At 70.0% G+C, this 56283-nt stretch carries 53 protein-coding genes and 1 riboswitch (1 of these 54 only partly in view); of the genes, 36 read left to right on the top strand and 17 right to left on the bottom strand.

Annotation, left to right across the window (positions count from 1 at the left end; translation table 11 throughout):
- The first annotated feature begins 117 nt into the window (after positions 1 to 117).
- The 10 genes from SMA5143A_RS27195 (at position 118) to SMA5143A_RS27240 (ending at position 10500) form a co-directional block, all read left to right on the top strand.
- Positions 118 to 726 (top strand): CDP-alcohol phosphatidyltransferase family protein, encoded by a 609-nt coding sequence (locus SMA5143A_RS27195; RefSeq protein ID WP_055715902.1) that lies wholly within the window; start codon positions 118 to 120, stop codon positions 724 to 726.
- A gap of 114 nt (positions 727 to 840) precedes the next feature.
- The gene (locus tag SMA5143A_RS27200) at positions 841 to 3336 is read left to right on the top strand and encodes a mannose-1-phosphate guanyltransferase (RefSeq protein ID WP_055517954.1); all 2496 of its coding nucleotides are present in this window, start codon (positions 841 to 843) and stop codon (positions 3334 to 3336) included.
- 98 nt (positions 3337 to 3434) lie between these two features.
- Positions 3435 to 4337 carry a DUF881 domain-containing protein gene (locus tag SMA5143A_RS27205; protein ID WP_107465463.1) on the top strand — a complete coding sequence of 301 codons (903 nt, stop codon included), beginning with the start codon at positions 3435 to 3437 and terminating at the stop codon, positions 4335 to 4337.
- The gene (locus tag SMA5143A_RS27210) at positions 4334 to 4666 is read left to right on the top strand and encodes a small basic family protein (RefSeq protein WP_009343209.1); all 333 of its coding nucleotides are present in this window, start codon (positions 4334 to 4336) and stop codon (positions 4664 to 4666) included. The genes SMA5143A_RS27205 and SMA5143A_RS27210 overlap by 4 nt, the downstream gene beginning before the upstream one ends.
- A 5-nt stretch (positions 4667 to 4671) precedes the next feature.
- Positions 4672 to 5547 carry a DUF881 domain-containing protein gene (locus SMA5143A_RS27215; protein WP_107465464.1) on the top strand — a complete coding sequence of 292 codons (876 nt, stop codon included), beginning with the start codon at positions 4672 to 4674 and terminating at the stop codon, positions 5545 to 5547.
- Positions 5548 to 5608: 61 nt separating this feature from the next.
- Positions 5609 to 6580 carry an FHA domain-containing protein gene (locus SMA5143A_RS27220; protein ID WP_079049810.1) on the top strand — a complete coding sequence of 324 codons (972 nt, stop codon included), beginning with the start codon at positions 5609 to 5611 and terminating at the stop codon, positions 6578 to 6580.
- A 44-nt stretch (positions 6581 to 6624) separates the two neighbouring features.
- Positions 6625 to 7380: a transcriptional regulator FtsR gene (gene ftsR, locus SMA5143A_RS27225; RefSeq protein ID WP_107465465.1), complete on the top strand. Its 756-nt coding sequence runs from the start codon at positions 6625 to 6627 to the stop codon at positions 7378 to 7380.
- An 84-nt stretch (positions 7381 to 7464) separates the two neighbouring features.
- Complete coding sequence (locus SMA5143A_RS27230) at positions 7465 to 7938, top strand: bifunctional nuclease family protein (protein ID WP_028797289.1); 474 nt, start codon at positions 7465 to 7467, stop codon at positions 7936 to 7938.
- A gap of 424 nt (positions 7939 to 8362) precedes the next feature.
- On the top strand, positions 8363 to 9046 hold the full coding sequence (locus SMA5143A_RS27235; RefSeq protein ID WP_181362036.1) for a MerR family transcriptional regulator: 684 nt from the start codon (positions 8363 to 8365) through the stop codon (positions 9044 to 9046).
- A gap of 35 nt (positions 9047 to 9081) precedes the next feature.
- Entirely contained in the window at positions 9082 to 10500 is a 1419-nt protein-coding gene (locus SMA5143A_RS27240; protein ID WP_107465467.1) for a DNA polymerase IV, read from the top strand.
- Positions 10501 to 10568: 68 nt separating this feature from the next.
- Here the strand turns inward: SMA5143A_RS27240 and SMA5143A_RS27245 are convergent, their stop codons facing one another.
- Complete coding sequence (locus SMA5143A_RS27245) at positions 10569 to 10937, bottom strand: PRC-barrel domain-containing protein (protein ID WP_107465468.1); 369 nt, start codon at positions 10935 to 10937, stop codon at positions 10569 to 10571.
- A 126-nt stretch (positions 10938 to 11063) separates the two neighbouring features.
- A riboswitch (glycine riboswitch) is annotated at positions 11064 to 11160 on the top strand.
- Between the two features lie 171 nt (positions 11161 to 11331).
- Between SMA5143A_RS27245 and gcvP the strand changes: the two genes are divergently transcribed.
- Positions 11332 to 14217, top strand: coding sequence for an aminomethyl-transferring glycine dehydrogenase (gene gcvP / locus SMA5143A_RS27250; protein WP_107465469.1), 2886 nt, complete (start codon positions 11332 to 11334; stop codon positions 14215 to 14217).
- A gap of 116 nt (positions 14218 to 14333) precedes the next feature.
- Here gcvP and SMA5143A_RS27255 read toward each other — a convergent pair whose 3' ends face one another.
- Together SMA5143A_RS27255 and SMA5143A_RS27260 are read right to left on the bottom strand one after the other, a co-directional pair.
- Positions 14334 to 14540 (bottom strand): DUF5999 family protein, encoded by a 207-nt coding sequence (locus SMA5143A_RS27255; protein WP_107465470.1) that lies wholly within the window; start codon positions 14538 to 14540, stop codon positions 14334 to 14336.
- 400 nt (positions 14541 to 14940) lie between these two features.
- Complete coding sequence (locus SMA5143A_RS27260; protein WP_107465471.1) at positions 14941 to 15525, bottom strand: hypothetical protein; 585 nt, start codon at positions 15523 to 15525, stop codon at positions 14941 to 14943.
- A gap of 566 nt (positions 15526 to 16091) precedes the next feature.
- On the opposite strand from SMA5143A_RS27260, the gene SMA5143A_RS27265 reads away from it, so the two are divergent.
- Together SMA5143A_RS27265 and SMA5143A_RS27270 are read left to right on the top strand one after the other, a co-directional pair.
- On the top strand, positions 16092 to 17609 hold the full coding sequence (locus SMA5143A_RS27265; RefSeq protein WP_107465472.1) for a glutamate--cysteine ligase: 1518 nt from the start codon (positions 16092 to 16094) through the stop codon (positions 17607 to 17609).
- Between the two features lie 134 nt (positions 17610 to 17743).
- Complete coding sequence (locus tag SMA5143A_RS27270) at positions 17744 to 18544, top strand: CPBP family intramembrane glutamic endopeptidase (protein WP_107465629.1); 801 nt, start codon at positions 17744 to 17746, stop codon at positions 18542 to 18544.
- Between the two features lie 133 nt (positions 18545 to 18677).
- Here the strand turns inward: SMA5143A_RS27270 and SMA5143A_RS27275 are convergent, their stop codons facing one another.
- Together SMA5143A_RS27275 and SMA5143A_RS27280 are read right to left on the bottom strand one after the other, a co-directional pair.
- Complete coding sequence (locus SMA5143A_RS27275) at positions 18678 to 19487, bottom strand: PhzF family phenazine biosynthesis protein (RefSeq protein ID WP_107465473.1); 810 nt, start codon at positions 19485 to 19487, stop codon at positions 18678 to 18680.
- A gap of 62 nt (positions 19488 to 19549) precedes the next feature.
- On the bottom strand, positions 19550 to 20467 hold the full coding sequence (locus tag SMA5143A_RS27280; protein WP_107465474.1) for an aminoglycoside phosphotransferase family protein: 918 nt from the start codon (positions 20465 to 20467) through the stop codon (positions 19550 to 19552).
- Between the two features lie 197 nt (positions 20468 to 20664).
- On the opposite strand from SMA5143A_RS27280, the gene SMA5143A_RS27285 reads away from it, so the two are divergent.
- The gene (locus SMA5143A_RS27285; protein ID WP_099965366.1) at positions 20665 to 21315 is read left to right on the top strand and encodes a PadR family transcriptional regulator; all 651 of its coding nucleotides are present in this window, start codon (positions 20665 to 20667) and stop codon (positions 21313 to 21315) included.
- A gap of 148 nt (positions 21316 to 21463) precedes the next feature.
- On the opposite strand, the gene SMA5143A_RS27290 is transcribed toward SMA5143A_RS27285, so the two are convergent.
- The gene (locus SMA5143A_RS27290) at positions 21464 to 21892 is read right to left on the bottom strand and encodes a type II toxin-antitoxin system Rv0910 family toxin (RefSeq protein ID WP_107465475.1); all 429 of its coding nucleotides are present in this window, start codon (positions 21890 to 21892) and stop codon (positions 21464 to 21466) included.
- 216 nt (positions 21893 to 22108) lie between these two features.
- Here SMA5143A_RS27290 and SMA5143A_RS27295 point away from each other — a divergent pair, with 216 nt between their 5' ends.
- Entirely contained in the window at positions 22109 to 22639 is a 531-nt protein-coding gene (locus tag SMA5143A_RS27295) for a Clp protease N-terminal domain-containing protein (protein ID WP_258193776.1), read from the top strand.
- Positions 22640 to 22711: 72 nt separating this feature from the next.
- On the top strand, positions 22712 to 23725 hold the full coding sequence (locus SMA5143A_RS27300; RefSeq protein WP_107465477.1) for an EamA family transporter: 1014 nt from the start codon (positions 22712 to 22714) through the stop codon (positions 23723 to 23725).
- Between the two features lie 113 nt (positions 23726 to 23838).
- On the opposite strand, the gene SMA5143A_RS27305 is transcribed toward SMA5143A_RS27300, so the two are convergent.
- Entirely contained in the window at positions 23839 to 24495 is a 657-nt protein-coding gene (locus tag SMA5143A_RS27305) for an FMN-binding negative transcriptional regulator (RefSeq protein WP_107465478.1), read from the bottom strand.
- Positions 24495 to 25181 carry a pyridoxamine 5'-phosphate oxidase family protein gene (locus SMA5143A_RS27310; protein WP_107465479.1) on the bottom strand — a complete coding sequence of 229 codons (687 nt, stop codon included), beginning with the start codon at positions 25179 to 25181 and terminating at the stop codon, positions 24495 to 24497. The genes SMA5143A_RS27305 and SMA5143A_RS27310 overlap by 1 nt, the downstream gene beginning before the upstream one ends.
- Positions 25182 to 25216: 35 nt before the next feature.
- On the opposite strand from SMA5143A_RS27310, the gene SMA5143A_RS27315 reads away from it, so the two are divergent.
- Positions 25217 to 26551 carry an aminotransferase class I/II-fold pyridoxal phosphate-dependent enzyme gene (locus tag SMA5143A_RS27315; protein ID WP_107465480.1) on the top strand — a complete coding sequence of 445 codons (1335 nt, stop codon included), beginning with the start codon at positions 25217 to 25219 and terminating at the stop codon, positions 26549 to 26551.
- Between the two features lie 93 nt (positions 26552 to 26644).
- Here SMA5143A_RS27315 and SMA5143A_RS27320 read toward each other — a convergent pair whose 3' ends face one another.
- Positions 26645 to 27574 (bottom strand): DMT family transporter, encoded by a 930-nt coding sequence (locus SMA5143A_RS27320; protein WP_107465481.1) that lies wholly within the window; start codon positions 27572 to 27574, stop codon positions 26645 to 26647.
- A gap of 75 nt (positions 27575 to 27649) precedes the next feature.
- On the opposite strand from SMA5143A_RS27320, the gene SMA5143A_RS27325 reads away from it, so the two are divergent.
- A complete protein-coding gene (locus SMA5143A_RS27325; protein WP_107465482.1) occupies positions 27650 to 28555 on the top strand; it encodes a LysR family transcriptional regulator in 906 nt (301 codons plus the stop codon).
- Between the two features lie 177 nt (positions 28556 to 28732).
- Here the strand turns inward: SMA5143A_RS27325 and SMA5143A_RS27330 are convergent, their stop codons facing one another.
- Positions 28733 to 29200, bottom strand: coding sequence for a pyridoxamine 5'-phosphate oxidase family protein (locus SMA5143A_RS27330; RefSeq protein WP_107465483.1), 468 nt, complete (start codon positions 29198 to 29200; stop codon positions 28733 to 28735).
- A gap of 154 nt (positions 29201 to 29354) precedes the next feature.
- Between SMA5143A_RS27330 and SMA5143A_RS27335 the strand changes: the two genes are divergently transcribed.
- Entirely contained in the window at positions 29355 to 30020 is a 666-nt protein-coding gene (locus tag SMA5143A_RS27335; protein WP_107465630.1) for a cysteine hydrolase, read from the top strand.
- 14 nt (positions 30021 to 30034) lie between these two features.
- On the opposite strand, the gene SMA5143A_RS27340 is transcribed toward SMA5143A_RS27335, so the two are convergent.
- The 5 genes from SMA5143A_RS27340 to SMA5143A_RS27360 form a co-directional block, all read right to left on the bottom strand.
- A complete protein-coding gene (locus SMA5143A_RS27340) occupies positions 30035 to 30535 on the bottom strand; it encodes a Rieske (2Fe-2S) protein (protein WP_107465484.1) in 501 nt (166 codons plus the stop codon).
- 166 nt (positions 30536 to 30701) lie between these two features.
- Positions 30702 to 31835: a CU044_5270 family protein gene (locus SMA5143A_RS27345; protein ID WP_107465485.1), complete on the bottom strand. Its 1134-nt coding sequence runs from the start codon at positions 31833 to 31835 to the stop codon at positions 30702 to 30704.
- Positions 31832 to 32395, bottom strand: a complete 564-nt coding sequence (locus SMA5143A_RS27350) for an RNA polymerase sigma factor (protein ID WP_107465486.1) — start codon at positions 32393 to 32395, stop codon at positions 31832 to 31834. Before SMA5143A_RS27350 ends, SMA5143A_RS27345 begins: the two co-directional genes overlap by 4 nt.
- 149 nt (positions 32396 to 32544) lie before the next feature.
- Positions 32545 to 33252, bottom strand: a complete 708-nt coding sequence (locus SMA5143A_RS27355) for a TetR/AcrR family transcriptional regulator C-terminal domain-containing protein (protein ID WP_258193777.1) — start codon at positions 33250 to 33252, stop codon at positions 32545 to 32547.
- Between the two features lie 52 nt (positions 33253 to 33304).
- Entirely contained in the window at positions 33305 to 34924 is a 1620-nt protein-coding gene (locus SMA5143A_RS27360; RefSeq protein WP_107465488.1) for a gamma-glutamyltransferase family protein, read from the bottom strand.
- Between the two features lie 246 nt (positions 34925 to 35170).
- Here SMA5143A_RS27360 and SMA5143A_RS27365 point away from each other — a divergent pair, with 246 nt between their 5' ends.
- The 17 genes from SMA5143A_RS27365 to SMA5143A_RS27450 all read left to right on the top strand — a co-directional run bounded on the left by SMA5143A_RS27365 (position 35171) and on the right by SMA5143A_RS27450 (position 55237).
- Complete coding sequence (locus SMA5143A_RS27365) at positions 35171 to 36043, top strand: ABC transporter substrate-binding protein (RefSeq protein ID WP_107465489.1); 873 nt, start codon at positions 35171 to 35173, stop codon at positions 36041 to 36043.
- 100 nt (positions 36044 to 36143) lie between these two features.
- A complete protein-coding gene (locus tag SMA5143A_RS27370) occupies positions 36144 to 37010 on the top strand; it encodes an amino acid ABC transporter permease (RefSeq protein ID WP_107465490.1) in 867 nt (288 codons plus the stop codon).
- A 124-nt stretch (positions 37011 to 37134) separates the two neighbouring features.
- On the top strand, positions 37135 to 37878 hold the full coding sequence (locus SMA5143A_RS27375) for an amino acid ABC transporter ATP-binding protein (RefSeq protein ID WP_107465631.1): 744 nt from the start codon (positions 37135 to 37137) through the stop codon (positions 37876 to 37878).
- Between the two features lie 275 nt (positions 37879 to 38153).
- Complete coding sequence (locus tag SMA5143A_RS27380) at positions 38154 to 38510, top strand: DUF1275 family protein (RefSeq protein WP_107465491.1); 357 nt, start codon at positions 38154 to 38156, stop codon at positions 38508 to 38510.
- Between the two features lie 1014 nt (positions 38511 to 39524).
- Complete coding sequence (locus tag SMA5143A_RS27390; RefSeq protein ID WP_181362037.1) at positions 39525 to 42017, top strand: lantibiotic dehydratase; 2493 nt, start codon at positions 39525 to 39527, stop codon at positions 42015 to 42017.
- Positions 42018 to 42081: 64 nt separating this feature from the next.
- Positions 42082 to 44622, top strand: coding sequence for a lantibiotic dehydratase (locus SMA5143A_RS27395; RefSeq protein WP_107465493.1), 2541 nt, complete (start codon positions 42082 to 42084; stop codon positions 44620 to 44622).
- A gap of 3 nt (positions 44623 to 44625) precedes the next feature.
- Complete coding sequence (locus SMA5143A_RS27400) at positions 44626 to 45849, top strand: MFS transporter (RefSeq protein ID WP_107465494.1); 1224 nt, start codon at positions 44626 to 44628, stop codon at positions 45847 to 45849.
- Between the two features lie 76 nt (positions 45850 to 45925).
- A complete protein-coding gene (locus tag SMA5143A_RS27405) occupies positions 45926 to 47038 on the top strand; it encodes an SAM-dependent methyltransferase (RefSeq protein ID WP_107465495.1) in 1113 nt (370 codons plus the stop codon).
- Complete coding sequence (locus SMA5143A_RS27410) at positions 47035 to 47760, top strand: HAD family hydrolase (RefSeq protein WP_107465496.1); 726 nt, start codon at positions 47035 to 47037, stop codon at positions 47758 to 47760. Before SMA5143A_RS27405 ends, SMA5143A_RS27410 begins: the two co-directional genes overlap by 4 nt.
- A complete protein-coding gene (locus SMA5143A_RS27415; RefSeq protein ID WP_107465497.1) occupies positions 47754 to 48680 on the top strand; it encodes a phosphotransferase family protein in 927 nt (308 codons plus the stop codon). Before SMA5143A_RS27410 ends, SMA5143A_RS27415 begins: the two co-directional genes overlap by 7 nt.
- 309 nt (positions 48681 to 48989) lie before the next feature.
- Positions 48990 to 49745, top strand: coding sequence for a HipA family kinase (locus SMA5143A_RS27420; RefSeq protein ID WP_107465498.1), 756 nt, complete (start codon positions 48990 to 48992; stop codon positions 49743 to 49745).
- Positions 49742 to 50152 (top strand): DUF3037 domain-containing protein, encoded by a 411-nt coding sequence (locus SMA5143A_RS27425; RefSeq protein WP_055520559.1) that lies wholly within the window; start codon positions 49742 to 49744, stop codon positions 50150 to 50152. Before SMA5143A_RS27420 ends, SMA5143A_RS27425 begins: the two co-directional genes overlap by 4 nt.
- A gap of 203 nt (positions 50153 to 50355) precedes the next feature.
- Positions 50356 to 51117, top strand: coding sequence for a 3-oxoacyl-ACP reductase FabG (gene fabG / locus SMA5143A_RS27430; RefSeq protein ID WP_107465499.1), 762 nt, complete (start codon positions 50356 to 50358; stop codon positions 51115 to 51117).
- A 12-nt stretch (positions 51118 to 51129) separates the two neighbouring features.
- Entirely contained in the window at positions 51130 to 51897 is a 768-nt protein-coding gene (locus SMA5143A_RS27435) for an SDR family oxidoreductase (RefSeq protein ID WP_055520556.1), read from the top strand.
- Between the two features lie 224 nt (positions 51898 to 52121).
- A complete protein-coding gene (locus tag SMA5143A_RS27440) occupies positions 52122 to 53702 on the top strand; it encodes an ABC transporter substrate-binding protein (RefSeq protein WP_107465500.1) in 1581 nt (526 codons plus the stop codon).
- 173 nt (positions 53703 to 53875) lie between these two features.
- Positions 53876 to 54559 (top strand): uracil-DNA glycosylase, encoded by a 684-nt coding sequence (locus tag SMA5143A_RS27445; protein WP_107465501.1) that lies wholly within the window; start codon positions 53876 to 53878, stop codon positions 54557 to 54559.
- 189 nt (positions 54560 to 54748) lie between these two features.
- The gene (locus SMA5143A_RS27450) at positions 54749 to 55237 is read left to right on the top strand and encodes a tetratricopeptide repeat protein (protein WP_107465632.1); all 489 of its coding nucleotides are present in this window, start codon (positions 54749 to 54751) and stop codon (positions 55235 to 55237) included.
- A gap of 13 nt (positions 55238 to 55250) precedes the next feature.
- Here the strand turns inward: SMA5143A_RS27450 and SMA5143A_RS27455 are convergent, their stop codons facing one another.
- Both SMA5143A_RS27455 and SMA5143A_RS27460 read right to left on the bottom strand, forming a co-directional pair.
- Positions 55251 to 55748, bottom strand: a complete 498-nt coding sequence (locus tag SMA5143A_RS27455; protein ID WP_107465502.1) for a hypothetical protein — start codon at positions 55746 to 55748, stop codon at positions 55251 to 55253.
- A 220-nt stretch (positions 55749 to 55968) separates the two neighbouring features.
- On the bottom strand, positions 55969 to 56283 hold the 3' portion of the coding sequence (locus tag SMA5143A_RS27460; RefSeq protein WP_107465503.1) for a DinB family protein. The gene runs 198 nt beyond the window's last position; the window shows 315 of its 513 coding nt (coding positions 199–513); its start codon lies off the right edge, out of view; it ends in the stop codon at positions 55969 to 55971.

Consider the following 56283-nt stretch of genomic DNA (forward strand, 5'->3'; position numbering starts at 1 on the left):
CGCCGAACTCCTTTTAAAGCTCTGGCTCTTGGGCACTACGCCCAGGAGCCAGAGCTTTTTTGCGTTGAGGTAGGGTCAGGGAGCATCATTGGCTCGTTTTGCACAGGAGGCCCCCGGGTGGAGGTCCAAGAGACCCGAGTCCAGACGGACCGGGTGCTCACCATCCCGAACATCCTCAGCATGGCGCGGCTCCTCGGAGTCCCCGTCTTCCTGTGGCTGATTCTCTGGCCCGAGTTCGGCGGCCCCCAGGTCGACGGCTGGGCGCTCCTCGTGCTCGCCCTGAGCGGCGTCAGCGACTATCTGGACGGCAAGCTGGCGCGACGCTGGAACCAGATCAGCAGCCTCGGCCGGCTGCTCGACCCCGCGGCAGACCGGCTCTACATTCTGTCGACTTTGGTCGGTCTCACCTGGCGCGAGATTCTCCCCCTTTGGTTGACGGCTGTACTTCTCTTGCGTGAGCTGGTTCTGCTGGTGATGGTGGGCATCCTCCGTCGGCACGGCTATCCGCCGCCGCAGGTGAACTTCCTCGGGAAGGCAGCCACCTTCAACCTGATGTACGCCTTCCCCTTGCTGTTGCTCAGTGACGGAACCGGATGGATCTCGTCACTCGCTGCTATTTTCGGATGGGCGTTCGCCGGATGGGGTACAACGCTGTATTGGTGGGCAGGGATCCTCTACGTGGTTCAGGTCCGCCGACTTGTCGCGGCGGACGCCATGGCCGATTGAGCCCGTCCGATGGGACAGCCGTAGTGGCTCGATGGCCCGCGTCGGAAAAGTGCGGGACAATCTGGACGGGTGAAGTCGGCTAGACCGTGTCTCTTCAAGGAGGACGCTTCCGACATGAAGGCCGTCGTGATGGCCGGAGGCGAGGGCACACGCCTTCGCCCCATGACCTCGAGCATGCCCAAGCCGCTCCTACCCGTGGCGAACCGCCCGATCATGGAGCACGTACTGCGGCTGCTCAAAAGGCATGGGCTCAATGAGACCGTCGTTACCGTCCAGTTCCTGGCGTCACTCGTCAAGAACTATTTCGGCGACGGTGAGGAGCTCGGGATGGAGCTCACCTATGCCAACGAGGAGAAGCCACTCGGTACTGCCGGGAGCGTGAAGAACGCCGAGGAAGCACTGAAGGACGATGCCTTCCTCGTCATCTCCGGTGACGCCCTGACCGACTTCGACCTCACCGAGCTCATCAATTTCCACAAGGAAAAGGGTGCGCTCGTCACCGTCTGCCTGACACGGGTGCCGAACCCGCTGGAATTCGGCATCACGATCGTCGACGAGGAGGGCAAGGTCGAGCGGTTCCTGGAGAAGCCCACCTGGGGGCAGGTCTTCTCGGACACCGTGAACACCGGCATCTACGTGATGGAGCCCGAGGTCTTCGACTACGTCGAGGCCGACGTTCCCGTCGACTGGTCCGGAGACGTCTTCCCGCAGCTCATGAAGGAAGGCAAGCCGATCTACGGCTATGTCGCCGAGGGCTACTGGGAGGACGTCGGCACGCACGAGAGCTATGTGAAGGCACAGGCCGACGTCCTCGAAGGCAAGGTCGACGTCGAGATCGACGGATTCGAGCTCTCACCCGGTGTGTGGATCGCCGAAGGCGCCGAGGTGCACCCCGACGCCGTGCTGCGCGGACCGCTGTACATCGGGGACTACGCCAAGGTCGAAGCCGGCGTCGAAATCCGCGAGCACACCGTGGTCGGCTCGAATGTCGTCGTGAAGAGCGGGGCCTTCCTCCACAAGACCGTCGTCCACGACAACGTCTACATCGGACAGCACAGCAATCTGCGTGGCTGCGTGGTCGGAAAGAACACCGACATCATGCGGGCCGCCCGGATCGAGGACGGCGCCGTCATCGGCGACGAGTGCCTCGTCGGCGAAGAATCGATCATCCAGGGGAACGTACGCGTCTACCCCTTCAAGACGATCGAGGCCGGTGCGTTCGTCAACACGTCGGTGATCTGGGAGTCCCGCGGACAGGCGCATCTCTTCGGTGCCCGTGGCGTGTCCGGGATCCTGAACGTGGAGATCACCCCGGAGCTGGCCGTGCGGCTGGCCGGGGCGTACGCGACGACGCTCAAGAAGGGCTCGACGGTCACCACCGCACGTGACCACTCCCGAGGCGCGCGTGCCCTCAAGCGGGCGGTCATCTCGGCGCTCCAGGCCAGCGCCATCGACGTACGGGACCTGGAGAACGTACCGCTGCCGGTGGCCCGGCAGCAGACCGCTCGGGGCAGTGCCGGTGGGATCATGATCCGCACCACGCCCGGGGTGCCGGACTCCGTCGACATCATGTTCTTCGACAGTCAGGGAGCGGACCTGTCGCAGGGCAGCCAGCGGAAGCTGGACCGGGTCTTCGCGCGGCAGGAGTACCGGCGCGCGTTCCCGGGCGAGATCGGCGACCTGCACTTCCCGGCCAGCGTCTTCGACTCGTACACCGGCTCCCTGCTGCGGAACGTCGACACGACCGGGATCGCCGAATCGGGGCTCAAGGTCGTCGTGGACGCGTCCAACGGAAGCGCCGGACTCGTACTGCCGAGCCTGCTCGGCAAGCTGGGCGTCGACTCGCTGACGATCAACCCCGGTCTCGACGAGTCGAGGCCGACGGAGACGGGCGACATGCGGCGGTCGGGGCTCGTGCGGCTCGGCGAGATCGTGGCGTCGTCGCGGGCCGCGTTCGGAGTGCGGTTCGACCCCGTCGGCGAGCGGCTGTCCCTGGTCGACGAGAAGGGGCGGATCGTCGAGGACGACCGGGCCCTGCTGGTGATGCTCGACCTGGTGGCCGCGGAGCGGCGGAGCGGGCGCGTGGCGCTGCCGGTGACCACCACCAGGATCGCGGAACAGGTCGCCGCGTACCACGGCACGCAGGTCGAGTGGACGACCACCTCGCCGGACGACCTGACCCGGGTCGGCGGCGACGAGACGACCATCTTCGGCGGAGACGGGCGCGGCGGGTTCATCGTGCCGGAGTTCAGCAGCGTCTTCGACGGGACGGCGGCCTTCGTACGGCTCATCGGGCTGGTGGCGCGGACACAGCTCACGCTGAGCCAGATCGACGCGCGGATTCCGCGGGCGCACGTCCTCAAGCGGGACCTCGCCACTCCGTGGGCCGTCAAGGGGCTCGTGATGCGCCGGGTCGTGGAGGCCGCCGGCAATCGCTTTGTCGACACGACCGACGGTGTGCGGGTTGTGGAGACCGACGGGCGGTGGGTGATGGTCCTGCCGGACCCGGCGGAGGCCGTCACGCATCTGTGGGCCGAAGGGCCCGACGACGCCTCGGCGCAGGCTCTGCTGGACGAATGGTCGTCGGTGGTGGACAGCGCCGGACGCTGAAACACCCGCCACACGCGCGTGCCGGACAAGTGCCCCCAACGGGGCCTGTCCGGCACGTGGGTGGGGCCATTCGGAGGTAGTGGGCGCGACGTGCGACGATGTGCGGCATGCCGCAGCAGCCCCCCGTTCGGAGCACACCCGCGCGCGCGTCGCGTCCGGACGCCTCCATGTCGCTGCTCAACAACGTCATGGACCACAGCCTCGATGACGGGTACGCCGAGGCCGCCGCCCGGAAGAAGGCCGACGGCACCGGGGGCATGCCGAAAACCGTACGGGCGAAGCTGGGCCTCGCGGTCGGGCTGGTGCTCGCCGCCCTGGTGGTGACCGTGGGCGCGGCGCAGGCGCGGATCAGCGCCCCGGCGCTGGCCAAGGAGCGCGAGGAGCTCATCGACCGTATCCACCAGCAGACCGCTGCGGCGGACAAGCTGGAGGACTCCGTCGACGACCTCCGTGACGACGTGGGTGCACGCCAGCGCGAGGCGCTCAAGGACGGCGGCAGCGGCCAGGGCGACCTTGTGGACATCCTGTCGGGTGCCGTCGAGGTGCACGGCCCGGGCGTGAAGCTGGTCGTCAACGACTCGAAGAGCGCCAGCCAGGGCGGTGACGGCGACCCCCGCGAGACCTCCGGATTCTCCGACACCGGGCGCGTGCGCGACCGGGACATGCAGCGGGTCGTCAACGGGCTGTGGGCGTCGGGCGCCGAGGCCGTCTCGATCAACGGACAGCGGCTCACCGCGCTGTCGGCGATCAGGGCCGCCGGCGACGCCATACTGGTCGACAACAAGCCGCTGGTGCCGCCGTACACGGTGCTCGCGGTGGGGGACGGGCAGCGGCTGAGCACCAGGTTTCAGAACAGCCCCGACGGGCTGTACCTGCATGCCCTGCAAGAGAACTTCGGGATCCGGACGAGCATCTCCGCCGAGAGCGACATCAAGGTGCCGGCCGCGCCGAGCGTGATCGTACGAACAGCAGAACCGAGCGCTAGGAAGGGCACATCGTGATCGCCGTACTGGGCCTCGTCCTCGGAGTCGTGGCCGGACTGTTGGTCCGGCCCGAGGTACCCGCGGTGGTCGAGCCGTACCTCCCCATCGCCGTCGTCGCGGCCCTGGACGCCGTGTTCGGCGGTCTGCGGGCCATGCTGGACGGGATCTTCGACGACAAGGTCTTCGTCGTGTCGTTCCTGTCCAACGTGGTCGTGGCCGCCCTGATCGTGTTCCTCGGTGACAAGTTGGGTGTGGGGGCCCAGCTGTCCACGGGTGTCGTGGTCGTTCTCGGCATCCGCATCTTCTCCAACGCCGCGGCGATCCGCCGGCACGTGTTCCGGGCGTGAGGCCGATGAGCGACAGGCACGAGACGCCGAGGCCGACGGCGGGCGCGGGCGGGGCGGACGACGACGAGCCGACGACCCGGTTGCGCCGCGAGCTGCCGCAGGAGGTCCCGGTCGCGGCCGCCGAAGGGCCGGGCAGGGCCACGCCCGACGAGAAGAACCGGCTGACCGGACGGCAGCGGCTGGCCCAGGGGCTGTGGCCGCCGCGCTTCACACGGGCCCAACTCATCGTGGCCGTACTGCTGTTCGGCCTGGGCTTCGGCCTGGCCGTCCAGGTGGCCTCCAACAACGACGACAGCGCGCTGCGCGGCGCACGCCAGGAAGATCTCGTACGCATCCTCGATGAACTGGATGACCGTACTCAGCGTCTGGAGGAGGAGAAGCAGGGTCTCGAGGATCAGCGCACCGAGTTGGAGAACAGCTCGGACCAGGCCGAGGAGGCACGCAAGCAGACCGTCGAGAAGGAAAGACAACTCGGCGTGCTGGCGGGCACCGTGGCCGCGCAGGGACCCGGCATCACGCTGACGATCAACGACACGAAGGGGACGGTCGAGGCGGACATGTTGCTCGACGCGATCCAGGAGCTGCGCGCCGCCGGCGCGGAGGCGATCCAGGTGAACGGCGTACGCGTCGTCGCCAGCACCTATCTCACCGATTCCGGCAAGGGAATCAGTGTCGACGGGAACAAGATCACCCAGCCCTTTCGTTTCAAGGTCATCGGCAACCCGCAGGACCTCGAGCCGGCGTTGAACATCCCCGGAGGCGTGGTGCAGACACTGGAGAAGGAGCAGGCCACCGTGGCCGTGGAGCGGGCTGACAAGATCGTCGTGGACGCCTTGCGAGCGGCGAAGCGGCCTGACTACGCTCGGTCGTCCTCCCAGTGAACCGCAGGTGCATAGGGGTCGTCCGGCGAGGGCAAGAGGTTGCGGGGGGTCGGCGCACCGAATGGGTGGTGCGTGGTGGAAACTGTCTGGTGGAAACGGACGTTGTGAGGATGTCCGGGTCGGCCGGTGTGTTCAGTCAGGGTTCGTCCTGCCCCACGGGCGGGTCTGTTTCGGTCAAGGGGAATCGCCCGTGAAGTTGTTTGCGAAGTTGTTCGGCAAGAGCGCGCGAGAGGACAGCGGCAACGCGACCTCCCGCCATCGCGCGCAGCCTTCGGAGGCCGAGGGCCAGGGTGGCGAGCGCCCCCTGTTCCGGGACCAGGTCGCTGGTCCGGGCGGTGACATTTCCGGAGGTCAGGGCGCGCCGTCTGTTGACCCTGCCCAGTCGGGCCGCATAGGTTTCGGGGACCCGTCAGCCTCAGGTACGGGTGGAGGGTTTGCCACCGACCCGTATGCGTCCAATGCCCCGGCGGGGCAGCCGCGGCAGGAGGATCCGTCGATGTCGGCCCTGGTGTGTACGAGGTGCGGTAACCGCAACGCGGAGAACAGCCGCTTCTGCTCGAACTGCGGTGCGCCGCTGCGTCCCGGCGCCGTCCCGGAGCGTCCCTCCGAGACGACCTCCACGATCTCGATCTCCGGCCTCGAGGCCTACGACTCCGAGACGACGGGTCAGACGCAGCTGCCGGCGCTCTCGCCGGAGGCTCAGGCCGCCGTCGACGCGCTGCCGCTCGGCTCGGCACTCCTCGTCGTGCGTCGCGGCCCGAACGCGGGCAGCCGCTTCCTGCTCGACAGCGACCTGACGACGGCGGGCCGTCACCCGCAGAGCGACATCTTCCTGGACGACGTCACGGTCTCCCGTCGCCATGTGGAGTTCCGCCGGGCCCAGGACGGCTCGTTCACGGTCGCCGACGTCGGCAGCCTGAACGGCACGTACGTCAACCGTGAGCGGATCGACCAGGTCGCCCTGCACAACGGTGACGAGGTGCAGATCGGCAAGTACCGGCTGGTCTTCTACGCGAGCCAGCGGGGTTACTGACCCGCCCCCGGACTCGTTCCGGGGGAATCCCCCAGGGAAGGTCCATGCTTCGAACAACGAGCGGTGGTGCCGATCACGGCACCACCGCCGCGGACAGTGGCCTGATGAGCATCGGCTCGGTGCTGAACCTGCTGCGCGAGGAGTTCCCCGAGGTCACGATCTCCAAGATCCGTTTCCTGGAGTCGGAGGGGCTCATCGAGCCGCAGCGGACCCCCTCGGGGTATCGCAAGTTCAGCGCTGGTGACGTCGAGCGTCTCGGACATGTCCTGAGGATGCAGCGGGACCACTATCTGCCGCTCAAGGTGATCCGTGAGTACCTGGCGGCCCTGGAACGGGGCGAGGACGTCCGGCTGCCGTCGGTGGGCCGCCAGCGGGACATCGGCGACGGAGAGCGGCTGAGCGAGCTCTTCGGGGAGCCCGAGGAGCCCACCGCCGCCCGGATCGGGCGGGCCGAGCTGCTGGCCGGCGCCGGGATCGGCGAGGAGCAACTGGCCGAGTGGGAGTCGTACGGGCTCGTGGCGCCGCTGCCGGACGGCACGTACGACGCCGAGGCCCTCACGGTCGCCACGCTTGTGGTGGAACTGGGGCGGTTCGGTATCGAGCCGAGGCATCTGCGGGTGATGCGGGCCGCCGCCGACCGTGAGGCGGGCCTCGTGGAGCAGGTGGTCGCGCCGCTGCGCCGCCACCGCAATCCCCAGACCAGAGCGCACGCGGAGGACCGTACGCGGGAGCTGGCGGGGCTCACGGTGAAGCTGCACGCCGCGCTGGTACAGAGCGCGCTGGGTGTCCGGCTCCGCTGAAGAGGGGTGTTCGCCTGTGGCGGATCGTCCGGCCTATCCGTGCTCGACTACCCAAACATCCCGAGCACGGCCTAGGGTTGCTGTGTGAACGAGCTCGATGTCGTAGGTGTCCGGGTCGAAATGCCCTCCAACCAACCGATCGTGCTCCTGCGTGAAGTGGGAGGCGACCGTTACCTCCCCATCTGGATCGGGCCCGGGGAGGCCACCGCGATCGCCTTCGCCCAGCAGGGCATGGCCCCCGCGCGGCCGCTGACCCACGACCTGTTCAAGGACGTGCTGGAGGCCGTCGGCCAGGAGCTCACGGAAGTGCGCATCACGGATCTGCGTGAGGGCGTCTTCTACGCGGAGCTGGTCTTCGCCAGCGGTGTCGAGGTGAGCGCCAGGCCCTCCGACGCCATAGCGCTGGCGCTGCGCACCGGGACGCCGATCTTCGGCAGTGACGGGGTGCTCGATGACGCGGGCATCGCGATCCCGGACGAGCAGGAGGACGAGGTGGAGAAGTTCCGCGAGTTCCTCGACCAGATCTCGCCGGAGGACTTCGGTACCAGCAGCCAGTGAGTCCGGGCTGCGGTGGTGTCGGGCCTCGCGGCCGTCGGGCTCTCGGCCCGTGGCGCGGGGCCGAGTCGTCGTCGCGCTGCCAAGGGCTGACGGGCCGCTGTGCCGCGCCGCCGTCGGGCCGCGCGGTCGTGATCGGCGGGACCGGCACCGCGTGCCGTCCACGGCCTGCCGGAGCGCTGACCGATCGGATCCGGGCCGGGGGATGTCGATCAAGGGGGCGGCGTCACGGAGGTCCGGCACCTGACACGTGCCCATGCGGTGTCCTGGGGTTCCGCTTAGCACATTCGGCTAGCCTTTCCCCGCGGAAGGGCACGGGAAACCACTCTCAGGGTGATTATCACTCGGCGTGCCGAGTGTGGCGGTCGTTGACGCACCCCTGGTGGCTGCCTACCGTCGACAAGGCAGGTCAAGGACGGAGGTCGGCGTGAGGAACAGCGGCGACGGTACGGCTGGGGGTGCCCCCGGACGCAGCCTGGGGGAGAGCGGCTCGTACCCTCCCCCGAGCGCTCGGCTCCGCTCGAGCAGGGGTTATCCCCATTCCGGCGGCGCGGCCGGTCCCTTTCCACAGTTGCCGACGGCTGTCCAGGACGGTTCGGAGGCCGCGCCCGAGCCGCACGAGAACGTCGGGTACCGCGGGCCCACCGCGTGCGCCGCCGCAGGCATCACCTATCGCCAGCTCGACTACTGGGCCCGCACCGGCCTCGTGGAGCCCAGTGTGCGGTCCGCCCACGGGTCCGGGACGCAGCGGCTCTACAGCTTCCGGGACGTCGTCGTCCTCAAGATCGTGAAACGGTTCCTCGACACCGGTGTCTCCCTGCAGAACATCCGCACAGCCGTTCAGCACCTGCGGGAGCGGGGCTTCAGCGACCTGGAGCGGATGACGCTGATGAGCGACGGGGCCACGGTCTACGAGTGCACCTCGCCCGACGAGGTCCACGCTCTGCTCCAAGGCGGCCAGGGGATCTTCGGAATCGCCGTCGGGGTGGTCTGGCGTGATGTGGAAAGCGCTCTCTCCCAGTTGCACGGCGAGCGGATCGACACGGGCGAGACCCTGGTCCGCCCCAACCCAGCGGACGAACTGGCGCGGCGGCGCAACCGCGCGGTCTGACGGCATTGTCAGTGGCGTAGGGCAGCATCGGAGATGTGAGAACCGCGCCCACGATCCTGCATCTCGACATGGATGCCTTCTACGCCTCGGTGGAGCAGGCGTCCAAGCCGAGCCTGCGCGGGAAGGCCGTCATCGTGGGCGGGGTCGGTCCCCGAGGCGTGGTCGCCACCGCCTCGTACGAGGCGAGGGTCTTCGGGGTGCACTCGGCGATGCCGACGGCGCAGGCCCGTCGGCTCGCGCCGAACGCCGCGTACCTCACGCCCCGCTTCACGTTCTACCGGGCGATCAGCCAGCAGGTCATGGGGCTTCTGCACGCCCTGTCGCCCCTGGTGGAGCCGCTCAGCCTCGACGAGGCGTTCGTGGACCTGGAGGCCGGGGGAGCGGCCTGGGACGAGGCCTCGGCGCGTGGGACGGGCGGGCGGCTGCGTCAGGAGATACGGGAAGTGACCGGGCTGACCGGCTCCGTGGGGCTCGCCGCGTCCAAGATGCTCGCGAAGATCGCCTCCGAGCAGGCCAAGCCGGACGGGCTGGTGGTCATCGAGCCCGGCACCGAGCGGGCACTCCTCGGGCCGATGTCCGTGCGGATCCTCCCCGGAGTCGGGCCGGCGACCGGGGACCATCTGCGGCGCGCGGGGATCACCACCGTCGAGGAGATCGTGGAGGCCGGCGAGGACGAGGTCGTACGGCTGCTGGGGAAGGCCCACGGACACGGCCTGTACGCGATGGCGCTGGCGCGTGACGACCGGGCCGTGGTCGCCGAGCGGGACGCCAAGTCCGTGTCCGTGGAGGACACCTACGACGTGGACATCCACGACCGGGTGCGGGTCCGGCTGGAGGTGCAGCGGCTCGCCGACCGGTGTGTGCGGCGGCTCAGGGGGGCCGGTCTGTCGGGACGGACGATCGTGCTGAAGGTGCGGCGGTACGACTTCTCGACCCTGACCCGGTCCGAGACATTGCGGGGGCCGACGGACGACCCGGCCGTGGTGCGGGAGGCCGCGGCCCGGCTGCTGGAGGCCGTCGACACCACCGGTGGGGTGCGGCTGCTGGGGGTCGGGGTAAGCGGGCTCGCCGACTACACGCAGGAGGACCTGTTCGCCCAGGCCGCGGGGGATCCGGAGCTTGCTGAGGAGGAGACGGAGGAGGAGGCCGTCCCCGACGAGGGCGCGGGGCGTGTCGTCGAGCGTCGGTGGTCGGCCGGGCACGACGTGCGGCACTCCGAGTACGGGCACGGCTGGGTGCAGGGGAGCGGGCTCGGGCGGGTCACCGTGCGGTTCGAGACGCCCGAGGAAAAGGAGCCGGGGCGGGTGCGGACGTTCCGCTCGGACGACCCGGATCTCGAGGCGGTGGATCCGTTGCCGCTGGTGCCGGGCGGGCCGGTGCGGCCCTCGGAGGCGGTGCCCGTGCCGGGGCCGGGAGCGGAGCATGAGGGAGGGGCGGGGAGGGCGTCGGGATGAGGGAGTGGGCGTCGGGCTGAAGGGGCTGGTGTCGCGGGCGGCGGAGGTGGGGCGAGGCCGGCGTGGGGTCAGGGGTCCTCCTGGCTCGCCACATTGCCGAAGTCGTGGTCCAGCGGGGGCGGCGGGGCTATGTCCAGGCCGTAGTGGTGGTAGAGCTGGAGTTCCTGTTCGGGGGAGAGGTGGCGGCCGACACCGAAGTCGGGGGCGTCCTTGATGAGGGCGCGGTCGAAGGGGACACGGAGGGAGCCCTCGACGAGTTCACTGGGCTCGAGCGGGATGAAGGCGTCGCGGCCGAAGAGGCCCATGCGTATCGCGGCCCACTCGGGGACGCCGGTCGCGTCGTCGAGGTAGACCTCGTCCACGGTGCCGATCTTGGTGCCCTTGCGGTCGAACGCCTTGCGGCCGATCAGATTGCGCGGATCGATGTCGGTCTGCACGGGCCCTCCAAGTGATCGCCATGGGGGTTTGCAAATCCTTCCTCACCACTACGAAAAGGCACAACCGGGACGGCGGCCACTCGAAGGCACGTGCGTTGACCGCGCTGATACGCTGGCAGCGGCTGTTGAACTCGTGCGGGAGAGTCCTCCGGACACCATCCGGAGGCGCCGAAGGAGCAAATCCTCCCCGGAATCTCTCAGGCTCACGTACCGCACGGACGAGGTCACTCTGGAAAGCAGAGCGGGTGTCGACGGTTTCCGCTCTCACCGACGGTGAAAGCCGGCCCGTACCCGGGCCGGTGAAGCTCTCAGGTCGAGATGACAGAGGGGGAGGCCGTCGGGCACCCATGCCGTGGTGCCCTCGAAGGTCGTGTCAGACCAGGAGGCCTCCGCAATGACCGCCCACCGCATTCCGCTCACAGAGCTCGAACAGGGCATCCCGTTCGAGCGGCGTCACATCGGACCCGACGCCGAGGCCCGGGCCAAGATGCTCGCCCATATCGGCTACGGCTCGCTCGACGAGCTGACGGCCGCAGCGGTCCCCGATGTGATCAAGAACGCCGAGGCGCTGAAGCTGCCGGGCGCCCGCACCGAGGCCGAGGTGCTCGCCGAGCTGCGCTCGCTCGCCGACCGCAACCAGGTGCTGGGCTCCATGATCGGACTCGGCTACTACGGCACCTTCACCCCGCCGGTCATTCTGCGGAACGTCATGGAGAACCCCGCCTGGTACACGGCCTACACGCCGTACCAGCCCGAGATCTCCCAGGGGCGGCTCGAAGCGCTGCTCAACTTCCAGACCATGGTCGCCGAGCTCACCGGGCTGCCCACCTCCGGCGCCTCCCTGCTCGACGAGGGCACGGCCGCCGCCGAGGCCATGTCCCTGTCCCGGCGCATGGGCCGCAACAAGAAGGGCCTCTTCCTGGTCGACGCGGACACGCTGCCGCAGACCATCGCCGTGATCGAGACCCGCGCCGAGCCCACCGGGGTCGAGGTCGTCGTCGCCGACCTCAGCGACGGCATCCCCGCCGACATCGCCTCCCGCGAGATCAACGGCGTACTCCTGCAGTACCCGGGTGCCTCCGGTGCCGTGCGCGACCTCAAGCCGGTCATCGAGCAGGCCCACGGCCTCGGGGCGCTCGTCACCGTCGCCGCCGACCTGCTCGCCCTCACCCTGCTGACCCCGCCCGGTGAGCTGGGCGCCGACATCGCGGTCGGTACGACGCAGCGGTTCGGTGTGCCGATGGGCTTCGGCGGGCCGCACGCGGGCTACATGGCCGTGCACGAGAAGTTCGCGCGCAGCCTGCCCGGGCGGCTCGTGGGCGTCTCCGTGGACGCGGACGGGCACAAGGCGTACCGGCTCGCCCTCCAGACCCGTGAGCAGCACATCCGCCGGGAGAAGGCGACCAGCAACATCTGCACCGCCCAGGTGCTGCTCGCCGTGATGGCCGGCATGTACGCCGTCTACCACGGCCCCGAGGGGCTGCGGACCATCGCCCGGCGCACCCACCGGTACGCCACCGTCCTCGCCGCGGGGCTCGCCGCGGGCGGTGTCGAGGTCGTGCACGGCGCGTACTTCGACACGCTCACCGCGCGGGTGCCGGGACGGGCCGCCGAGGTCGTCGCGGCCGCGCGGCAGCACGGCGTGAACCTGCACCTCGTGGACGCCGACCAGGTGTCCGTCTCCTGCGACGAGACCACCACGCGGGCGCAGCTGGGTGCCGTGTGGACGGCGTTCGGGGTGGAGGGCAACGTCGAGGACCTCGACGCCGCCGCCGAGGACACGCTGCCCGAGGCGCTGCTGCGCTCCGACGACTACCTCACGCACCCCGTGTTCCACGAGCACCGGTCCGAGACCGCGATGCTGCGCTACCTGCGCCGTCTCGCCGACCGCGACTACGCGCTCGACCGGGGCATGATCCCGCTGGGCTCCTGCACGATGAAGCTCAACGCGACCACCGAGATGGAGCCGGTGACCTGGCCCGAGTTCGGGCAGTTGCACCCCTTCGCGCCCGCCGCGCAGGCGCAGGGCTATCTGACGCTGATCCGCGAGCTGGAGGAGCGGCTCGCCGAGGTCACCGGATACGACAAGGTGTCGCTCCAGCCGAACGCCGGCTCGCAGGGTGAGCTGGCGGGCCTGCTCGCCGTACGCGGCTACCACCGTGCCAACGGCGACGACCAGCGCGTCGTGTGCCTCATCCCGTCCTCCGCGCACGGCACCAACGCCGCGAGCGCCGTGATGGCCGGGATGAAGGTCGTCGTGGTGAGGACCGCCGAGGACGGCGAGATCGACGTCGAGGACCTGCGGGCCAAGATCGAGCAGTACCGCGACGAGCTGTCCGTGCTGATGATCACCTACCCGTCGACGCACGGTGTGTTCGAGGAGCACGTCGCCGACATCTGCGCTCAGGTGCACGACGCCGGCGGTCAGGTGTACGTCGACGGCGCCAACCTCAACGCGCTGGTGGGCCTGGCCAAGCCGGGCCACTTCGGTGGTGACGTCTCGCACCTGAACCTGCACAAGACGTTCTGCATCCCGCACGGCGGCGGCGGTCCCGGTGTCGGGCCCGTGGCGGTCAGGGAGCACCTGGCGCCGTATCTGCCGAACCACCCGATGCAGCCCGCGGCCGGCCCGGAGACCGGTGTGGGCCCGATCTCGGCCGCCCCGTGGGGCTCGGCGGGCATCCTGCCGATCTCGTGGTCGTACGTCCGGCTGATGGGCGGCGAGGGCCTCAAGCGGGCGACGCAGGTCGCCGTGCTCAGCGCCAACTACATCGCCAAGCGGCTGGAGCCGCACTACCCCGTGCTGTACACCGGTCCGGGCGGGCTCGTCGCGCACGAGTGCATCGTCGACCTGCGGCCGCTCGCGAAGACGACCGGGGTCAGCGTCGACGACATCGCCAAGCGGCTGATCGACTACGGCTTCCACGCGCCGACGATGTCGTTCCCGGTGGCGGGGACGCTGATGATCGAGCCGACCGAGTCGGAGGACCTCGCCGAACTGGACCGGTTCTGCGACGCGATGATCGCGATCCGCGCGGAGATCGAGAAGGTCGGGTCGGGCGAGTGGCCCGCCGACGACAACCCGCTGCGGAACGCTCCGCACACCGCGGCGGCGCTCGGCGGCGAGTGGAACCACGCGTACACCCGTGAGGAGGCCGTGTTCCCGGCCGGGGTCAGGCCCGCCGACAAGTACTGGCCGCCGGTGCGCCGGATCGACCAGGCCTTCGGTGACCGGAACCTGGTCTGCTCCTGCCCGCCGCTGGACGCCTACGAGGAGTAGTCGCCCGCGGATACGCGTCGGGGCCGGTTCGGAGAGTGCTTCTCCGGCCGGCCCCTCTTTGTGTCCGGGCGGGCGTCCGACGCGGGAACGCTCGCCCTGTGCGCACCTCTCGCGGCTCAGGCCGCCGTCATCACCGTGCCGCTGTCGAGCGGGCGGTGCGGGGCGATGATCTGTCCGTCGGGAAGGAGCTCACCGGTGTCCTCGAAGAGCAGAACGCCGTTGCAGAGCAGGCTCCATCCCTGCTCCGGGTGGTGCGCCACGAGACGGGCACCTTCCCGGTCGGCGGATTCGGCGGTCGGGCACGGTGGCTGGTGCTGGCACATGGTTGTGGGGATCTTTCGCTCTGTCGTCAGTGGTGAGATGGCTGTCGTGTCTGTATCGCGGCGTGAAGCCTCGCTCATGGCCGCCCCCCGTTGTGATTATTCGGTCCGGTCCCAGTGTTGCCCCACGGGCGTCAATCCGCAGGCATTTTGCAGCACGGCTTTCTCACAGATTGATGACGCATCCCCCACGCGCACGGTTCATCGGAACTCCCCTGTCCGTTCGGGTGGTTCGCCATGGTCGGATGGGGCTAGTCCGAGGTGGGCGCGGACTGTGAAAGGCTCGTACGAGCGTATTGCCGCGCGTAAGAGCGGAATGCGGCGCCGATGACAATGCGACCCCGCCGCCCGGATATCGGCGGCGGGGTACGCGACGGTGTGAATGAGGCGGCGGCCCTCGGTCTCAGGCGGGCGAACCCATGAGGGGTGCGGGGGGCAGGCGGGTGGTCAGGACCGGCAGGAGGTCGGCGACCCGGTGCGGACGGTGGGCCGCGATCCCGGGCGGCGCGGGAGCCAGTGGGACGAGGAGGTCGGTCGGTGCCGGGACACCGGTGGCGCCGTCGGCGGTGGTGTCCGCGTGCAGCCAGAGAGTGAGCATGTACAGCTCGGGCACGGACAGCAGACGGGGCTGGTAGGGCTGTTGCATGAGGTCGGCCTGGCGCAGGGCGAGTTCGGTGGACGCGATGTACGGGCCCTCGAAGAAATGCGAGAAGGCCCAGCCGTCCGGGGTGAGGCGCGTCTCGGCGGCGGCCAGGGCGCGGTCGCCGGAGCGGATCAGGAAGCGCCAGCCCGCGAGCCGTGTGCTGCCGGCGCCCTCGGGGGTGATCCGGTCGAGCACGTGGACGGGCAGCGGGAGCTCGGGTGCGGCGGGACCTTGGGCGCTGCGCAGGGAGGGAGTTCGGGCCTCGCTGACGGCGGTGGGAGATCCGAGTGCCGTGAGGACGGTGCGCAGGGCGGGCGCGGGAGCCGGGGGGACAAGCAGCGGCATGGTGGGTCGCCTCTCATTCGACAGGCACGGTGGCGCGAGGGCGGGGGCGGACGGCGCTGTCAGCTCTCGGGGATCGGAGAGACGGGTGCCCGGGGTCCGGTGCGTGGGTTGGGGTTCCGCCGTGCGAGCTCCGACGGCAGGACCGAGGACCGCGAGAGCCGACTCTCAGCCTCGTTTGCGGAGTTTATACGACGCGTGTTCAAACAGTGTTTCGTCTAGCTGTCTTCGATATGAAGAACAAGGCGGTATCCGGTCGCTGAATCGCGGGAATCATCCCGATTTTCTCTCGGGAGTGAGAGGGTGACCTCGGATTACCGTCGCGTAGCGGTAGGCCGGTTCTCATCGGCGCTTTTCACGAATCCCCGGCATGGAAAGCGCGTGCTCTTTCGTGCCGCGTGAATGTGCCAGAAGCACGCCGAGTCCATTGCGTGGAGGGTGAACGGGCTCAGCCTAGCGGGCACAGGTCTCCCGCGGGACGTTATCGGCGGCTCTGCCTGGGCATCATCATCCGTGAACCGCAGTCGTGGCCGGCTCATCGGCCTGCCCATCCGAGGAGGGACACTTCGATGGGGGAGAAGGTCGTGGCGGGGCCGTTCGGCCTGTCCGACCGTCAGCTCTACCGTGACAAACTGCGGCAGTGTCTGGCGGGACTGGAGCGCCTGCTGGAGGAGAAGCGGTTCGATCGCCCCAAGAACCTGATGGGTGTGGAGATCGAGCTGAACCTCGTCGGGGCGGACGGTCTGCCGAGAATGATGAATGCGCAAGTACTCGAACGGATTGCGAGCCGAGATTTCCAAACAGAACTCGCCATGTTCAATCTGGAAGTGAACATCGCTCCACACCGGCTGGGCGGCCGGGTATTCGACCAGCTTTCCGAGGAGCTGCGTACGTCCCTGGCGTACGCCGACCGGAAGGCCGGGGAGGTGGATGCCGGCATCGTGATGATCGGTATTCTGCCGACGCTCGACCGGGACGATCTGGTCTCGTCCAATCTCTCCGCGGGCGACCGCTACACCTTGCTCAACGATCAGATCGTCGCCGCGCGGGGCGAGGACTTCACGCTCGACATCGAGGGTGTCGAGAGGCTCGTGTGCACCTCGAAGTCCATCGCGCCCGAGGCCGCGTGCACCTCCGTGCAGTTGCACCTCCAGGTCACCCCCGAGCGCTTCGCGGACGTGTGGAACGCGGCCCAGGCGGTCACGGCGGCGCAGGTCGCCATCGGCGCCAACGCGCCGTTCCTGTTCGGGCACGAGCTGTGGCGTGAGTCGCGGCCGCCGCTGTTCCAGCAGTCCACGGACACCAGGCCGCCGGAGCTCCAGGCCCAGGGGGTGCGGCCGCGCACCTGGTTCGGGGAGCGTTGGATCTCCTCGGCCTACGACCTCTTCGAGGAGAACCTGCGCTTCTTCCCGGCACTGCTGCCCATCTGCGACGACGAGGATCCGCTCGGCGTCCTCGACGCGGGCGGCGTGCCGAAGCTCGCGGAGCTGACCCTGCACAACGGCACGGTCTACCGCTGGAACCGGCCGGTGTACGGCATCGCCGACGGCGTCCCGCATCTGCGCGTCGAGAACCGGGTGCTGCCCGCCGGTCCCACCATCACTGACGTGATCGCCAACGCCGCCTTCTACTACGGGGTCGTACGCGCCCTCGCCGAGGAGTCGCGGCCCGTGTGGACGCGGATGCCTTTCGAGACCGCGGCCGCCAACTTCGACGAGGCGTGCCGGCACGGCATCGACGCGCGGTTGCAGTGGCCGCGCCGGGGCCGGTACGGCGGGGTGGGTCCGGTGGACGCCGTGAACCTCGTACGGGAGGAGCTGCTGCCGCTCGCCGAGGCGGGGCTGGACGCGTGGGGAGTCGAGCCGGTCGACCGGGACTTCTACCTCGGGGTGATCGAGGAGCGCTGCCGGCGGCGGGTCAACGGGGCGTCGTGGCAGGTCGAAACGTTCCACCAGGCGCTGGACAAGGGCATCGGACGGGATGCGGCGCTGGCCGCCACCACCCGGAGGTACTGCGAGCTGATGCACGCCGGGGAGCCGGTCCACATGTGGCCGGTGGGGTTGCCGGAGCCGGTGCCGATGGGCTGACGAGCCGGGCCCCGCCACCGGCTCCGCCACCGCCTCCGCCGGGGTGCCGAGCCCTGAACGTACGCCCCTGGGAAGATCCGTGGCGCCGCAGGCGATGATGGTCCTCCGGTGGGAACGGACCAGTGGAGGCGTGGGTGCAGGGGCAGGCGGAGTCGGTGGACGGTGCGTTGCCGCGGGAGCGGCCGACCCGGCGGATACTCAGGGACGAGACCCTGCTCGTGCTGGGCCTCTCGCTCGGCGCGAGCGGGGTGTCCGCGCTGATCAGCTTTATCGGGTCGGTCACCAAGCCGGGTGGGCTGAAGGACCAGGCGGCCACCATGAACGCCTCGGCGGCGCCCGGTCGCCCGTGGCTCGACCTCGCGTGGCAGTTGTTCGGGATCACGACCGCCCTGGTTCCGGTGGCGTTGGTGGCGCACCTGCTGATGAGGGAGGGCGCGGGGCTGCGGACGCTCGGGTTCGACCGTACGAAGCCGTGGTTCGACCTCGCCCGGGGTGCGGCGGTCGCCGCCGTGATCGGCAGCACGGGCATCGCCTTCTATCTGGCGGCCCGTGGCCTCGGCTTCAACCTCACCGTGGTGCCGGAGGCGCTGCCCGAGGTGTGGTGGAAGTACCCGGTGCTGATCCTCTCAGCGATCCAGAACGCGGTCCTCGAAGAGGTGATCGTGGTCGGGTATCTGCTGCGCCGGCTCCAGCAACTGGGCTGGTCCCCGGGAAACGCGCTGGCCGCCAGCTCGGTGCTGCGCGGCTCGTACCACCTCTACCAGGGCATCGGCGGGTTCGTCGGCAACATGGTGATGGGTGTGGTGTTCGTCTACCTGTACCGGCGGTGGGGCCGTGTCGGCCCGCTGGTCGTGGCGCACTCGCTGCTCGACATCGGGGCGTTCGTCGGATACGGGCTGCTCGCCGGCAAGGTGGGGTGGCTGCCGACGCCTTGACGGGGGCGAGGGTGCCGCTGGCGAGACGCGGGCAGGGGCGTACGGCGGGTTGCGTACGCCCCTGTGGTTGTTCCTCCGTCCTCGTGGTGTTCCTCCGTCCTCGTGGTGTTCGTGCGCCCCGTGGTGTGGGTCGTCAGGCCAGCAGGTCGCCGTCGATCACCGTGACCGCTCGGCCGCTCAGGAGGGTGCGGTCACCGCGAAGCTCCGTGCGGACGTGGCCCGAGCGGGCGGAGGCCTGGAGGCCGGTGAGGGCGGGGCTGCCGATGCGCTCGGACCAGAACGGGGCGAGGGCGGTGTGGGCGCTGCCGGTGACCGGGTCCTCGTCGATGCCGACGTTGGGGAAGAAGCAGCGCGAGACGTAGTCGTGGCCGGCGGAGGGGTCCGCCGCGCGGGCGGTGGCGATGACGCCGCGCCGGGAGTGGCGGCCGAGGGCCCGGAGGTCGGGGGCGAGGTCGCGGACCGCCTTCTCGTCGGCCAGTTCCACCAGCAGGTCTCCGACCTGGGGGCCGGTGTCGAGCACGGTGAGCGGTTCGGCGCCCAGCGCCTCGGCGAGGCCGTCCGGGGCGGTGACCGGGGTGAGGGGCGCGGTCGGGAAGTCGAGCGTGAGGGAGCCGTCCGGCCGGGGTGTCGCGGTGAGGACGCCGCTGCGGGTGGCGAACCGTACCGGGCCCTCGTGCGAGCCCGTGGAGGCCAGCACATGCGCGGTGGCCAGCGTGGCGTGGCCGCACATGTCCACCTCCGTGACGGGGGTGAACCAGCGCAGCGCCCAGTCCGCCTCGCCGCCCTCGGGGAGCGGGTGCGCGAAGGCGGTCTCGGCGTGGTTGACCTCCCGGGCGACGTGCTGGAGCCAGGCGTCGTCGGGGAAGGAGTCGAGGAGGAGGACACCGGCCGGGTTGCCGTGGAAGGGGCGGTCGGTGAAGGCGTCGACGATACGAATACGCATGGGACGACGCTAGAGGGCCGGTGGAGGCACGGGCCAAGGCCAATCCGCGGGCACTGGACCGATCACTGGATCCGGCGAGCGGGGCGCCCTCGCTCCAGCGACTCCACGATGCGGGCGAGGGTCCGGCGCCCCAATCGGCTCATCGCCGGATTGCTGTCGACGTAGTACCAGACCAGGCCCATCGACTGTTGGAACGCCCACGCCTTGCCGCGCTCCCACTCCAGGTCGTCGCAGCCCAGTGTCCGCCGGAGCGCGTCCTGCGGACCCCGCCGCAGCAGGTGCCAGGCGCTCACCAGATCCAGTGCCGGGTCGGCGGGGCCGAAGCCACCCGTGTCGAGTACGCCCGCGAGGCGGTCTCCCGCGACCAGGACATTGCCGGGGATCAGGTCGCCGTGGCTCATCACGTCGGCACCCGTGCGGGGCAGCTCCCGGAAGCCATTCCACGCCCGGCGCAGCGGGGGCACGTCCAGCAGCCCCTCGCTCTCCACGAAACACTTCGCCATCCAGTCGTCGTGGTCGGTGAGAACACCGCCACGGCCCTCGCCGCTGAAGCGCCGCCCCCGCGTCTCCGCCTTCCGGAGGGCCGCGATGAAGGCCCCGAGGTCCTCGGCGAACGCTTCCGACCCGCTCGGATCGGCATCGAAGGCGACCGTTCCCGGTATCCAGGTCTGGATCGACCACGGCATGGGGTAGCCCGCTCCCGGTCTTCCCAGGGCGACGGGTTCCGGGGCGGGGAACCGGGACACCTGCGCCAGCTCGGCGCTCGCCCGTGCCTCCCGTTCCAGGACCGCCGACGCCTGGGGCACATCGGACGGGCGCAGGGGGAGGCGCGCGGAGAGGTCGTTCCCGATGCGGAAGATCGCGTTGACCGTCCCGGTCGACGGCGCGGGGCGGATCGCCTTGTCGCTCCATCGAGGGAACTGATCCCGGATCAAGGTGGCAACGATGTCGGTGGTCACGTCCAGTTGGTCGTCGTGCACGGCCGTCTCTCTCGGGGGGCTGAGGTGGGGGCGGCCAGTATTCCTGCGCCAGGGCGGGATCGCCGAGACTTTTCGGCCGCCCCGCTGTCTCGACCGGTGTGCGACGCGTCCGCACGGCCAAGGGGGTTGTCGTACGACGGATTCCGATATATCGTTGAAGCATCGCGACAGATCAACGATGGAATGGAGTGATCGTGATGCGTTCCCGTGGACAGGACTATGGACAGGGCTTCGGATTCGAGCGGGGGCATGGGCGCCGTGGTGGCGGCCATCCGTTCGGCCGGGGCGAGGGTGAGGCGCCGCGCGCCGCGTTCGGGCCCTTCGGGCCGGGCCATGGCGGCCCCGGCCCCTTCGGACCATTCGGTCCGGGACCCTGGGGTGGACGAGGTCGAGGCGGTCCCCGGGGAAGGGCACGGCGGGGAGACGTACGCGCGTCGATCCTGGCCCTCCTCAAGGACCGGCCGATGCACGGCTACGAGATGATCCAGGAGATCGCCGAGCGCAGCGGCGGGGCGTGGAAGCCCAGCCCCGGCTCGGTGTACCCCACCCTTCAGCTGCTGGAGGACGAGGGGCTGATCGCCAGCGCGACCGAGGGCGGCAAGAAGCTGTTCTCGCTCACCGAGGCCGGCCGTACCGCGGCCGAGGACGGGCCCGAAGCCCCCTGGGAAGAGGCCTCGCGCGGGGTCGACTGGGAGGCGCTGAGCGAGATCCGGCAGGCCGGGTTCGGTCTGATGGAGGCGTTCGGGCAGGTCTGGAAGACCGGTGACAAGGACCAGCGCGACAAGGCGCTGGCCGTGATCAACGAGGCCCGCAAGAAGCTGTATCTGATCCTCGCCGACGAGGACTGAGGCAAGGGCCCAAGGTCTGCCTTGGCGCGGCTCGGGGTGCCCCGCGGAGCGGTTTCCGCGGGGCACCTTCCGTGTGTGCCGGTCGTGGGGGCGGGGAGCGGGGCGGGAGTCGCGCGGCGGGGGCGTACGGCGGGATCGGGCGGTGCTCTCACTTCACCAGGGCGTCCAGCTTGCGCAGGGACTCGCTGAGGGCGGCTGTCGCGGAGTCCTTGAGCTTGCCCGCCATGAGGGAGACGGCCGCGCCGGTGAAACTGCCGTCGATGCGGACCGTGGTGGTGTCGCCGTCGGGGGTGAGGGTGTAGCGGGTGGCCAGGTCGACGGCCATCGGGCCCTTGCCGCGGATGGCCAGCAGCCTGGCCGGCTCCAACTCGGCGATGGTCCACACGACCTCCGCCGGGAAGCCCATGAGCTTCAGGTTCTCCTGGAAGGTGCCGCCCACCGCGAGCGACCGTGGGCCGCCCTTGGGGAAACCGGTGTGGGTCGTGTTCCACTCGCCGTGCGAGGACCAGTCCACGAGTCGGGCCCAGATCTGCTCGGCGGGTGCCCCGATGCGTGCCTCCGCGCTGACATCGGCCATGCGACAACCCCTTCGTCTCGGACGGTGGTGTCGCGGAACGTAGCCGCGCGAGCCGGAACATTCAATACTGATGAACCGTCAGAAAGCGTGTGTGGTCAGGGTCGCGCCTCATCCGTAGGGAGGAGGCGGGAGTAGCCCTTACGCAACCTGTGTGGGACTCGAAGATGGTTCGTTTCGTGGATGCCGTCCGCCTCTGTGGCTGATGGGGTGGAAGGCGTGCGATCCCGTATTCCTCGGCAGGCGGCCGTCGGTGACGGTCTGAATCACGCGGAGCTCGAGAGCAGGCTCACGGACGAGCTGGCCTCGGTGGTCGGTGGCGCGCGCAGACGGGCGCTGCGGGACGGCGACCGGCAGATCGACACGGCTCATCTGCTGCACTCCCTCCTGGAGTCCGACCCACAGGTACGGGCCGCCTTCGACCCGCCGCAGATCGCCCGGCTGCTCGGCTATCTCGTGCAGCGGAGCATCGGGTACGGGCTGCGGTGGCAGATCGGCGTCGAGGACTCGGGGGCAGGCCCCGTCGCACCCGGTGTGCCGGGCTGGTCGCCGGTGGCGGCCCGGGCGATGACGCAGGCGTACGAGCGGGCCGCGCGGCGCGGTGCCGACCGGGCCCATGGGATCGATCTGCTCGCCGCGATCGTCTCGGCGCCGGCCTCGCGGGCGGTGGAGGTGCTCGGGCACGCCGGTGTCGATGTCGGGGGCACGGGTCTGCGGGGTGCGGGGTCCGGGGGCGGAGTCGAGGGCTGAGGGGTCGTCGGGTGTCCGAGCGGTGAGACAGGAGCAACGAGGGGTGACGCTCCTGTTGTCGCCTGTCATCATGTGCCGGTGCATACGTCTCGGAGCAGCAAGGGGCAGGGCGGGCGCGTCGGACTGGGACTCGCGCTCGTGTCCGCGTTCGCCTTCGGCGGGTCCGGCCCCGCGGCCAAGCCACTCATAGAGGCGGGCCTCGACCCACTGCACGTGGTGTGGCTGCGGGTCGCGGGCGCCGCGCTGGTCATGCTGCCGCTGGCCGTGCGGCACCGGGACCTGGTGCGGCGGCGGCCCGCGCTGCTCGCCGGGTTCGGGCTGCTCGCCGTGGCCGGTGTGCAGGCCTTCTACTTCGCGTCCATATCCCGGATCCCCGTCGGGGTCGCCCTCCTCGTCGAGTACCTCGCTCCGGCGATGGTGCTCGGCTGGGTGCGGTTCGTGCAGCGGCGGCCGGTGACCCGGACCGCCGCCGCGGGGGTCGTCCTCGCGGTCGGGGGGCTCGCCTGCGTCGTCGAGGTGTGGGCGGGGCTGAGCTTCGACCTGCTGGGCCTGCTGCTCGCGCTCGGCGCCGCCTGCTGTCAGGTCGGGTACTTCGTCCTGTCCGACCAGGGGAGCGACGCGGGGAACGAGGCGCCCGATCCCCTCGGTGTCATCGCCTACGGGTTGCTCGTCGGCACGGCGGTGCTCACCGTGGTGGCCCGGCCCTGGGGCATGGACTGGGCGGTGCTCGGCGGGAGCGCCCACATGGACGGACGGCCGGTGCCGGCCTGGCTGCTGCTCGGGTGGGTCGTGCTGATCGCCACGGTTCTCGCCTACGTCACCGGAGTGGTGAGCGTACGGCGGTTGTCCCCACAGGTGGCGGGCGTCGTCGCGTGTCTGGAGGCGGTCGTCGCGACCGTGCTCGCCTGGGTGCTGCTCGGCGAGCATCTGTCGGCACCGCAGGTCGTCGGCGGGGCGGTCGTCCTGGTGGGGGCGTTCGTGGCGCAGCGGTCCGTGCCGGGGAAGGGAGCGTCCGGAGCGGCTGAGGTCGTGGCGTCCGGCAGGGAGAGTGCGGAGCGGGGCGAAGCGGCCGCCGGACGCCGTTGACGGTGGGTGGGGCGGGGTGGGGCGGGCCGAGGGGCGGTGGTGGCGCTCGCGGCCCCGGTTCGCCTTTCGGCCCTGGCGCGCTGTGGGGGGCTTGGCTCGTCGTTCGGGCGTGGTCAACTCGCCGGGGGCCGGATGCCTCTGCGGTTCAGCTGGTGGGTGTGGGCCGCCGCGTCGCCCGGGCCGCCTCTCGCCGTGAGGCCGGCCACGATGCGGTCCTGGACCTCCTCGGGGCGGTGGGCGGCGTACTTGAACTTGGCGCGTACGGAGGTCACTTCGAGACGCAGGCCCCGGATGCCGGGGAGCAGGCGGCCGTAGGGTGCCCCGTCGGCGGTCGCGGTGGCGGAGCCGCCCTCCGGCTGGAAGTGGGCCAGTTGGCGGTTGAGGAGGGCGGCCTTCTCCATCGGGTCGTCGATGACGTGGGCCGTGCAGCGGAGTTGGACCGCCGCGTAGAAGCTGGTCGGAGTGCCGTGTTCCGGCGGGGCGTCCGGTGGGGCCTGCCAGGGGCCGGGGATGTAGACGTAGTCGTCCACGACGCTCAGCAGGACGTCGGGCGCGGCCTCCAGGGCCGGCCACAGCGGGTTCGGGCGGGCCAGATGGGCGAGGGCGACACCGTGTTCGCCCTCGTCGGGGTCGTAGGAGAAGTGCATCGGCTGGACGTGGGGCGGGTCGCCGGGCAGGCCGTTGACGGCGAGCTGGCCGAAGTCGTGGGCGGCGAGCCAGCGCCTCCATTCGCTGTCGTCGCGCGGGGCGTCCCAGGGGTGGATCAGCATCACAGGCTCTTGAGGTACTCGGGCAGTTCGATGCCGGGCGCCAGGTCGTGCGACGGGATCGGGGTTTCGTAGCCCTTGCGCAGGGGGACGACACCGGCCCAGTGGGGGAGCGTGAGGTCCTCGGGTTCGTCGTGGACGCCGCCGGTTCGGGCCTTGGCGGAGACCTCGTTCAGGTCGAGCTTGATCACGGCGGTCGCGGCGGACTCCTTGGCGTTGGCGGGGCGGGAGTCCCGCGAGCGGCCGGGGACGGCGTGGTCCACGAGGGCGTCCAGGGCGATCCGCCGCTCCTCCGGGTCGGTGACCTGGTGGGCGAGGCCGTGCACGACCACGGAGCGGTAGTTGATCGAGTGGTGGAAGCCGGAGCGGGCCAGGACCAGGGCGTCCACGTGGGTGACCGTCAGGCACACCGGGAGGCCCGGGTCGGCCTTGCCCGTCATCCGCAGCGGACGCGACCCCGTCGAACCGTGCACGTACAGCGTCTCGCCGACCCGGCCGTACAGCGTGGGCAGCACCACCGGCGCGCCGTCCCGGACGAAGCCCAGGTGGCAGACGTACCCCTCGTCGAGTATCGCGTGCACCGTCTCCTTGTCGTACGAGGCCCGGTCCGAGGACCGGGTGGGGACCGTGCGGTCGGTGGCGGCGTAGGCGGCCGGTGTCGGTGTCGTCGACTGCGGGGTCCCCGTCATTGCGCTCTCCATTGCACTAGTGCATAATTGGCTTTGTGCTAGGAGAATACACAATCGCTGGTCGGGGTGCAGCCGAGATCGCGGCCAGCGTGGAGCGCGCGGTGGGGGCCGGGGAGTTGGTGCCGGGTCAACTGCTCCCTCCGATGCGGGAGTTGGCGACACGGCTGGGGGTGAACCCGAACACGGTCGCAGCCGCGTATCGCACACTGCGCGAACGTGGGGTCATCGAGACCGCCGGGCGGCGGGGGAGCCGGGTGCGGCCCAGGCCCGCCACCACCGGGCGCGAGTACATCCGGGTCGAGGTGCCGGAAGGGGTGCGGGACCTCGCCGACGGCAATCCGGACCCCGCGCTGCTGCCGCCTCTCGCGGCCGCGTTCGCGGCGGCGGCGGAGCAGGGCGACCGCGAGCCCGTGCTGTACGGGGCAGGGCCCGTCGAGCCCGAGCTGGCCCGGATCGCACGGGCCGATCTGGACGCGGACGGGGTCCCGGACGGGCCCGTCGCCGTCACCTTCGGTTCGCTGGACGCCATCGAGCGGGTGCTCGCCGTGCATCTCAAGCCCGGGGACGCCGTGGCCGTCGAGGACCCCGGGTGGGGGAGCGTCCTCGATCTCGTCCCGGCGCTGGGGCTGCGGACCGTGCCGGTCGGCGTCGACGACGAGGGCCCGCTCCCCGAGGACGTACGCCGGGCCCTTGAGGCCGGGGCGCGCGCCCTCATCGTCACCGACCGGGCGCAGAACCCGACCGGCGCGGTGGTCGGCGCCGAGCGCGGGCGTGCCCTGCGCGCCGTGCTCGGGCAGCACCCGGAGACCCTTCTCATCGAGGACGACCACGGTTACCGGATCGTCGACCGGCCCCTCCATCCCCTGGCCGGTGTCACCCGCAGCTGGGCCTTCGTGCGGTCGGTCGCCAAGGCGTACGGCCCCGATCTGCGGCTCGCCGTCCTCACCGGGGACGCCGCCACCCTCGACCGGGTGCGAGGGCGGCAGCGGCTCGGGCCCGGCTGGGTGAGCCGGTTGGTGCAGCGGGCCGTCGTGCGGCTGTGGGCCGACGGGGCGGTGGACGCCCCGGCCGTGGCGGCGGCGTACGGGCGACGCCGCGACGCGCTGATCCGTGCGCTCGCCCGGCGCGGGGTCCAGGCGCGCGGCGCCAGCGGGATGAACGTGTGGATCCGCGTCCCGGACGAGACCGGCGCGGTCGCCCGCCTGCTGCACGCCGGCTGGGCCGTGGCCCCCGGCGCCCGCTTCCGGATGAGCGCCCCGCAAGGGATCAGGATCACCGTCTCGACGCTCACGGAGGAGGAGATCGAGGAGGTGGCGGACGCCGTGGCGTCCGCGGTGGGCGGCCCGGGGGTGGCGGGCGGGTACGTGTGAGGAGGGGCGCTCGGCGGATGAGGTGGCGCGTCAATGCCAGGGGCGCCGCGTGCGTGCCGCGGGGCTGCCGGGTCCCGTCGGCTCGTGGCCGTCTCAGGTGCGTGGCCTCGCCTGGGTCAGGGCCGCGCCCGCCAGGACGATCGCAGCGCCCACCGGGGTCGACCAGGTCAGGGATTCGCCGAGGAGCGCCACGCCCGCCGCCGTGGCGATGACCGGAATGAAGTAGGTGACCATCTGGGCGGTGGTCGGGCCGACCTCGGAGACGAGGCCGTACTGGACGAGCATGGCGAGTCCCGTGCCGAGGGCGCCCAGGGCGATCACGGCCAGCAGGGGCTGGACCGGGAAACGGCTCGGCAGGGTGGTGAACAGCGGTGTGACGACGGCGAGTTGCGCGGTGGCCAGGAGGAGCTGGGCGCCGGTGAGGGAGAGCGGGGAGTGGTCGGTGCCGGCCAGGGTACGGCGGACGTAGATCCAGCCGATCGGGTAGCTGAGGGAAGCCAGCAGGGCCATCGCGGTGCCCCTCGGGTCGAGACCGGCGAAGCCCTGCCAGGCGCCGAGGACGGTGAGCACACCGAGGAAGCCGAGCCCGAGACCGGCGACCCGCACCCGCGTCGGCCGGTCCTCGGAGAGCGCCACCAGCGACAGCGCCATGCCCCACAGGGGGGAGGTCGCGTTGCAGATGCCGGCGAGCGTGGAGGGGATCGTCAGCTCGGCGTAGGCGAAGAGCGAGAACGGCAGGGCGTTGAGGAGGAGAGCCGCCACCGCCAGATGCCCCCATGTGCGCGCACCGCGCGGCAGCCGCTCACGCTTCACCGCCATCGCCGCCGCCAGGACCAGCGTGCCGAAGACCAGTCGTCCGAAGGTCACCTGGAACGGTGCGTAGGCCTGCGTGCCCACCTTGATCAGCAGGAAGCTGAAGCCCCAGATCAGGGAGAGAAAGCCGAAACGCAGGCGCCAGTCGACGGTGGCGCGGCGCGGTGCGGAGACGGGGGAGGGGGCTCGGGTGGGCATCGTCGTGGTCATGCCTGACACGATGCTCCGCAAAGATCTCGTAGAACAAGCGAGATTTGGTGAGTCGATTCTCGTAGCATCGCTTACATGTTGAATCTGGAGCGCCTGCGTACCCTCGACGCCCTCGCCCGGCACGGCTCGGTCAGCGGCGCGGCGGAGGGCCTGCACGTGACCACGTCGGCCGTCTCCCAGCAGATGGCGAAGCTGGAGCGGGAGGTGGGACAGCGACTCCTCGCCAAGAACGGACGCGGAGTGCGGCTCACCGACGCGGGACGGCTTCTCGCCGACCACGCTGCCCGGATCCTCTCCCAGGTCGAGCTGGCCCAGGCCGACCTGGAAGCCCAGCGGGGGCAGGTCGTCGGGGAGCTGAGGCTCGCCGCGTTCCCGACGGCCGTGCGGGGGCTGTTCCCCGCCGTCTTCCGCACGCTCAGGGCCGACCATCCGGCGCTGCGGGTACGGTCGCGGGAGCTGGAGCCGGAACTCGCGATCAACGCGGTGGTGCGGGGCGACGTCGACCTGGCCGTCGTCCTCGACTGGTACAACAAACCGCTGCCCGTGCCCGAAGGGCTCGCGCGCGCCTCGATCCTCGACGACCCCGTGGAGGTCGCCCTGCCCGAGGACCACGCGCTCGCCGGGCGGGACGAGATCGACCTGGAGGAACTGGCGGACGAGCCGTGGGTGGTGTGGCCCGAAGGCGAGTTCTGTCACGAATGGCTGCTCTACACCCTGCGCGCGAACGGCATCGAGCCCCACATCGCCCACCGGGCAGGTGAGCACCACACCCAACTCGCCCTGGTGGAGGCCGGGTTGGGAGTGTGCATCGCGCCCCGGCTGGGACGGGACCCGATGCCGGCCGGGGTGCGGACCGTGCCCGTACGGCATCGGGTCCACCGCGCCGTCTACGCGGTGTGGCGTGCCGACGCGGACCGCAGGCCGTCCATCAGGGCGGCTGTCGGGGCCCTCAGGGCGGCTGGGGCGGCGTGCGGCGCGTAGGGGCTGCACTCAGGGCGGCTGGAGTGGCGTGCGGGGCGTTGGGCCTGGCTCACGGCAGGCGGGCGACCGCGGGTGGCGCGTTGAGCGATCTTCCGCTTGTCGCACTTCACACTTCCGCGTGGATGTGCGAGCTCGGTCGCCGTTGCCGGGGCCGGTGTCTCGTCGGGCGCGCCCCGGTCAGGGTGAACCGAGCTTGCGGAAGTCCCAGGACGTGATCGCGTCCGGGGTCAGGCGCAGCCAGGCGTGTCTGCCGTCGTGCGGCATGTCGTCGATGCCGAAGTTCTTGCGGGCGAACAGGCCCTCCACCTCGGCCAGTTCGGCGAGCGGCTCGCCCGTACGGGGAACCTCGCCGACCACCTCGACGGTGCCGGACAGCTCGACACCCCGCAGCTCGCCGTAGTCCTCGCCCGCGTCGACCACGACGGCGACGCGCGGATCGCGGCGCAGCTCCGACCAGCGTTTGCTGCGGGTGATCGAGTACAGCCAGAGCGAGGTGCCGTCCCAGACGAACCAGAGCGGGCTGACGTGCGGTGCGCCGTCGGCCGAGACCGTCGCTACTCGGCAGGTCCGCTGCGCGCCCAGGAACTCGTCCAGCTCGCCGGGCTCCATCATGATCTTCCGGCCCCGGCGCTGAGTGGCGGCCATGGAATCCTCTTCTCTGACGTGGCGTCAGATGAGCATGGGTCGTCTTCCGTCCATGCGCAAGAGGCGTTACGCTCGCCCGCCCGGTCACCGGCACCCGTCGCCGCTGGTCGCCGACGCCCCGCTCTCGACCTCGCTCGAAACCCTGGGGGACACCGTGCCGTCGTACGCGAACGAGTCGAAGAGGCAGCGGGAGCTGGGCGAGCTCCTCGATCCCGCCACCACCGCGCTGCTCACCGTGGAGTGCCAGCAGGGTGTCGTGGGGCCGGACAGCGCCCTCCCCGAACTCGCCGAGGCGGCCCGCTCCTCGGGGGCGCTCGCGAATGTGGCACGGCTGGTCGCCGCCGCTCACACGGGCGGGGTCCAGGTCCTGCACGCGGTCGCCGAGCGGCGGCCCGACGGGCGGGGCGCCAATCACAACGCCCGTCTCTTCCGGGCCGCGTCGCGGCTCCCCGTACGGCAGCTCACGGGGACCGCGGCCGTACGTGTCGCGCCGCCCATCGAGGTCGCCCGGGAGGACCTGGTCGTCCGGCGGCTGCACGGGCTGTCCCCGCTGGCCGGCACCGACGTCGACGCGCTGCTGCGCAACCTCGGCTGCCGCACCCTGATCGTCGCCGGTGTCTCGGCCAACGTGGCCGTCCCCAACGCCGTCTTCGACGCGGTGAACCTCGGTTACCGCGTCGTCGTGCCCGGGGACGCCATCGCGGGGGTGCCTGCCGACTACACCCCCGCGATGATCCGCCACACCCTCGCGTTGGTCGCCACGGTCGCGACCACGGCCGAGGTCCTGGCCGGTATCGAGCGGGCCGGGCGGCGGAGCTGAGCGTCCGAGGGGCGTCAGGCCAGCGTGATCGACGTCCCGCTGACCTTGATCTCCTTGGCAGGCAGGGCCTCCGTCGCCGGGCCGCTCTTCACGCTGCCGTCGGTGATCGAGAAGTTGCTCTGGTGGCAAGGACAGTTGATCACCCCGTCGGCGACCGTCTTCACGGCACAGCCACGGTGGGTGCAGGTGGAGGAGAACGCCTTGAACTCGCCCGCCTTCGGCTGCGTGACCACCACGTTCTTGTCCTCGAAGATCTTGCCGCCGCCCTCCGGGATGTCGCTGGTCTTGGCCAGCTCGGTGCCACCCGACCCCGAGTCGCCGCCACCCGTGCCGCCACCGCTCGTGCTGCCGCCGCTCGCGGAACCGCTCGCGTCGCCGCCGGTGCCCGACGAGCCGGACGAGTCGTCGCCCGACCCGCACGCGGTCAGCGCGACGGCGAGCCCCGCCGCACCGGCCGCCGCCATCATCGTGCGACGGGCCGGTTCAGAAGCGGGTTTGATCGTTTCGCTGCTCATGCGGACGAATCCCTCCGAGATCGCTTTGCACTTTCGCCCATGGATACGGCGACGGTGTGGTTGAACGTTCAGACAGGGGCACATCTTGGTCTGTCCGGCATCACGATCGCGTCAAGTGAAGCTGTCCCGAACCTGTCGATCCGGGTCTCAGCGGTCGGACGGGGGCTCAGCGGTCGGACGGGGTCTCCGGGCCCGGGTCCGGGGTGTCGGTGTCGAAGGGCGGTGCCTCGTCGGTCCACTTCATCGACGTGATCGTCGTGTAGCTCAGGGTTTCGCCCTCGCGTGCGCCGTCACCGCTCCGGGTGGCCACCGTCTCGGTGCCCAGGGGCATCCCCGTGGACCTGTCGAAGATGAGGCGGAGTTCCGGGGCGGACGCGTAGGGGCTGGGGAGCGCCACGGCGTGGCCGGTGCGGCCGGTGCGGTCCTTGGCGTCGCCCAGGGAACGCACCCCGGGCTCGGCGGCGAGGAGGCGGTAGGCGGCGGCCCGGAGTGCCGGACTGGACGGGAGCGACGTGGCCAGCTCGATGGCGGAGTTGACCACGATCCGGTCCAGCACCCTCTGCGGGCCGTTGTAATCCTTGTCCACCAGGGCGAACAGCCGCTCGCGGAGGGCCTTCGCGTCCGTGGGGAGCGTGGGGAGCAGCCGGAGGGGGACCTCGCCGTACGGCCCGGAGTCGGCCTTTCCGCCGGGGGCGTCGTGCTCGATCTCGCCCTTGCCGGCGTAGGTGACGGTCTCGTCGGGCGCGTCGGACAGCTTCCACGACCTGGGGGAGCCGTCCGCCCTCCACGCCGCCTCGTCGGTCTTCGTGGCCGGGCGGGCGCCCGAGTCCAGGTACTGCGACCAGTACGTGTTCTCGTCCGTGGACGTCCAATACCGCTGCACGGAGCGGACGTCGACCGTGTAGTCCTCACCGGGGACCTTGTGGAAGGAACCCATGTGTTCCTCCACGTACCAGTACCTGCCCGAGCCGACCGGCTGGCGCTCGACGTGGGAGGCGGCGGCGAGAAGGATCCGGGCGCCGGACTCCGGCGCCGTGGAGGACGGGGGTGCCGGGTTCTTGGGCGCGGTGTCCGTGACCACCAGCGCCACCACCGCCGTCGCGGTGGCGAGGGCGAGACCCGAGAGGAGGGGGCGCCCCCACGGGCGCGACCGGACGGTGGCGCGAACGTCGAACGGCGCGCGGGGACGGCTCATCACCGTCGCGAGCTCCTCGTCCCGCACCGGCGACGGCGTGGGGAGCCCGGGGTCCAGGTGGGCGGGCCGGGCGGTGGTCAGGCGGTGCAGCACGTCGTTCTTCACCGGGTTTCCTCTCCTACGGTGATCCGGGCTCGGGTGGACTCGCGCCGCGCGGCTGCGGCCTCGGCCACGGGTGGGGACGCCGACGCGGCCTGGTCGAGACGTCTGCGCGCCCGGTGCAGACGGACCCGCAGGGTGAGCGCCGAGCAGCCGACCACCGTGGCGGCCTGCGCCGGGGTCAGGCCCTGCCACGCCGAGAGGATCAGCAGTTCCCGGTCGTCCTCCGGCAGCGTCGCCAGCGCCTTGAGCAGGGCGCTGCGTTCGGACACCTCCTCCGCGATGTCCGCCTCGGCCGGTTCCAGCCAGGACATCCACTCGGCGGTGAACGACACGCGCCTGGCCTCGGCCCGGACGGTGTCCCGCAGGATGTTGCGCGCGACCACGAGCAGCCACGGCAGCGGCGGCTCGGGGATGTCGTCCAGCCTGCGCCAGGCCACGGTGAACGTCTCGTTCACCACGTCGTCGGCGACCTGCCGTCCCGCGCGACTGACCACATAGGCCCATACACGTTGTCGGCAGCCGTCGTAGATGGCGGTGAATCGATCAGCGTCGGAGTCGGCCACTGCCGCACCTCCCGTCCCTCGCGGTGTGTTCTGTCGTCGGGTAGTGGTCCGAGCGGGCTGATCGTTACAGCGGAAACCCGGAAAACCCGCCCGAGGGACGAGGCGTGGATCACATCGGCCGTGATCGGCGGTGAAGAGTCCGGCTGTGGCTACGACCGAGCCTGCGCCCTCGCCCGGATCGTGTCGATGACCGCCTGGACCGCGGTGACGAAGTTCTGCGGGTCGTCCAGCGACTTGAACTGCGGGGCCAGCCGGGCGATGTTGGGGAACTTGTCGGGCGGCAGGGTCAGATAGTCCGTCTTCCACGCCCGGAGGTCCGCCTCCCGGAGCTCGGGGGACAGCGACGCGAGACTCGCGTCCATCGCGCTGTAGGACAGGACCAGATCGGCGAAGACCCGGTAGTAGCGGGCCGCGTCGTCGTCGTCGAGGCCGGCACGGCGCATGCAGTCCAGTTTGCGTTCCACGGTCCTGAACTCGTTCTCCCGGCGGGCGGTCCGCGCCGCCGCGAGGGCACCCACCCGAGGGTGCCGCAGGAACGCCTGGTGGGTGTGGACCGCGATCTGCATCAGATCGTGGGCCCAGTCGTCCGTCGGCGGCGGGATGTGCGCCAGCGCCTCTTCGTGCAGGGCGTCGATGAGGGCGAGCAGCAGCTCGTCCTTGTTGCGGAAGTGCCGGTAGATCGCGGTCGGATGAGCGGCCAGCTCGCGGCCGAGCGCCGAGAACGTCAGCTTGTCCATCCCGGACGAGTCGGCTACCCGGAACGCGGCCTGGACGATCATCTCCTGGCTCAGCGTGCCGCGGGGCAACCGGCTCCGGCGGGCGCCCTTGGCCGTACCCCCGGCGTTACTCGAGGTCATATGTCCTTCCTCATCTCGGCTGTCTCCCATAGTGGTCCACCCCTGGCGCGGCTCAGCCCGCGACGGCCGAGCCGTCCGCACGAGGATCGGTGGCCGCGACCAGACGCGGACCGTCGGCGCCGCCCGCCCGGCGGACCAACTGGCCGTGCCCGACACCGTCGTCGTGCGCGTCGATCAGCTCGACGTCGAAACCCCCGCCCTCGATCGCGTGGACGCCCGCCGCGGGCACGTCCCGCTCGGCCTTGACGGTACCGGCGCCCTCCGTCACCCCGGCCTCCATGGCCCCGAGGACCCAGCGCGGCGCCGAAACGGCACGCTCCGCGGACGCGCCGGCGGCCAGGTGCAGGGCCAGGTGGGTGTGCACCTGCGGCTGCGCGCGCCCTCCCATCACCCCGTGCGCCCCGACGAGCGCGCCGCCCGCACGGATCAGGACGGGCATCAGCGTGTGCAGGGGACGCTTGCCGCCGGCGAGACGGTTCGGCGACGCTGGGTCGAGCGAGAACGACGCCCCCCGGTTGTGCAGGACGACACCGGTGCCGGGATCGAGCACCCCGGAGCCGAAGCAGTGGAACACGCTCTGGATCAGGGACACCCAGGTACCGTCCCGGTCCGTCACGACGACGGCGACCGTGTCGCCGGACGCCTTGCGCTGACCGAGCAGTTCGACCGGGGTGCCCGCCACGGCCCGCTCGGCGATGCGCCGTACGTAGGGCTCCGACAGCAACTCCTCGGCGGGGGCGGTCTCTCCCCACTCCGGGTCGCAAGCGAAGCGGTCGCGGTCGGCGGCGGCCTGGGCGAGCACGGAGGCCACGACGCCCGCGTCGCGGCCCAGCGGGTCGAGCGTTCCGCGGACCGAGCGCACCACGTCGAGCGCGCGCAGGCCCTGGAGGAAGTACAGGCCCTGCGAGTTGTCGCCGCCGGAGAGATGGTCGACGCCGTCGTACACCGCGCTGTGCGTTCCCGACAGCCGTACCGTGTGGTCGGCGAGGTCCCCGACCGTCATGGCCGAGCCCAGCTCGGCGAGCAGTCCCACCAGGCTCAGGCCCACGTCTCCGCCGTACAGCGCGGACGGGCCCTGCGCGGCGATCGACGCGAGGGTCCGGGCGAGGGCCGGCTGCCGCAGGGTCCGACCGGCCGTGAGGACGTCGCCGTCGGCGAAGAACACACCGCGCATGCCGGGGTCGCGGGCCAGGGTCCGCTCCTCCCTGCGCAGGTCCAGAGCGAGTCCGGGGGCGACGGGGACGCCCTCACGGGCGGCCGTCTCGGCGGGCGCGAGGGCCGCCGCGAGCGGACGGGTCCCCCAGGTGTCGGCGAGCGCGGCCCAGCCGGCCACCGCGCCGGGGACCGTCACCGGGAGCGCGCCGAGGACGGGCATGCTCTCGTACCGTGCCGCGATCTCCCCGGCGTCAATGGCCCGCGGCGCCCGGCCCGAGGCGTTGACGAAGCGGACCTCGCCGTCGGCGGTGCCCACCAGGGCGAGCAGATCGCCGCCGACGGAGCACTGGTTGGGGTAGACGACGGTCAGCATGGCGGCGGCCGCGAGCGCGGCGTCCACCGCGTTGCCGCCGCCGCGCAGGACGTCGGCCGCGACGTCGCTCGCCGTCGAGTGCGGTGTCGCCACGGCCCACTCGTCGCCCGTGGCGGAGAGTCGGCGAGCAGTGAATTCGGACATGGTTCCCTTCCCCAACACCGATGCGGATCCGCTGAGGTGCGCCCGTCCACCGGTGCGGCAGAGCCGTGAACCCGGATGCGGTGGCTGGCCCCACTCCTCGGGCAATCGTCGTTAACCGCCCTGTTACGGGAGATTCCTTGACAGCCTCGGAGCGCCCGCCCTAGCTTCCCCTCATAGTCAACGACGTCGACTATGGCACTGACTACCTGTCGGGGCAACCACGGAAACTCCTGAAGGGGGCCGGCAATGGCAAGATCATCGCGTCGTGCCTGTCGTACGACACTCCCCGCCGCCTGTGCCGCGTTCGCGGCCGCGGCCGTGCTCGCCGGATGCGGTGGCTCCACGGAGAACGCGGCCTCGCCCGCGGCCTCGCCCGTGGTCGACCTGCCGGCCGGGACGCTTGTGAAGGACGGGCAGATCACCTACTGCTCGGACATCAGCGCACCGCCCCTGACGTACTACGACGCCGCGCAGAAGCCGGTGGGCGCCGAGATCGAACTCGGCGACGCGCTCGCCGCGCGACTCGGCGTCAAGGCGAACTGGGCCAACACCGCCTTCAACGGCATCATCCCCGCGCTGCAGGCCAAGCAGTGCGACGCGATCATCACCCAGCTCTACATCAAGCCCGAACGGGAGAAGGTCGTGAACTTCGTCCCGTACATGTACGCCTCCAACACGTTCGTCGTGTCCGCGAAGGACGACAAGGGCATCAAGAGCGCGGGCGACCTGTGCGGCAAGAAGGCCGCGGCGCAGACCGGCACGACCGTCGCCGACTACCTCTCCGCCCAGTCGAAGAAGTGCGTCGCGGACGGCGAACAGAAGGTCGACATCCGGCTGTTCAACAAGGACACCGACGCCCTCCAGCAACTGCGCCTCGGTCTGGTCGACTCCTACGGGACGACCCTCGAGACCGCCGCGTACGTGATGAAGCAGCAGCCGGACACCTTCCAGCTCGTCGGGGAGCCCTTCAACCGCATCAAGGTGGGCGCCGCGACCCGCAAGGACGACACCGCCCTGCACGACGCGCTGACGAAGGCGTTCGCGGAGATCCGGAAGAACGGCGAGTACACCACCATCCTCAAGAAGTGGAACCTGACCGGCGACGACATCGCCGGATAGCGCCCGGCCCGTTCGACCGGTGGGGCCGCCCGGCCGCCGTCCACCGGGGCCGGCAGGCACCGGCCCGTCCGCATCCGCACATACGCAGGGAGAGGATGACGTGGCTGACACGTCCTTGCTCGCCGACTCGGCGCAGGTGGCCGGCTTCGACTGGTCGTTCTTCTGGCACTACCTCATATCCCCTTCGGGCACCTTCCTGGAGGGCCTGTGGCGGACCGTGTACATCTCGGTCGTCGCCCAGGCGCTCGGTGTGGCCCTCGGCCTCGTCATCGCGCTGGCCCAGCGCAGCCGCTTCGCCGCGCTGCGCTGGGGCGGCGGCGCCTATGTCTGGCTCATCCGGGGCACGCCCCTGCTCGTCCAGCTGGTCCTCGTCTACAACGGCCTCGCGGCGGCGGGCGTCTACCGCTTCACCGACGTCCAGGTGGGGGGCCTCGTCCTCCTCGGCGTCGTACAGGCGGCGGTCCTGACGCTCGCCGTGAACGAGGCGGCCTACATGGCCGAGATCATCCGCGCCGCGCTCGACGCCATCGACCGCGGGCAGACGGAGGCGGCGCAGGCGCTCGGCATGACTCCGTCGCTGACCATGCGCGTGGTGCTGCTGCCGCAGGCGCTGCGGATCATCGTTCCGCCGCTGGGCAACGAGTTCAACCTGATGATGAAGTCGACGTCGCTGCTGTCGGTCATCGGACTCCAGGAGATGTTCCTGACGGCCCAGTCCATCAACTCGGCGACCTTCAAGACGTTCGAGATCTTCCTCGTCGCCGCCTGCTACTACCTCGCCCTGACGACGGTGTGGTCGTTCGTCCAGCGGTTCATCGAACGCAGACTGGCCGATCCCGGGACCGTGCCGCCGCCCGGCCCCTCCCTCAGGGAGCGGCTCGTCGGCGGCAGGGGCGGCGGTCCCGCGCCCCGCGGCACCGCGGTCGTCGGCAAGGAACCCACGCTCGCGGGCAGGGAGGCGTCCTGACGTGGAACCGATCGGGAGGACAACGACGGTGAACGACCCGCACGGTCCGCACGACCGCCCCACCACCGCGGACCCGGGGCCGACCGGCCCCGCGGATCCGACGGCGGTGCTGTCGGCGCGCGGGATGGTCAAGGCCTTCGGTGGCGTACGCGTGCTCAACGGTGTCTCGATGGACGTCCAGGCCCGCGAGGTGGTGGTCGTCGTCGGGCCGTCCGGCTCGGGCAAGACGACGTTCCTGCGCTGCCTCAACCACCTGGAGAGCATCGACGAGGGGGAGATCCTCGTCCACGGCCGCCGGGTCGGCTACAAGGACGGCCTGGACCGGCTGGTCGAGGAGCGGCCGAGGGCGATCGCCGCCCGCAGACGCAACATCGGCTTCGTCTTCCAGCGCTTCAACCTCTTCCCCCACCTCTCCGCCCTGGACAACGTGGCCGTCGCCCCGGTGAAGGTCCTCGGCGTGCCGAAGGCCGAGGCGAGGGAACAGGCGCAGGCCCTGCTCGCCCGGGTCGGCCTCGCGCACAAGGCGTCCTCGCGGCCGTCCGTCCTCTCCGGAGGCCAGCAGCAGCGCGTCGCCATCGCGCGCGCCCTCGCCATGAAACCGGAGCTGATGCTGTTCGACGAACCCACCAGCGCCCTCGACCCGGAGATGGTCGGCGAGGTCGTCACCGTGATGAAGGAACTGGTCGAGGACGGCCTGACCATGATCGTCGTGACCCACGAGATGGGCTTCGCGCGGTCGGCCGCGGACCGGCTCGTCATGTTCGACCAGGGGGTGATCCTGGAGGAGGGAACCCCCGAGAAGCTCATGACGGACCCCGACCACCAGCGCACCCGCGCGTTCCTGCGGCGCATCGACGGGCACGGGTGAGCGGCGCGGCGAGTGACAGGGCTGAGCGGCGCGGCGAGTGACAGGGCTGAGCGGCGCGGCGACGGGCATGGCTGAGCGGCGCGGCGACGGGCATGGCTGAGCGGCGCGGCGACGGGCATGGCTGAGCGGCGCGGCGGCCATGCGGAGTCACCCGCCCAGGCGGTCCTGCCGCACGGCGCCGCCGATGCGTTGGGTGCGCACCGGGACGGGAGCGGTCCGGGACGCCACCGGAGACCCCGGAGGGACATCCGCGCGAACGCCGGTTCGGCGCGCTCGTGTTGCTGCTGACCACTGTCACCGGCGTCGTGGACGCGGTCGGCTTCGTCGCGCTTGACGGGGTCTTCGCCGGAGACACGACAGGAAACGTGGTCACGCCGGCGGTCGGCGGGGCCGGCGTCCGCGAGGTGCCGGTCACCGCCGTCGCGGGGACACTGTCCGGGTTCGTCCTCGGGGTGGCGCCGGCGGCCCGCTTCCTGAGCGCAGGAGCCTCGGCCGCGGCCCGGTGCCGCGGTCGCAGGGCCGTCGTACCGGCCTGCTCGGCGCCCTGGCCGCCGCGTCGTGCCCGCGGATGGCGTGGGCGCCCCAGCCCACCGGGTCCATGGCCACTGCCGTCACGGCGTTGCTGGGGCTGATGAGGGGGCAGACGGCCACGGTGCGGCGTCTGATGATGAGGGACGTCTCCGGTGTGGTGTTGACAATGACGCTAGCCGGGCTCGCCCAGAGCGCCCGGACCGCCGACCCGGACGGCCTGCAGAAGGCGCAGTCCCCCAACAGACCGCCGGCCGGGTGCCGTCGAGGGCCCCGGCCCAGGCGGAACGACCTGCTGGCGTCCTGGAGGAGCTTCTTCGGCAGAGCCCAATGCGGCCCGAATCGTATGACGTCAATCGTCGCAGCGATCCTCATCCTGGAACGGCAGCGTCGGATGACCTCTGTGTTGCCGGCGAGTGCGTTTATGCCCCAGAGCGTGGACCAGCCAGCCATCCAAAGCAGTTGGAGAGGAGCCGGACCAGCCAAGATGGGTGTCAGGGCATACCGGCATCGTCTTCCGCCAAGCGTCGCAGGCACCGCGTACGTGCCGATGTCGTACGCAGGCGTCACCAATGTCCGGGGCACCCCGGGCGGCGCGGACGGCCGGGACGTGGAACGCGTCATCATCGACGGCTACGAGCGTTCCCTGGGGCGCGCTGACGTTGACCACAGTCGCTTTTATTCCGTTGTGCTCCGCCCCCAGGATGTTGAAAGCGCAGGATCCTGCGGGGTTCATTGTTCGGTCCGCCCTGCGGGTTCTGGGCAGACAAGGCGGCTCATTCGCAACACGCTCCTCAATGGCTTCGCAGTGGCTCGCCCGTACGTCGTCACCACGCCGTGACCAGCGGCGTCGCCGAATCAAACCGATTCTGCGACAGCTCTGAGGAGCCGCCACGCCAGACGGGGTATGCGTCGCGCAAGGCGCGCCTCCTGCGTGAAAACACCGCATTGCATGACCGTTGAACAGGTGGTCTAATGGCGATCGCGTTTGTGATCATGAACGGGCGGCAGACCACCGCGGGTCTCGAGCGTGTAGCGCATCTTCACCGGTGTTTGGTGAAGAGAAGGTGAAACGGGGGAAGGACATGGGGGACTCCTGGAGCGTCATGAGGGGAGCAATGCTCCGGCAAGCGGGGTTTCCCGTTGATTTGCTGGACATTCTCATCCATGACACTGGGGATCACGCGGCGGCTGTCCGTGACGCACATGAAGCAGCAAAGGGTGCAGCGGAAATCCTGGCTCGCGTACTGCGAAGCAGTGATGCCTCGTCCAACCAGCGCCCGTTGACGCGACTGGGTCGATTGAAGCAGTTCGCGGCAGCGGATCGACGTGCCGTCCCGGATGCACGACAAGATCTCGTCACCGCTTATCACGTGGCGCTGACCGGGCTGGAAGAAGCGCTGGATCAGTTCGACCGTCGACACGCCCGCGCCCTGGAAGCTTCTCGGGCACAGGTGAAGCAGCTCTTTCAGGAACGTACCGAGCTGCGTCAGGTCCTCATGCTGTCCAACGAGTCGAACTATCCGCACTTCGATGGATGGCTCACGCAGGATCGCGACCCCAGTGATCGTACCGGTCGCCGTATGACCGATCTGCTGACCATGTATCTGCAGCGCGTGACGACGAAAAACGAGACGGCCTCACACTTCGGTCCGGTCAGTGTCGCCCGTGTGGGAGCTGCGGAGGCAGGGATCTCCTGGCATGAGGGCCCTCTTCGGCGGATTGCCTATCTCAGTCACTGGGCCGCCGAGCGGCTGGCGGCGACGCTGGGGAGCGACCCCCGGTTCCGGGGCGGAATTCGCCCACGCCTTCTGCCATTGGCATTCCGTGAGGGTGACCGCGTCGACCGTTACGCCTTCCGAACTCGGACCGGTATGCCCGACGACTGGGTGTTCATCGTCGTGGGAAGTTCACCGCTCGAACCCGACGCAGAGTGGATATGGCGGCACGCGGACGGCCAACGCACCATCAGCGAACTGCACCAGCTATGGCGAGAGTCGTCGGGCCGTCCGACGCACGAACTCGACGCTGTTATCGAAAAATGCAGCAACGACGGCTGGCTGATCGCCCTGCCCGAAATACCCGTGGGGACGATCGACCCCCTCGCCGTGCTGCGTGACTTCGTGACCGAATCCGAGGTCCATGCGACTGACGTCGATCAAATAATCGACGACCTCACTACATTCCTGCACACCTTTCCTGATGCCCCGTCGTCGGATCGCTATGCTCTTTCCCGGAGCATCCGTGAACGGTTTGAGGAATTCACCGGGGAATCCGCTGCGCGTCCCGGCGGATCACACTATGCCGACCGGTCCATCTTCTACGAAGAGGCAATGGGCCCGCAGTATGATCTGTCGGTCTCGGCAAGCATCGAACGGTTTGTCGAGGACGAACTCTCCCCGGTTTACGAGATGGTGCTTCTCAAGCCTCGCGCCCGCATGAGGCGCGAAACGGAAATCATGCACACCTGGGCTCTAGAAGCCTTCGGGGGATCAACTCGCGTCCCGCTTCACCGCTTTTACCAGGAGTTCTTCTCTGCCGAAGAACGCATCCACACTGCATGTGCCGAAGTGGACCATCAGGTGGCCGCCATCGAGGCCGAACTCCGTTCTGCCCTACTGGCGGAAGCGGACCTCGAGGCACACGAGATCGAGGTCGGCCGACAGCGCCTCGAGTCGGTGCTGGCCCGCCACGCCGGTGGCCCGCCCGCCTTGTGCAGCCCCGACGTGATGCTCGCGGCCGAGGATGCCCAAGCCCTGGCCGATGGCAGATTCACCGCCGTCGTCGGCGACTGCCACGCACTACGTGACCCCCTCACCCATTCCAGCCTTGCCCCCCTGCTCGCGGCTGAGTACGGAGGTGCCGCGGAGGAGGCCCAGAGCCGCTACGAGGCGCTCCTGGATCCGGATGAGGTTCTGGTCGACCTGGCTCGTGCCCACCTGGACAAGACCGGTGCGCAACTTGCTTACCCCTGCCCCGACGTCGAGGTGTACGGCCGGTCGGGCAAGCCGCGCGGTCAAGTCCTCCAGCCTCGGCAGCTGTACATCGCCGTCACCGAGGACCGCCTTGAACTACGGGCGGAGGGTTTGACGGGACGGCTCCGACTGAAGGCACCTTTCGCGGGCGGCCCCGGCATCCGACACGACCCACTCGCCGCCTTCGCCTTCCCCCGTCACTTCGGAGGCATCGGCCTCAATCTCGACGATCTGCGGCACGTGCCGCGCATCCGTTGCGGGAGAGTCGTCCTGCGCCGCGAGAGCTGGCGGGTCCCGGCGGCCCAACTCGCGGCTTGGTCTCCGCTGGAACGCCCTCTCTCCGCCGACGCGGCGGCGTTCCTGGGAGCTGAGAGCCTTCGGCGTTCGCTGGGGCTGCCGGATCGTTGCTTCGTGAAGATCCCCGGTGAGCCCAAGCCGATCTACGTGGATTGGCGTGCTCCTCTCCTTGTGAGGCAGTTGTTCCGGCTGGCGAAGTCGACGACCGGAACACTGGAGTTCAGCGAGATGCTCCCCGGTCCGGGCGAGCTGTGGCTCGAGGTAGCCGGGCAGCGTCACACCAGTGAGCTCCGGTGCACCGTCTATTCCCGGTCTGCCGGCGTGCCCTCTGCCTTGTAAGGCCGACCGCCGCCACATCGGTATCTCTCACCTCGTCACCACCCCTCCGAGAGGCTCGCTCGACATGTCTGCGGACAACTGTGTTCCCACGTCATGGTCGCTGGTTCCGATCGCTCTGCTGCGTCAAGCCGGCTTCCCCATCAGCCTGTTGGACCCCCTCGCGGAACCCGACTGGTTCCCCGAGGCCCTGACGGTCCTCGACTGTCACTCTCGTCTGCGAGCTGCGGGCCGACGCCTGCGCAAGGATCTCAAGACGGCCAACGCAACCAACCGCAAGGCTGTCGGTAACGCGGTGGGCATGCTTCGTCCCGTTCCCGAGGCCGACGCGCGAGAAGCAGTCGCGGCGCTGGGCGGTGACTCCTCGGCGCTGACGGAGTACCAGAAGACCGGTGAGGAGCTGCGTGGTCTTCTGGAAGAGTTTCGCGCCTCCCTGTCCGACCGCCTCGACCGGGGACGGTCGGCGGTGGTGAAGGCGTTCGCGGATCAACGGCTTCAGGACGTGCTGCTGCTGTCCAACGATGCTGCCGCTCCCCAGTTCCTGGACTGGTTGCTCCGCTACACCGGCGAGCGCGGCGGCCGTACTCGGCGGATGACCGACATGCTCGCCATGTACCTCCAGCGTGTGGCGACGAAGAACGAGACCCACTCGCATTTCGGCCCTCTCAACGTCGCCCGCGTCGACCATGAGCCGGGTACCTTCAGCTGGTCGCAGGGTCCTGCCGTCAGTAACCGCACCTACATCAGTCACTGGGCCGCTGAGCGGCTCGCGCAGGTCTACAGCACCGACTCCCGCTGTCGTCCGCTCATCCGTCCGCGGCGTCGACCGCTCGTCTTCGTCCGCAACGGTGCCGTGGAGGTCTACAGCAGTGGCGCGAACGCGGCGCCCGGAGAAGACTGGCGGTTCGCCTTCCTGGGCCGGTACGACGTCGACGCTGCCGAGGAATGGCTTCTGCGCCATGCCGACGGGGAGTCGCCCCTGCCTGACCTCGAGCGGCGCTGGCCCCATGAAACCGGCTCCTTGGAAGACCTGGACACCGTTCTCGTGCGGCTGGAAGAACGTGGCTGGATCGCGGCGCGCATCGAGGTGCCCAGCGGGGACCCGAAACCGCTCGTCTTTCTGCGTGATCGGCTCACAGAGGTGGGCGCGGACGACGCTGTCGCCTCGATCGCCGCCATCGAGGCTGACCTTGCCGCGTTCCGCGACGCACGGCACCCCGACCGACCGGACGCGCTGCGCGTCCTCAAGGAACGGTTCGAGACGTCGGCCGCAGCCTCCGCCAACCGGCTGTCCGGCAGCCACTACGCCGACCGGAGCATCCTCTGGGAAGAGGCGCATGGTCGGCTGGACGGTCTGCGCATCGGCGCGGACCTGGCGGAAGTCCTGACCACAGAACTGGCCTTCACCTACGAACTTGCGCTTGCAGCCCCGCGCCTGCGGTTCCTGCGGGAGAGCGAGGCCGTCAACATCTGGTTCCGTGGGCGCTTCGGAGACGAGACATCCGTATCCCTCACCGACTACTACCGGGCCTTCACGGAGGATCGTGACCAGCTTGCCGAGGCCTGTGCGGCGGTCGACGCCGATGTCGCCAGTCTCGACGCGGAGGTGGAACGGCTGCTGATCGGTGACGCTGCCGGCGCACGCGAGGTGGTGGTGCCTGAGGAGCGCGTCGCCGAACTGCGACGGGCCCTGCCCCGGACACCCGCGGCCTTCTGCAATCCCGATGTGCTCTTCGCCGCCGAGAGCCCGGAGGCACTGGCCGCCGGTCGCTTCCTGTCCGTAGTGGGCGAATGTCACGCAGGCAGGGAACTGCTCACCCACAGCAGTCTGTCGATCCAGATAGCCGAACGAGCCCCGTCGGTGACTGAAGAGGTTCACCGTCGCTACGCCAGCCTGCTCGAAGACGACGAATACCTCGCCGACGTCATCCGGGGACACTCGGACAAAACCGCGTCACAACTGCCTTTTCCTGGGCCTGACGTGGAGGTCTTCGGCCGTTCCCCCAAGCCCAGGTCCGAGGTGATCCATCCCGCAGACCTCTTCGTGTGTCTGCGGGACGGGCGACTCGAACTGAGGTCGCACGGGCGGCCTGGGCGACTGCGTCTTCTCGCCCCGCCCGCGGGCGGCTACAGCCTGGTGGACGACCCGCTTGCCCTGTTCGCCTTCCCCCGGTTGCGAGGCGGCAACGGACTACGGCTGGCCCACCTGCCGCACGTGCCCCGCATTCGTCATGGGCGGACAGTGATACAGAGGGAGACCTGGCGAATCGACGCGACGGGGCTACGCGGCTGGTCCCCGACCGGCAGCCCGGTGAAGAACGACGACACGGCCGAGTTCCTTACCGCCGCGAAGCTGCGCGCGATGTACGGCTGGCCGCGTCGAGTGTTCGCGAAGGTGCCGGGTGAACCCAAGCCGATCTTCGTGGACTGGGACGCCCCCTTGCTCGTACGCCAGTTCTTCCGCCTCGTTCGCAAGGCCGAGGGCACGGTTGTGATCTCCGAGATGGTGCCGGACGCCGACTTCGGCTGGCTGCGGGTCGACGGCGCTCGCCATACCAGCGAGCTGCGCTACGCCGTGTTCTCCCCGGTACCGCGGAAGGGCATCTGAGCCGTGGCGCAGACCACGAAAGCCCCCCTGGGGGGCGCGTACAGGACCTTGTGGACAGCCTCCACGATTTCCACCCTCGGTGACGGCATGCGGTTCACCGCACTTCCCCTGCTCTCCGCGGTGTTGCTGAAGGACGCCTTCGCGGTGAGTCTCGTGTCGGCGGCGGCGACACTGCCCTGGCTTGTCCTCAGCCTTCCAGCCGGCGCGCTTGCCGACCGCTGGAACCGGAACCGTCTGATGGTGACAGCCGACCTGCTGCGCGCGTGTGCGCTCGGCGCTGCCGTGCTTCTGCTGACCAACGACCGACTCGGCCTCGAGGCTCTGCTCGCCATCGCTCTCCTGCTCGGTGCCGGGGAGGTGCTCTTCGACTGCGCGTCCTTCGCGGTGTTGCCGCAACTGGTCGACGCCGAACAACTGCCCAAGGCCAATGGCCGACTGTTCACTGCCCAGACAGTCAGCCGAGACATGGCAGGTCACGTCCTGGGAAGTTGGCTCTTCACAGTCGGCCAGGCTCTCCCCTTCCTCCTCAACGCCTGTTCCTTCGTGCTGTCCGCCGCCTTCCTCAGCAGGCTCCCACGTGGCCCCCAGCCGTCCGCTTCCTCCTCACGCCGGCTACTCAAGGAGATCACCGAAGGCATCTCCTACATCTGGAGCGACCGGTTGGTCCGCGCTCTGACCCTTGTCGCGGGCCTCATCAACGCGGTGTACCTCGGACAGGTCGCCATCTTCGTCCTGCTGGTGACACGAGTGCTGCACCTGCCGGCCTCCGCCTACGGCATTCTGATCGCGGTCTCTGCGCTCGGGGGTGTTCTCGGAGGCGCGCTGGCAGACCTGATCACCCGACGGCTCGGCACGGCACGTTCTCTCATGGCGGCGCTCATCGTCGTGGCGCTGTCCGGTCCGGCGACGGCCGCCACCACGATCCCGCTCGTCGTCGGTGTCGCCTACTTCGCCACCGGCTTCTCGATCATGGTGTGGAACGTGGTCGCGGTCTCGCTACGCCAGGAGCTCGTCCCGGCCCGACTCCTGGGCCGTTCCATCGGCGCCTACCGTTTGTTCGCTTGGGGGACCATGCCCGTCGGGGCCGCTCTCTACGGAGCGATGGCCGATGCCTGGGGCCCCCGCGCCGCGTTCGCGGCGGGCAGCCTGTTGACCCTTGCCGCTCTGTGCCTCGTCGGCCCCGCCCTGCTGAACTCCTCACGCCCCAAGCCGAGTTCGGTGAGCTGAAGACTTTCTCTCTTTTCGTACGCGCTTCTTGGCGCCTTCTGGACCCCGGACTTCTCGACCACAGATACGGAGTGTCGTGATCCCTGTAGAAGCCCGTCCCGGGCTCGCCGACATCGAAGTGTTCCGCGCAGCCTCGGACGTGCGCCACCACATCACCGAGACCATCGCGGGCGAGCGGCACGCCATCTCACCCGTCTCCGGCGGCTTCATCGTTCTGCGGCCGCGCGGCTTCAAGGAGGACATGACGTCCGCCCTCGGCCCTCTCGGCTGGGGACGGCCCGTGGCCTTCGTCGACGATTCGTGGGGTCTCGCGCGGTTCTCCGCCGCGGCGACCGATTCGGAACTGCACGTACCGCAGTCCTCCCCGTCCACTGTCTCCTTCGTGGTCCCCGAGCGCTTCCGCACCCGCCGTATCGCGGCCATGGAGCCCAGGTTGCAACGCCGATGTCCCCCGTCGAAAAGCCGACACCAGACCGTGTACGCCGTCGGCACCGGACCGTCGGCCGCGACGGATCCTCAGCGCGTGGTGCGGGCCCTCGGCTCCGTCGATGACGTGATCATGTCAGACTGGACGTACGAGAACACGTTCAAGGACGTTCTGCCGGGCACCGGCGTGACCCCGCACGTTCTGCCGTACCAGTTCGACGACTTCGAGGCGAACATCCAGCAGGTGGACCGCACCCTGCGGAATCTGGCCTCGGACGGTGTTGACCGCGTCGGACTCCTCATCGAGGGCAACCCCGACACCTATGACGTACTGGACGGCCTATCCGTGGCCGGGCGCGATGTGCAAGTGACACCCGGCATACCGATCGGTCTGCTCGCGGCAGCGCAGAACGCGGAGCTGTTCCACGACGATCCACTGTCGCATTCGTTCGCCTACATCTCCGGACTGCACGACCGTCACGGCCTGCCCTCCGAACAATTCCTGGGCGAGTTGACCTGCTATCTGTCGGCCGGCATCAGCTGTGTACTCGTCGAGATGTACAAGGGCGACATCGAACTCGCCCTTCGGGCCATGGCATTGAGCAGTGGCAAACACGTGGCGGTGCTGATGAACGACTACTTCTCTCCTGCCGAGAGCACGGTCATGGTCCATGACCCGCGTGCGGCGGAGACCGCACGTGTGGTCTCCGCCGCACGCGGAGGCCTGTCGACCATGCTGATCACTGGCGAGGAGCCACGATGATTCCGACACCGGACACGCAGCCGGTCGCGGTCCTTTTCGACGCCGCCGACACCCTGATAGAACTCTCTCCGGCCATACCCGAGCTGCTGTCGGCCACGTGGCTGGGCACCGAAGGAGCCCCGTCTGCGGCAGCCGTGCGCGCGGCTCTGTGGGAGATCGGCACCGAAGGCGGCTGGCCGGACGACGAGTCCGACCCCGTTGCCCGGCTCGAGACCTGGACGCGGTTCTGCCGAGAGGCCCTTGTACGCGGCGGCGGCATCGACTCCGCACCAGCCGCGCGGCGGGCCGCCCAACATATCCTGGCGCCTGAGAACTACCACTGTTTCCCCGATGTGCCTCACTGCCTGGAGCGGCTGCGCGTCAACGGACACCAACTCGGCCTGGTCTCCAACTTCGACCCCTGGCTGCACGACATCCTGAGCTCCACCGGTCTCGCACCGTGGTTCGACACCATCGTGGTCAGCAGCGAGGTCGGCCAGGAGAAGCCTGATCCCGCCATCTTCGCCCTGGCCTGTGAACGCCTCGGACGGATGCCACCCGACTGCCTGTTCGTCGGCGACTCCGTCGCCGTAGACGTAGAAGGAGCCTCGGGCGCGGGGTTGCACCCCGTGCTCCTGGACCGGTACGGACGATTCCCCGACTTCCCGGGAACACAACTGGCCACGCTCGATTCCCTGCCGACACTGGCCGCCCAATTCAAGGAAGGCAACCCGACATGGTGACCGCCGACAGCACTGTCGACATCGACACGTCCGCGGTGGCCGCGAAGGTCACTCGCAGGCTAGGACTTCAAGCCCTGGGGCCGGCCGGCGAAGGGGTGGACTTCGTCGTATACCACGTCGGTTCCAGGACTCTGGGTGACCTCGCCCTGCGCGTTCCACGACACCGCCGCTACATCGCCCCGTACGGCCAGGTCGACGCGGGGGACCTGGTGCGCCAGGAGCACGAGATCGCTGGCCGGCTCGCACGGCACGGACTGCCTGTATCGGCACCGGTCGACCTCGTCACCTGTGAGGACGGTCTGCTGGTTTCCCTCGCCAGATACGTCCCCTCCGATGGGAGGCCCGTACCCGGACAGGACATCGGTGCTTTCCTGGCTCGATTGCATCAGGTGGAACCCTGGCCAGTGCGGCTCGCCTACCAGGCCCCAGGAGACTTCGGCGAGTTCCTGGTCAGCCGCGTCCACGACCGCCATAAGGCACTGAGCCGGCACGCCGCAGACTTGCCGGACCTCCCGGACGGCGCGGTGTTGCGCGATGTCATGGACCACGAGGACTCCACCGCACGCCTGCTCCACCTGGACATACGACGGCAGAACCTGCTCGGCACCGGGGGCCGGCTGGCAGCAGCGGTCGACTGGTCCAACGCTCTGATGGGCCCCCCGCTCATGGAACTGGCCAGAGTCTGCGAGTACGCGTTGTTGCCCGACAACGGACTCAACGCCGAAGCCGTACTCGAGGGTTACACGGCGACTGACGGGCAGCGGCTCGACACCTGGTCTGCTGCGGCGCTGCTCCACAGGCTGGACACCGCTCTCATGCTGGCGCTGGTCTTCCACTCGGTGGCCCCCCACCCGGCCCGTGCCAGGGACCTGACCCATCGCAGCCGCCATCTGCTGGAACGGCTGAACGCAGCGGTCTGAATGGGAGAGGGTACGCATCAGTGCACGGAGTTCCAGGAGGGCTCCGGCGCGTTCCATCAGCGGGCGCACCTCCACCAGGCGACCGATGTACGGCCGGCGCCGCTCCGACGCCATCCGCTCTCTTCGTCCCCTCTGCTAGTACTCGGTCACCCACGCCGACGATCACCCTCGGTTACTATGCCCACTTCATGCGGGAGGCCGGAAGCAAGGGGCGAGCAACCAAAGGGCTGACGGCGGGCACCTTGCGCCTTTCCGTGGCCGCAAGGAAACCATGGATTGTAAGGGGAACGGCGTGGGTGGCCTGAGGAAATGCTGAAAAATGTCACTGTGACCCGCTACATCACCCCCCTCCGCGAGGGTGGCTCGCTGCCCGGTCTCGTCGAGGCGGACGACCGCGGGACGTACGTCCTGAAGTTCACCGGCGCCGGACAGGGCCGCAAGACCCTCGTCGCGGAGGTCGTCTGCGGCGAACTGGCCCGGCGGCTCGGCCTGCGCGTGCCCCGACTCGTGACCGTCGGCCTCGACCCGGTCCTCGGGCTCGGCGAACCGGACGAGCAGGTGCAGGAGCTGCTGAAGTCCAGCGGCGGCACCAACCTCGGCATGGACTTCCTGACCCGGGCGATCGGCTTCGACCCGCTCGCGTTCGAGGTGAGCCCCGAGGAAGCCGGACGGATCATCTGGTTCGACGCGCTGATCAACAACGTCGACCGGTCCTGGCGCAACCCGAACCTGCTGATGTGGCACGGCGAGCCGTGGCTCATCGACCACGGCGCCACCATGATCTGGCACCACCACTGGCCCGGCGCCCGAACCTCCGCCGCCAAGCCGTACGACGCCTCCGATCACGCCCTCGCCCGCTTCGGCCCCGATGTCGCGGCAGCCGCCGCCGCGCTCGCTCCGCGGATCACCGAGGAACTCCTCGCAGAGGTGACCGCCGAGATCCCCGACGTGTGGCTGGCGGACGAGCCCGGCTTCGACACCCCTGACGCGCTGCGACGGGCCTACGCGGAACCGCTCCTCGCCCGGGTCGCCGGCATCCACGAACGCATCGAGGGGATCAAGTGAGCGACCGCTTCCTCGCCACCGGGGCGACCGGGCAGGACGTCTACGAGTACGCGCTGCTGCGCGTCGTGCCGCGGATCGAGCGCGGCGAGTGCTTCAACGCCGGCGTCCTCGTCTACAGCCGCTCCCGGGCCGTCGTCGCCGCCCGCACCCACCTCGACGAGACCAAGCTGCTCGCCCTGGACCCCGAGGCGGACGTGGCGGGCGTACGGGCCGCGCTGCGGGCCGTGGAGGGCGTCTGCGCCGGCGGGGAGGCGGCGGGCCAGGCCGCCGGGGACGACGCCGGACGACGGTTCCGCTGGCTGGTCGCGCCTCGTTCCACGGTGGTGCAGGCCGGACCCGTGCACACGGGGCTCACCTCGGACCCGGTGGCCGAGGCCGCGCGGCTGCTCGACCTGCTGGTCCGGTGAGACCTGGCGCCCGGGGCGGACGGCACCCCGGTGGCCGGGCGGCGACACACCGCCGATCGGCCGGGCGTAAGGGATCACACCTGGTGGGGCGTTGACACCGGGTGCCAGGACTTCTAGCGTCACGTATGCCGAAGGTACTAAGCGGTCGCTCACCGGGTGGGCGAGCCGCAGGAGCCGCATCCCAAGGGCGAGGAGAACCAGCAATGTCCACCACTGAGCAGCGTGTCGCCGTGGTCACGGGTGGCGCGCGCGGCATCGGCGCCGCGACCGCCGTACGACTGGCCGCCGAGGGGCGGGCCGTCGCGGTGATCGACCTCGACGAGGCCGCGTGCAAGGACACCGTCGAGAAGATCACCGCCGCCGGCGGCAGGGCGCTCGCGGTCGGCTGCGACGTCTCCGACGAGGCCCAGGTCGAGGCCGCCGTCACCCGGATCGCCGAGGAGCTGGGCGCCCCGACGATCCTGGTGAACAACGCGGGCGTGCTCCGCGACAACCTGCTGTTCAAGATGAGCGCCGCCGACTGGGACACGGTCATGAACGTGCATCTGCGCGGCGCCTTCCTGATGGCGAAGGCCGTCCAGAAGTACATGGTCGAGGCGAAGTTCGGACGGATCGTCAACCTGTCCTCGTCCTCCGCGCTCGGCAACCGCGGCCAGGTCAACTACTCCGCCGCCAAGGCCGGTCTCCAGGGCTTCACCAAGACCCTCGCCATCGAGCTCGGCAAGTTCGGCGTCACCGCCAACGCCGTCGCGCCCGGCTTCATCGTCACCGACATGACCGCCGCCACCGCCGCCCGCGTCGGCATGGGCTTCGAGGACTTCCAGGCCGCGGCCGCCACCCAGATCCCGGTCCAGCGCGTCGGCAGGCCCGAGGACATCGCGGGCGCCATCGCGTACTTCACGGGCGAGGACGCCGGATTCGTCTCCGGCCAGGTGCTGTACGTCGCCGGCGGACCGCTCAACTAGAGGACCGGGAACATGACTTCGGTGGAACTCCCCGAGCTTTCGGGCAAGGTCGCCCTCATCACCGGCGCCAGCCGCGGCATCGGCTACGGCATCGCCGAGGCCCTCGTCGCGCGCGGCGACCGGGTGTGCATCACGGGCCGCAACGAGGACGCCCTCAAGGAGGCCGTCGACCAGCTCGGCGCCGACCGCGTCATCGGCGTCGCGGGCAAGGCCCACGACGAGGCCCACCAGGCCCAGGCCGTCGAACGCACGATGGAGGCGTTCGGACGCGTCGACTTCCTGGTCAACAACGCCGGTACCAACCCGGTGTTCGGGCCGATCGCCGACCTCGACCTGAACGTGGCGCGCAAGGTGTTCGAGACCAATGTCGTCTCGGCGCTCGGCTTCGCCCAGCGGACCTGGCACGCCTGGCAGAAGGACAACGGCGGCGCGATCGTCAACATCGCCTCCGTCGCCGGTGTCTCCGCCTCGCCGTTCATCGGCGCGTACGGCATCAGCAAGGCCGCCATGATCAACCTGACCCTCCAGCTGGCGCACGAGTTCTCGCCGAAGGTCCGGGCCAACGCGATCGCGCCCGCCGTGGTGAAGACCAAGTTCGCCCAGGCCCTGTACGAGGGCCGGGAGGCGGAGGCCGCCTCCGCCTATCCGCTCGGCCGACTCGGCGTGCCCTCGGACATCGGTGGCGCCGCCGCGTTCCTCACCTCCGAGCAGTCCGACTGGATCACCGGCCAGACGCTCGTGGTCGACGGCGGCATCTTCCTCAACGCCGGGGTCGGCTGACCGTCGACCGGGCCCCGCCCCGCGGGCGGGCACCGAGGGCGTTCCCGAGAGCTCCCGCAGAGCCTTCGCCGAATGTCCCCGGTGCCCGTCGCGAGCCTTCACCGGGCCTCCGCGAAGCCGTCACGAGGAGCTGATCAAGGGTTCTGCCAGCCGGACGGTGGCGGCCGGCGGGGCCTGCGGTATCGTTCGGCCACTCTTGGTACGGCATTTCGAGGAGCATGCACGTGTTCAACCGGAACCGATACTTGCCGCCCCTCGCGGCGATCGCGTCCATATCCATGGTGGCCGGGTGTGGTGTGTTCTCCTCGGATGCCTCGGAGGAGCAGGCGCCGATCATCGTGGGCACCACCAGCGCGCCGAGCACGCTGGACCCCGCGGCCGCCTGGGACAGCTCCTGGGAGCTCATGCGCAACGTCTTCCAGCCCCTGCTGAACTACACCCCCGGCGGGTCCGACCCCGAGCCGGACGCCGCCGAGAGCTGCAAGTTCACCGACAGCGCCAGCACGACCTACGCCTGCACCCTCCGCGAGGGCCTGAAGTTCTCCAACGGGAACACGCTGGACGCCAAGGCCGTCAAGTACTCGTTCGACCGGATCAAGAAGATCAACGTCAACGGTGGTCCCGCGGGTCTGCTGACCACCCTCTCGCGGGTGCAGACCAAGGGCGACCGCGAGGTCGTCTTCCACCTCAACCAGCCTGACGCGACCTTCCCGCTCGTGCTCACCACGCCCGCCATGTCCATCGTGGACCCCGCGGAGTACCCCGCGGACAAGCTCCGTGAGGACGGCGGGGTCACCGGCTCCGGGCCGTACAACCTGGAGTCCTACGAGGAGGGCAAGGCCGCCGAGCTGGTCGGCAACGACGGCTACAAGGGCATCGCCGACCGGAAGAACTCCGCGGTCACGATCCGGTACTTCCAGCAGTCGGACCAGCTGGTCAAGGCCCTCAAGGACAAAGAGATCAACGTGGTCTACCGCGGTCTCGCGGCCAAGGACGTGGTGGACATCGAGGCCCACCGCGACGAGGAGAACCTCCAGATCGTCGAGAACGCCACGACCGAGATCAGCTACCTGGTGTTCAACCCGAAGTACGAGTGGGCCAAGAACCCCGCCGTCCGCAAGGCGGTCGCCCAGGTCATCGACCGGCCGGCGCTCGCGCACAACGTCTACAAGGACACCGTCGAGCCGCTGTACTCCATGATCCCGAGGGGCCTGGTCGGCCACACCACGGGCTTCTTCGACGACTACGGCACCCCCAGCCCGGCCAAGGCCAGGAAGATCCTGGAGGGCGCGGGCATCACCGCGCCCGTCCCGCTGACCCTGTGGTACACCAGCGACCGCTACGGCTCCCAGACCAAGCCCGCCTTCGAGGAGCTGAAGCGCCAGCTCGATGACTCCGGCCTGTTCACGGTCACGCTGAAGAGCCGCCCCTGGAAGACCTATTTCCAGGGCTACCAGAAGGGCGAGTACCCGGTCTTCGGCCGTGGCTGGAACCCCGACTTCAACGACGCCGACAACTTCATCGCCCCCTTCGTCGGCAAGCAGAACGCCCTCGGCACCCCGTACGAGTCGCCGAAGATCACCAACGATCTGCTGCCGGAGTCCCGCGCGGAGAGCGACCGCGGTGCCGTCGGCGAGGAGTTCGAGGAGGCCCAGCAGATCCTCCTGGACGACGCCCGGCTCATCCCCCTGTGGCAGGGCAAGCTGTACGTGGCCGCGGACGAGGAGATCGCCGGCATGGACAAGCTCATCGACCCGGCGACGATGATGACGATGTGGGAACTCTCCCGGAAGACCAGTTGGTAGGACCCGGCGCCGGCCGGACCGTCCGACGGTCCGGCCGGTATCTCCGGTGGGCGGCCCCGGTTGTCAGTGGGCGCCTGTAGGTTCTGTGCTCTGACGGCGGCCGCGCCTCGCGCGGCCGTCCATGGCCGCGCGAGGCGCGGTCGTGAAGAGAGCGCACACCGGAGGAAGTTGACGTGACCGACATCGCCATGCTGCCCGAGTCCTGGCGCGGGGTCCTGGGGGACGAGCTGCAGCAGCCCTACTTCAAGGAACTCACCGAGTTCGTCGAGGAGGAGCGAGCCAAGGGTCCCGTCTACCCCCCGCGCGAGGAGGTCTTCGCCGCCCTCGACGCCACGCCGTACGAGCGGGTGAAGGTGCTCGTCCTCGGCCAGGACCCCTACCACGGCGAGGGCCAGGGCCACGGCCTGTGCTTCTCCGTGCGGCCGGGTGTGAAGACCCCGCCCTCCCTGCGGAACATCTACAAGGAGATGCAGGCCGAGCTGGGCACCCCGATCCCGGACAACGGCTATCTGATGCCGTGGGCCGAGCAGGGCGTGCTCCTGCTGAACGCGGTGCTCACGGTCCGTGCCGGTGAGGCCAACTCCCACAAGGGCAAGGGCTGGGAGAAGTTCACCGACGCCGTGATCCGCGCCGTCGCCGACCGACCGGACCCGGCCGTCTTCGTGCTCTGGGGCAACTACGCGCAGAAGAAGCTCCCGCTGATCGACGAGGAGCGCCACATCGTGGTGAAGGGCGCGCACCCCTCGCCGCTGTCGGCCAAGAAGTTCTTCGGCTCCCGCCCGTTCACCCAGATCAACGACGCCATCGCCCGGCAGGGCCACGAGCCGATCGACTGGACCGTCCCCGACCTCGGCTGACCCCCACCGGCACTCCGGCGGTCACCCGCCCGTCCTCCGTACGGCCGCCGGGCCGCCCCCGCGGCCGTACGGAGCCGCCTGACCGGGATTGTCAGTGCCTGCGGCTAGCGTCGGCGGGGACAGGCGGGAGCGGGGGCGACGAGTGTGGAGGACACCGTGGAGCGACAGGAGCAGGCGGCGCCGGACGCCATGATGACCCGCATCGGGCAGACGGTCATGCTGCACCACGGCGGGGACCGCGAGGAGGCCCGGGACCGCTTCTCGAAGCTGTGGGAGGAGATCGGCGAGGACGGCGATCCGTTCCACCGCTGCACACTGGCGCACTACATGGCGGACACCCAGGACGACCCGGTCGACGAACTGGCGTGGGACCTCAGGGCCCTGTCGGCGGCGGACGAGCTGACCGACGAGCGGGTGGCGCGACACCACGAGGGCCTCGCGGTGCGCGGCTTCTACCCCTCGCTGCACCTCAACCTCGCCGCCGACTACGCCAAGCTCGGCCGCCCCGAGGCCGCCCGCAGCCATCTGGCCCTCGCCCGGGGCACCCTGGGCGCGCTGGCGGACGACGGCTACGGCGACGGCATCCGGGTCGCCCTCGCCCGGTTGGAGTCCCGCCTCGACGAGGAGAGCCCGGCCACCGGGGGAGAGACGCCGGGGCCGCCCAGACAGCGGCCGTAGGGTCTGCGCCCTCTCACCGGCCGTAGACGTCCTTGCAGATGACCGCCTGGGGAGTGTCCTTGCCCCAGCCGCCGTACTTGTGGCCGAGGGCGCACACGTCGCCGTTCCTCGGGGGATCCGTCGGGATCGTCTCCGGAATCCGGGGGATCTCGACATGGGGCTGCGACCTCGGCGGCGGGGCGGGGCGCCGTGGTGGGGCGGGTCGTTCCCGGCGGGCAGCCGGTGCCGTGGGCGCGGATCCGGCGGCGGGGGCCGACGTGGCGGCGGGCCTCGGCGCCGGTGAGGACGCGCCCGGCGTGGGGCGACGCGGGGGGCCGATCAGTTCCAGCGCTTCCCGCGCCGGGGCCTGCACGATCTGCGTCTCGGTGGTGCCGTCGGGCCGTGGCTCCGACGACTGGGACGGAGTGGGCGGTGTTCCGGGCGGGGGCGGGCGGTGCGTGGTCACGCAGCCGGTGAGAGCCGAGACGGCCACGGTGACCAGGAGCGTTGCGGTGGTGGTCGGTCGATGCACCCACGCAACTCTGCTGGTTCCGCGCCGCTTTCGGGAGGGGAGCGGCAGAGGATGCCCCCACACGGGTGACCCCCCGGGCCCCGTTGCGACGCCGGCCTTCCACGTACAGGGGACCGCCGAGCCCATACATCCAGCCGTTGTCCTCCGCTCCGCGCCCAGCGGCCTCGTAGTCTCTCCCCCCGCCGACCCTGATGGACTGGCGCCCCGCGGCCCCGTCGCCTCAGTGACCCGTCGTCCCGTCGATCCGTTCGCGCAGGAGGTCGGCGTGGCCGTTGTGGCGGGCGTACTCCTCGATCATGTGGGTGTAGATCCACCGGAGGCTGGGGGGCTCGCCCTTGCGTCCGTGGGCCGACCTGGCGATGTCGTCCAGGGCGGCGCGCCCGGCGTTGCGGCGGGCGACCGCGATCTCGTCCTGCCAGACGCGGTACGCCTCCTCCCACGTGTCCCGTTCGGTGAGGTGGAACTCGCCGTCCCGGTCCTCGTCACTGAAGTAGATCGGCCCCTGGTCGTCACCGGCGAGCACCTTGCGGAACCA

Source organism: Streptomyces sp. MA5143a (genome assembly GCF_900290235.1).
GTDB lineage: Bacteria > Actinomycetota > Actinomycetes > Streptomycetales > Streptomycetaceae > Streptomyces.

Excerpts from the sequence above, each read along its gene's own strand:
- SMA5143A_RS27200 (WP_055517954.1), top strand. The coding sequence starts at position 841 with ATGAAGGCCGTCGTGATGGCCGGAGGCGAGGGCACACGCCTTCGCCCC.
- SMA5143A_RS27205 (WP_107465463.1), top strand. The coding sequence starts at position 3,435 with ATGTGCGGCATGCCGCAGCAGCCCCCCGTTCGGAGCACACCCGCGCGC.
- SMA5143A_RS27215 (WP_107465464.1), top strand. The coding sequence starts at position 4,672 with ATGAGCGACAGGCACGAGACGCCGAGGCCGACGGCGGGCGCGGGCGGG.
- SMA5143A_RS27220 (WP_079049810.1), top strand. The coding sequence starts at position 5,609 with ATGGGTGGTGCGTGGTGGAAACTGTCTGGTGGAAACGGACGTTGTGAG.
- ftsR (WP_107465465.1), top strand. The coding sequence starts at position 6,625 with ATGCTTCGAACAACGAGCGGTGGTGCCGATCACGGCACCACCGCCGCG.
- gcvP (WP_107465469.1), top strand. The coding sequence starts at position 11,332 with ATGACCGCCCACCGCATTCCGCTCACAGAGCTCGAACAGGGCATCCCG.
- SMA5143A_RS27255 (WP_107465470.1), bottom strand. The coding sequence starts at position 14,540 with ATGTGCCAGCACCAGCCACCGTGCCCGACCGCCGAATCCGCCGACCGG.
- SMA5143A_RS27260 (WP_107465471.1), bottom strand. The coding sequence starts at position 15,525 with ATGCCGCTGCTTGTCCCCCCGGCTCCCGCGCCCGCCCTGCGCACCGTC.
- SMA5143A_RS27265 (WP_107465472.1), top strand. The coding sequence starts at position 16,092 with ATGGGGGAGAAGGTCGTGGCGGGGCCGTTCGGCCTGTCCGACCGTCAG.
- SMA5143A_RS27275 (WP_107465473.1), bottom strand. The coding sequence starts at position 19,487 with ATGCGTATTCGTATCGTCGACGCCTTCACCGACCGCCCCTTCCACGGC.
- SMA5143A_RS27285 (WP_099965366.1), top strand. The coding sequence starts at position 20,665 with ATGCGTTCCCGTGGACAGGACTATGGACAGGGCTTCGGATTCGAGCGG.
- SMA5143A_RS27290 (WP_107465475.1), bottom strand. The coding sequence starts at position 21,892 with ATGGCCGATGTCAGCGCGGAGGCACGCATCGGGGCACCCGCCGAGCAG.
- SMA5143A_RS27305 (WP_107465478.1), bottom strand. The coding sequence starts at position 24,495 with ATGCTGATCCACCCCTGGGACGCCCCGCGCGACGACAGCGAATGGAGG.
- SMA5143A_RS27310 (WP_107465479.1), bottom strand. The coding sequence starts at position 25,181 with ATGACGGGGACCCCGCAGTCGACGACACCGACACCGGCCGCCTACGCC.
- SMA5143A_RS27320 (WP_107465481.1), bottom strand. The coding sequence starts at position 27,574 with ATGACCACGACGATGCCCACCCGAGCCCCCTCCCCCGTCTCCGCACCG.
- SMA5143A_RS27325 (WP_107465482.1), top strand. The coding sequence starts at position 27,650 with ATGTTGAATCTGGAGCGCCTGCGTACCCTCGACGCCCTCGCCCGGCAC.
- SMA5143A_RS27330 (WP_107465483.1), bottom strand. The coding sequence starts at position 29,200 with ATGGCCGCCACTCAGCGCCGGGGCCGGAAGATCATGATGGAGCCCGGC.
- SMA5143A_RS27340 (WP_107465484.1), bottom strand. The coding sequence starts at position 30,535 with ATGAGCAGCGAAACGATCAAACCCGCTTCTGAACCGGCCCGTCGCACG.
- SMA5143A_RS27355 (WP_258193777.1), bottom strand. The coding sequence starts at position 33,252 with ATGACCTCGAGTAACGCCGGGGGTACGGCCAAGGGCGCCCGCCGGAGC.
- SMA5143A_RS27360 (WP_107465488.1), bottom strand. The coding sequence starts at position 34,924 with ATGTCCGAATTCACTGCTCGCCGACTCTCCGCCACGGGCGACGAGTGG.
- SMA5143A_RS27365 (WP_107465489.1), top strand. The coding sequence starts at position 35,171 with ATGGCAAGATCATCGCGTCGTGCCTGTCGTACGACACTCCCCGCCGCC.
- SMA5143A_RS27375 (WP_107465631.1), top strand. The coding sequence starts at position 37,135 with ATGGTCAAGGCCTTCGGTGGCGTACGCGTGCTCAACGGTGTCTCGATG.
- SMA5143A_RS27390 (WP_181362037.1), top strand. The coding sequence starts at position 39,525 with ATGCTCCGGCAAGCGGGGTTTCCCGTTGATTTGCTGGACATTCTCATC.
- SMA5143A_RS27395 (WP_107465493.1), top strand. The coding sequence starts at position 42,082 with ATGTCTGCGGACAACTGTGTTCCCACGTCATGGTCGCTGGTTCCGATC.
- SMA5143A_RS27410 (WP_107465496.1), top strand. The coding sequence starts at position 47,035 with ATGATTCCGACACCGGACACGCAGCCGGTCGCGGTCCTTTTCGACGCC.
- SMA5143A_RS27415 (WP_107465497.1), top strand. The coding sequence starts at position 47,754 with ATGGTGACCGCCGACAGCACTGTCGACATCGACACGTCCGCGGTGGCC.
- SMA5143A_RS27420 (WP_107465498.1), top strand. The coding sequence starts at position 48,990 with ATGCTGAAAAATGTCACTGTGACCCGCTACATCACCCCCCTCCGCGAG.
- fabG (WP_107465499.1), top strand. The coding sequence starts at position 50,356 with ATGTCCACCACTGAGCAGCGTGTCGCCGTGGTCACGGGTGGCGCGCGC.
- SMA5143A_RS27435 (WP_055520556.1), top strand. The coding sequence starts at position 51,130 with ATGACTTCGGTGGAACTCCCCGAGCTTTCGGGCAAGGTCGCCCTCATC.
- SMA5143A_RS27450 (WP_107465632.1), top strand. The coding sequence starts at position 54,749 with ATGATGACCCGCATCGGGCAGACGGTCATGCTGCACCACGGCGGGGAC.